This window comes from Streptomyces rishiriensis, assembly GCF_003112535.1.
GTDB classification, from domain to species: domain Bacteria; phylum Actinomycetota; class Actinomycetes; order Streptomycetales; family Streptomycetaceae; genus Streptomyces; species Streptomyces rishiriensis.
In genome coordinates this window covers 1-41,888 of the sequence record NZ_BEWA01000035.1, presented here as the reverse complement: position 1 = coordinate 41,888, position 41,888 = coordinate 1, and the positions used below count along the sequence as shown (strand labels likewise).

The 41,888-nt window shown below is 70.6% G+C and carries 38 protein-coding genes; 19 read left to right on the top strand and 19 right to left on the bottom strand.

The window, feature by feature from the left end; all coding sequences use genetic code 11:
• Positions 1-114: 114 nt before the first annotated feature.
• A complete protein-coding gene (locus Sri02f_RS39305; RefSeq protein ID WP_109006086.1) occupies positions 115-1,542 on the top strand; it encodes a GmrSD restriction endonuclease domain-containing protein in 1,428 nt (475 codons plus the stop codon).
• A 397-nt stretch (positions 1,543-1,939) separates the two neighbouring features.
• Here the strand turns inward: Sri02f_RS39305 and Sri02f_RS39300 are convergent, their stop codons facing one another.
• Together Sri02f_RS39300 and Sri02f_RS39295 are read right to left on the bottom strand one after the other, a co-directional pair.
• Positions 1,940-2,614, bottom strand: coding sequence for a YdcF family protein (locus Sri02f_RS39300; RefSeq protein ID WP_109006085.1), 675 nt, complete (start codon positions 2,612-2,614; stop codon positions 1,940-1,942).
• Positions 2,611-3,405, bottom strand: coding sequence for a GntR family transcriptional regulator (locus Sri02f_RS39295; protein WP_109006084.1), 795 nt, complete (start codon positions 3,403-3,405; stop codon positions 2,611-2,613). Before Sri02f_RS39295 ends, Sri02f_RS39300 begins: the two co-directional genes overlap by 4 nt.
• Before the next feature lie 463 nt (positions 3,406-3,868).
• On the opposite strand from Sri02f_RS39295, the gene Sri02f_RS39290 reads away from it, so the two are divergent.
• From Sri02f_RS39290 to Sri02f_RS39235, 12 genes are all read left to right on the top strand, one after another.
• Positions 3,869-4,126: a DUF6284 family protein gene (locus tag Sri02f_RS39290; protein ID WP_109006083.1), complete on the top strand. Its 258-nt coding sequence runs from the start codon at positions 3,869-3,871 to the stop codon at positions 4,124-4,126.
• Positions 4,123-4,653, top strand: a complete 531-nt coding sequence (locus tag Sri02f_RS39285; protein WP_109006082.1) for a hypothetical protein — start codon at positions 4,123-4,125, stop codon at positions 4,651-4,653. Before Sri02f_RS39290 ends, Sri02f_RS39285 begins: the two co-directional genes overlap by 4 nt.
• On the top strand, positions 4,650-5,657 hold the full coding sequence (locus Sri02f_RS39280; protein WP_109006081.1) for a DUF2637 domain-containing protein: 1,008 nt from the start codon (positions 4,650-4,652) through the stop codon (positions 5,655-5,657). Before Sri02f_RS39285 ends, Sri02f_RS39280 begins: the two co-directional genes overlap by 4 nt.
• 50 nt (positions 5,658-5,707) lie before the next feature.
• Entirely contained in the window at positions 5,708-6,739 is a 1,032-nt protein-coding gene (locus tag Sri02f_RS39275; protein WP_159106868.1) for a phosphoadenosine phosphosulfate reductase family protein, read from the top strand.
• A 28-nt stretch (positions 6,740-6,767) separates the two neighbouring features.
• Complete coding sequence (locus Sri02f_RS39270; RefSeq protein ID WP_109006079.1) at positions 6,768-7,259, top strand: hypothetical protein; 492 nt, start codon at positions 6,768-6,770, stop codon at positions 7,257-7,259.
• Between the two features lie 17 nt (positions 7,260-7,276).
• A complete protein-coding gene (traA, locus tag Sri02f_RS39265) occupies positions 7,277-7,867 on the top strand; it encodes a plasmid transfer protein TraA (RefSeq protein WP_245971004.1) in 591 nt (196 codons plus the stop codon).
• A gap of 54 nt (positions 7,868-7,921) precedes the next feature.
• A complete protein-coding gene (traB, locus tag Sri02f_RS39260; protein ID WP_109006088.1) occupies positions 7,922-9,943 on the top strand; it encodes a plasmid transfer protein TraB in 2,022 nt (673 codons plus the stop codon).
• Between the two features lie 171 nt (positions 9,944-10,114).
• Positions 10,115-10,558 (top strand): hypothetical protein, encoded by a 444-nt coding sequence (locus Sri02f_RS39255; protein ID WP_109006078.1) that lies wholly within the window; start codon positions 10,115-10,117, stop codon positions 10,556-10,558.
• An 89-nt stretch (positions 10,559-10,647) separates the two neighbouring features.
• Positions 10,648-11,508 carry a bifunctional DNA primase/polymerase gene (locus Sri02f_RS39250; protein WP_109006077.1) on the top strand — a complete coding sequence of 287 codons (861 nt, stop codon included), beginning with the start codon at positions 10,648-10,650 and terminating at the stop codon, positions 11,506-11,508.
• Position 11,509: 1 nt separating this feature from the next.
• The gene (locus Sri02f_RS39245; RefSeq protein ID WP_109006076.1) at positions 11,510-12,982 is read left to right on the top strand and encodes an AICE element replication initiation protein; all 1,473 of its coding nucleotides are present in this window, start codon (positions 11,510-11,512) and stop codon (positions 12,980-12,982) included.
• A gap of 439 nt (positions 12,983-13,421) precedes the next feature.
• The gene (locus Sri02f_RS39240) at positions 13,422-13,661 is read left to right on the top strand and encodes a helix-turn-helix transcriptional regulator (protein WP_109006075.1); all 240 of its coding nucleotides are present in this window, start codon (positions 13,422-13,424) and stop codon (positions 13,659-13,661) included.
• Between the two features lie 76 nt (positions 13,662-13,737).
• Positions 13,738-14,979 (top strand): tyrosine-type recombinase/integrase, encoded by a 1,242-nt coding sequence (locus Sri02f_RS39235; protein WP_109006074.1) that lies wholly within the window; start codon positions 13,738-13,740, stop codon positions 14,977-14,979.
• Positions 14,980-15,356: 377 nt separating this feature from the next.
• Here Sri02f_RS39235 and Sri02f_RS39230 read toward each other — a convergent pair whose 3' ends face one another.
• Both Sri02f_RS39230 and glnA read right to left on the bottom strand, forming a co-directional pair.
• Positions 15,357-16,283, bottom strand: coding sequence for an SRA domain-containing endonuclease (locus tag Sri02f_RS39230; protein WP_109006073.1), 927 nt, complete (start codon positions 16,281-16,283; stop codon positions 15,357-15,359).
• Between the two features lie 235 nt (positions 16,284-16,518).
• Positions 16,519-17,928 (bottom strand): type I glutamate--ammonia ligase, encoded by a 1,410-nt coding sequence (gene glnA, locus Sri02f_RS39225; protein WP_069770819.1) that lies wholly within the window; start codon positions 17,926-17,928, stop codon positions 16,519-16,521.
• Between the two features lie 197 nt (positions 17,929-18,125).
• Here glnA and Sri02f_RS39220 point away from each other — a divergent pair, with 197 nt between their 5' ends.
• Positions 18,126-18,596 (top strand): RDD family protein, encoded by a 471-nt coding sequence (locus Sri02f_RS39220; protein ID WP_109006072.1) that lies wholly within the window; start codon positions 18,126-18,128, stop codon positions 18,594-18,596.
• A gap of 130 nt (positions 18,597-18,726) precedes the next feature.
• Here the strand turns inward: Sri02f_RS39220 and Sri02f_RS39215 are convergent, their stop codons facing one another.
• The 4 genes from Sri02f_RS39215 to lipB form a co-directional block, all read right to left on the bottom strand.
• Positions 18,727-19,431 (bottom strand): DUF4191 domain-containing protein, encoded by a 705-nt coding sequence (locus Sri02f_RS39215; protein ID WP_109006071.1) that lies wholly within the window; start codon positions 19,429-19,431, stop codon positions 18,727-18,729.
• A gap of 88 nt (positions 19,432-19,519) precedes the next feature.
• Positions 19,520-19,720: an SCO2195 family GlnR-regulated protein gene (locus Sri02f_RS39210; protein WP_109006070.1), complete on the bottom strand. Its 201-nt coding sequence runs from the start codon at positions 19,718-19,720 to the stop codon at positions 19,520-19,522.
• Positions 19,721-20,008: 288 nt separating this feature from the next.
• On the bottom strand, positions 20,009-20,974 hold the full coding sequence (lipA, locus tag Sri02f_RS39205; protein WP_109006069.1) for a lipoyl synthase: 966 nt from the start codon (positions 20,972-20,974) through the stop codon (positions 20,009-20,011).
• 83 nt (positions 20,975-21,057) lie between these two features.
• Positions 21,058-21,855: a lipoyl(octanoyl) transferase LipB gene (gene lipB / locus Sri02f_RS39200; RefSeq protein ID WP_109006068.1), complete on the bottom strand. Its 798-nt coding sequence runs from the start codon at positions 21,853-21,855 to the stop codon at positions 21,058-21,060.
• 245 nt (positions 21,856-22,100) lie between these two features.
• Here lipB and Sri02f_RS39195 point away from each other — a divergent pair, with 245 nt between their 5' ends.
• Positions 22,101-23,639, top strand: a complete 1,539-nt coding sequence (locus Sri02f_RS39195; protein ID WP_109006067.1) for an NsdA family TPR-like regulatory protein — start codon at positions 22,101-22,103, stop codon at positions 23,637-23,639.
• Between the two features lie 67 nt (positions 23,640-23,706).
• On the opposite strand, the gene Sri02f_RS39190 is transcribed toward Sri02f_RS39195, so the two are convergent.
• Entirely contained in the window at positions 23,707-25,125 is a 1,419-nt protein-coding gene (locus Sri02f_RS39190; RefSeq protein WP_109006066.1) for an NAD(P)/FAD-dependent oxidoreductase, read from the bottom strand.
• A gap of 161 nt (positions 25,126-25,286) precedes the next feature.
• Positions 25,287-26,180, bottom strand: coding sequence for a TIGR01777 family oxidoreductase (locus Sri02f_RS39185; protein WP_109006065.1), 894 nt, complete (start codon positions 26,178-26,180; stop codon positions 25,287-25,289).
• A gap of 71 nt (positions 26,181-26,251) precedes the next feature.
• Here Sri02f_RS39185 and Sri02f_RS39180 point away from each other — a divergent pair, with 71 nt between their 5' ends.
• Positions 26,252-26,758 carry a GNAT family N-acetyltransferase gene (locus Sri02f_RS39180; protein ID WP_109006064.1) on the top strand — a complete coding sequence of 169 codons (507 nt, stop codon included), beginning with the start codon at positions 26,252-26,254 and terminating at the stop codon, positions 26,756-26,758.
• An 18-nt stretch (positions 26,759-26,776) separates the two neighbouring features.
• Here Sri02f_RS39180 and Sri02f_RS39175 read toward each other — a convergent pair whose 3' ends face one another.
• Positions 26,777-27,961 (bottom strand): MarP family serine protease, encoded by a 1,185-nt coding sequence (locus Sri02f_RS39175; protein WP_109006063.1) that lies wholly within the window; start codon positions 27,959-27,961, stop codon positions 26,777-26,779.
• 196 nt (positions 27,962-28,157) lie between these two features.
• Here Sri02f_RS39175 and Sri02f_RS39170 point away from each other — a divergent pair, with 196 nt between their 5' ends.
• Positions 28,158-29,009 (top strand): peptidoglycan recognition protein family protein, encoded by an 852-nt coding sequence (locus Sri02f_RS39170; protein ID WP_109006062.1) that lies wholly within the window; start codon positions 28,158-28,160, stop codon positions 29,007-29,009.
• Positions 29,010-29,081: 72 nt separating this feature from the next.
• Positions 29,082-29,339: a hypothetical protein gene (locus Sri02f_RS39165; protein ID WP_109006061.1), complete on the top strand. Its 258-nt coding sequence runs from the start codon at positions 29,082-29,084 to the stop codon at positions 29,337-29,339.
• Positions 29,340-29,411: 72 nt separating this feature from the next.
• On the opposite strand, the gene Sri02f_RS39160 is transcribed toward Sri02f_RS39165, so the two are convergent.
• From Sri02f_RS39160 to Sri02f_RS39125, 8 genes are all read right to left on the bottom strand, one after another.
• On the bottom strand, positions 29,412-29,933 hold the full coding sequence (locus Sri02f_RS39160) for a DUF4240 domain-containing protein (protein ID WP_109006060.1): 522 nt from the start codon (positions 29,931-29,933) through the stop codon (positions 29,412-29,414).
• A 56-nt stretch (positions 29,934-29,989) separates the two neighbouring features.
• Positions 29,990-30,973: a helix-turn-helix transcriptional regulator gene (locus Sri02f_RS39155; RefSeq protein ID WP_109006059.1), complete on the bottom strand. Its 984-nt coding sequence runs from the start codon at positions 30,971-30,973 to the stop codon at positions 29,990-29,992.
• A gap of 346 nt (positions 30,974-31,319) precedes the next feature.
• Positions 31,320-34,025, bottom strand: a complete 2,706-nt coding sequence (aceE, locus tag Sri02f_RS39145) for a pyruvate dehydrogenase (acetyl-transferring), homodimeric type (RefSeq protein WP_109006057.1) — start codon at positions 34,023-34,025, stop codon at positions 31,320-31,322.
• Positions 34,026-34,309: 284 nt separating this feature from the next.
• Complete coding sequence (locus Sri02f_RS39140; RefSeq protein ID WP_109006056.1) at positions 34,310-34,933, bottom strand: GntR family transcriptional regulator; 624 nt, start codon at positions 34,931-34,933, stop codon at positions 34,310-34,312.
• Between the two features lie 164 nt (positions 34,934-35,097).
• Positions 35,098-35,259, bottom strand: a complete 162-nt coding sequence (locus Sri02f_RS41540; RefSeq protein ID WP_159106866.1) for a hypothetical protein — start codon at positions 35,257-35,259, stop codon at positions 35,098-35,100.
• A 206-nt stretch (positions 35,260-35,465) separates the two neighbouring features.
• Positions 35,466-37,295 (bottom strand): 2-oxoglutarate dehydrogenase, E2 component, dihydrolipoamide succinyltransferase, encoded by a 1,830-nt coding sequence (gene sucB / locus Sri02f_RS39135; RefSeq protein WP_109006055.1) that lies wholly within the window; start codon positions 37,293-37,295, stop codon positions 35,466-35,468.
• A 66-nt stretch (positions 37,296-37,361) separates the two neighbouring features.
• Complete coding sequence (gene lpdA, locus Sri02f_RS39130; protein ID WP_109006054.1) at positions 37,362-38,750, bottom strand: dihydrolipoyl dehydrogenase; 1,389 nt, start codon at positions 38,748-38,750, stop codon at positions 37,362-37,364.
• A 302-nt stretch (positions 38,751-39,052) separates the two neighbouring features.
• Positions 39,053-40,588 (bottom strand): leucyl aminopeptidase, encoded by a 1,536-nt coding sequence (locus Sri02f_RS39125; protein ID WP_109006053.1) that lies wholly within the window; start codon positions 40,586-40,588, stop codon positions 39,053-39,055.
• Between the two features lie 382 nt (positions 40,589-40,970).
• Between Sri02f_RS39125 and Sri02f_RS39120 the strand changes: the two genes are divergently transcribed.
• Positions 40,971-41,798, top strand: a complete 828-nt coding sequence (locus Sri02f_RS39120; protein WP_245971003.1) for an endo alpha-1,4 polygalactosaminidase — start codon at positions 40,971-40,973, stop codon at positions 41,796-41,798.
• Positions 41,799-41,888 lie beyond the last annotated feature (90 nt).

Sequence of the window (41,888 nt, the reverse complement as noted above, 5' to 3'; positions counted from 1 at the left end):
GTCGGCACTGACCAGCCTCGGACGGCCCAGCTGAAGGAGGTGTGCGCCTAGGTGAGCTGAGGACGCGACGGCAGAGCTGCCCAACAGAGCCTCCGCTAGGCTAAGTTCACGTCTATGGCAGATCGCGATGACCTGGAAGAGATCACCGAAGACCCGAGCGACCAGGTTGAAGACGTCAGCACGGCCGGCATGATCAAGATCGGCCAGCAGCCGCAGATCGTAACGCCCGTCACCGAAACGGTCCTGTCCGTGCTGGGTTCTATCCAGGACGGCTCAATCATCCTTCAGCCCTCATATCAACGACGGGCATTCTGGGATCGCAAGAAGAAATCCGCGCTGATTGAGTCAGTATTCCTTGGCCTACCCCTCCCTCTCATCTACCTGGCAGATGCCGAACTCGACATAGATGGAGAGCAGGTTCCTGTTCGTGAGGTCGTCGACGGTCAACAAAGACTCACTTCCCTTAAAGAGTTTTACGATGGGACGTTGACGATGCCTGACGACTCGGTCGTGGATGAACTTCGCGGGAAGCGTTTTGTCGATCTGAAGCCGATACTAAAGGCCGCCTTCAAAAACTTCAAGTTGTCGACCGCTACGATCCCTATAACCTCACGCGCCGACAAATTTGAACTGTTCAAGCGGCTCAATCAGAGAAGCACCGTCCTGTCGGACCAGGAACTGCGCAATGCCGTGCACCACAGCGAATACCTGAATGAAATCAAGGGCTACGCAGAAAAGCTCAAGGAGAAACTGCGGGTAACTGAGGCAGAGTGGAAGCGCATGAAAGACGTTGAATATCTTTCTCGTCTGCTGGCTTACCAGCGCCGCGGGTACATGGACTTCCCTAACAAGCGGCTCAATCAGTTCCTTAACGATGAGATGACGATAGGGAAGAGTGAGGATCCGCAGTCCAGAGAGCGCAGATGCAAGATCGTCGAGAAGGCTCTCGTACGTGTAATCGACGTTTTCGGAGAGCTCAGATTCCGGCCGTATAGGATCCCAGACCACAGTCTCGGCGAGTGGGCTCGGAATCTCAATCGCGCACTCATGGAAGCCCAAGTCTGGGCTTTTCTCGACCACTCGCGCTACGGCTTCAAGGATGCCGGGGCATTCGATACGGCACTCAAAGACCACCGGCTCGAAATTATCGACGCCGCTCAGCGGCTACACGTCTACAACGAGCGATTCAACGACGCAATTCAACGTGGCACCACAGGGAAGCCTAACGTCGAGTTTCGCTTTTCGCGGTATGAAGCGGCCATCCGCCTGGCGCTTTCAGGTGTCCCAGAAGGCAGGCGGCAGCGATTTTTCACTTTGCAGCAGAAACAGAATTTGTGGGACAAGACGGCCGCCGAAGACAGAGAATGTCCGGAGTGTGACAAGCCCCTGATCTTCGAAGAATCCGAGGTTGATCACATCGTGCCCTTCTCGAAGGGTGGCGAAACGGTCGAAGGAAACGGTCAGCTCCTGCACCGCGCCTGCAATCGTGCAAAGGGTGCACGCTGGGATCCCGTAGATGAACTGCAGCAAGATGCCGACTAGACATTGTTCGATTGCACGCTGGGCCGGCCGAACTCAGAGTGCGGCGCGCTGTCGGTAGCGCGACGTCTGCTCGGCTCTGCGTGGGTCGATGGTGTGCGAGATGGGAGCCCCCAGCATCCGCCACAACGGGCCCGCGGTCGGCGACGGTGCCCCCTCCATCCCGGTGCCGGCCGATCCCTCGCCGGAGGCACAGTTCTGACCGTCGCGTACGCGGTGATCGCCTCACGTCTATCGGGCCCCATCCACCAGTGGGCGCGCGTCGGTGCAGCGCGGGCGGAGCGGGCCTGAGGCAGGAGCGTCGCCCGCAGCGCGCCCGGCGGAGCCGAGCGCAGCCGGGGCTTGATGAGGCAGGAAAAGTGCAGAACGAAGCTCAGGCAGGCTACTGCCCGCCCTGGCATCACGTGCCGGGGCGGGCAGCAACGTCAGCCGGCATGAGTCGGCTAGTGAAGCCTTCAATGCACAGCCGCTCAAAGGCGGCTACGACGGTGTCTGGCACGTCCTGCTCGATGGCCAGGCCCAACCTTGGGAAAGCGAGCACTCGTTGCAGGGCGCCCACGATCATGTCGATCACCATGCGAGCGTCTCCGATGGAGTCGGCGTACTCCTCCAAGCCCATCGGCGTAGAAGCGCACACCACTTCGACCTCGGGCCAGAGCTTCCGCATCATGCCGTACGAGCGCCGCTCTTCGTACGGCTTGCTCACGAGCAGGACGGACGAGACCATGACGTCAGCCTCTGCCAGCACCGCTTTCGTGAACTCGATGTTCTCGCCGGTGTTCGTCGCACACGGTTCCAGGAGTACCGCGGACTCGGGCACCCCTAGCTGCAACGCCCGCTCGCGATAGTGGACAGCTTCACCGCGCGGCATGCGCGCGCGGGTCGTGGGGCTGGTGGCGCCCGTGAAGACGATGGCTGGCGCCATGCCCTGGTGGTACAGCTCGGCTGTCACGTCAGCCACACCGAGGTCGTGACTGCCTAGCCCCACCGCCACCGAACACGGTCGTAGGTCATGGCGCATGAAGTGGTAGTCCCACAGGAGTCGAGCATCCGCCCATGCCTGTGCCGAGATCATTCCTGCCCCTTCCTGTCCTGTGCAGAGTCGGGAACCTTGAAGTCGTACTCCCACGCGAAGCGAGAAGCCGAGTGAATGCCCACCGCGAACTCAACCACCGTGCCATCTGCGGTGTATGTGGTCCGGTGCAGCTCGACTACCGGCTCACCGGCGGGGAGCTGTAGGAGCTGTACTTCGTCCGTTGTCGGGACGCGGGCGAACAGGACCTCTCTCATGTGGTCGATCTCGTATCCCGCGTCGTAGAGGACCCGGTATCCGCCGCCACGGCCGGCAGGGCCCGGGGTGGGGTCGACAATGCGTGTCCCTTCGACGTGCTCCGGCCTGTAGTAGCTGGTCAGGGTATGAGTCGGCTGCACTCCTTCCTTCACGAGTCGGGCGCGTGCGTACACCTCGGAGCCGACTGGGACACCCAGTCCCTCCGCTACGAGGCTGTCCGCCTCGACACGGCTCACGGTCTGTGTCTGCTCGTTGCGCTTGTACGCGCGTCCGGATGCGACACGGTCAGCGATGAACGCGACTTCGTCACCGTCGCGCCACTTCGCCTTGTCGTACCGGGCGACACCCAGCCGCTTGAGCGCAGCACGCGGACGCACGACGGTGCCATGTCCGCGCGTCGACGTCACAAGGCCTTCAGCCTCCAAGGCCTTGTAGGCCTTGTGGACCGTCTCCTTTGAGCCTTCCCCTGCCTCGACTAGCTCTCTGATCTGGGGCAACTGGGAGCCCGGCGGCAACTGACTGCTCTTGATCTGCTCCGCGAACCTGTCCGCCAACTCGCGCCACTTCGGTGCCACGCAGAACTCCTCTCGACCGCAAACCAGTGAACCACAGTCCTAGGACTATTGACTGTCCTAGGACTGCGTGGCACTGTCATCTCAAGCCGCTCGCAGTCCTAGGACAGCGGGTCGGAGGGGCCTTCTTTGGGCTGCTTCCACGCCGTACCGGTTTGGGATAGCTCGCCTCTGGATGTGGGCGGGCCCCTTGCCGGAAGTTCCTTGACAACTCAACAGCGTGCTGAGGGAGACCGCCCCACCTCTGCAAGCGGGCGGCGTACGTGGGTTCTGTCCCCGCGTACGAAAACAGTGCGACCTCACCCCCGCAGCGTATGCGCTGCGGCCGGTTGCCTCCGCTGCTCGTCTCGTACGAGCAGCGCTGAGGGGAGCCGGAAAATCCGACCTCAACGGCGTGAGCCCCCGGTGCGGGAACACCGGGGGCTCTGTTCGGGCCGTTGCCACCTGCTAGGGAGAACACGACCCAATGGACCACATCGTCACTGTTCAGGAAGCTGTTACCGCGTTCGCGGACTGGATGGAGCCGACCGACGCTGAGCTGGATGCGATCGAGCGGGAGATGCCGCTGATCCTCGCCGACATCGAGGCGCTGGACGTGCAGATCCCTCTGCTGGAGCGGACGGCGGGCGAGCTGGAGTCGCGGCGCGCACGCCGGGCCCGTCACCGGGTGCTGGCCGAGCGGGCGGCGCTCGCCAACCGTGTCGCTGCGGGGGAGGCGGCGTGATCTGCATCGTCACCGCCGGCCATCTGCGCCGGATGAGCGAGGCCGCCGCCCGGGCGCGCGCTCGGGCGCGGGAGGTGCAGGGGCTGGCGGATGCCGCTTGGGCCCGTCACGTCCGTGAGGTGTGGGAGCTGACCGCCCGAGCCGAGTCGGAGAAGACCGACGCGGCGATCCTTCGGGAGGACTGCTTCCGGCTGCGCGACGCGCTCACCGCCATGGAGACGGCCCTGGGTGAGCGCGCCGAGCGGATCCGTGTGCTGGGTGAGGAGCTGGAGGCGGCCCGGTTGGCGGGGCGGTCGCTGGTGCTGCTGCTCCACTGGGGCGAGCCGCACAGCATCCACAGCAGCCATGAGGACGCCTACGCCTACGCCGCCACGAAGGGCGTGCCCGTTCACGCGTGGAAGGCGGGCGATGAACGCCCGGCTTCTCAGGTGCTCTGGCGGTTGTTGACGTTCACGCGGGATGAGGCCGTGAAGGGATTCCGTGACGCGTCGATGCCGTCGCCTGAGGGTTGGGAGGGCGCGGCGTGAACGGTGTTCAGATCCGTTCAGCGGAACGCGCGTTGTCCATCGGCATGTGGCTGATCGTGTCCGGAGCAATGCTGTATTCGATCCTCACCGTCACGCCGCTGATGGCCGCCCACACCCCAAGTAAGTGGGCCTGGACGGCGCCGATTCTGCCGCTGGTGGTGGATGCCGCGGTCGTGATCGTGGTGCGTCTTGACTCGGTGCTGGCCCGGCTGGGTGGGCACGGGGGACGGTGGCCGGTGGCGCTGCGGTGGATGACCGGCGCCATGACCCTGGCACTGAACACCGCTGACTCCGCCCTGGCGAAAGACCTGGTCGGCGTGGCTGTCCATGCCGTTGCGCCGCTGCTGCTGATCGTCACCGCCGAAACCGGTCTCGCCTACCGACGAGCCATCACCGCTGCGGTGGCGGCGATGGAGGCACGGCAACGGGCCGAGGATGAGCGGCGCGAGCAGGCGGCCCGCGAGCGTGATGAGGCCGCCCGCCGCGAGGCGCGGGAGGAGCGCGAGCAGGCCGCCGCCTTGGCGCGTGAACAGCGTGAACACGAAGCGCGCCTGGCGCAGGAGGCGGCTGAGCGTGAGGAGCGCCGGCGGCGGGAGGAGCGCGAGGAGCAGGCCGCCCGGGAAGCAGCGGAGCGGGCCGAGCGTGAACGCCGTGAACGCGAGCGTGAACAGCGCGAGCAGGAGCGTGAACGCCAGGCCCAGGAGGCCGCCGAGCGGGCCGACCGGGAGCGCCGCGAGCGTGAGCAGGCCCTCGCACGTGAACAGCGGGAGCGGGAGGAGCGGGCCGCGCATGAACGCGCCGCCCTGTTGGAGCGTGGTCCGGCCGCGGGCAAGCTTGCTGAGGATGAAGCCCGTGCGATCGTGACGGCCGCGTTCGAGGCGGGCTTGCCGGTTCGGGCTGCTGCGGAGTTGTGCGGCTGGTCGGTGGGGTGGGTCTCTACCCGCTACGCCGAGCACCGCGACCCCGGTACGGGTGGCGCCGAACTCGCGATTGCGAGCCGCTGATGACCGCCCGGGGCAAGCGTCGTCAGCCGGCTGGGGACATGTTCCCCGGCATGGCCGACCGCATCACCGGCCGGCCACCCAAGGCGCAGGCCGAGCCGGAAGCGATGACACTGGATGAGGCCATAGCCCGCTCGCTCGCGATCCTTGATCGCGTCCTGGCTGCCTTCCCCGTGGTCGCCACGATCGGGCTGTTCTCCGGCGGCAACGACTCCGTGGTGGTCAACCACCTCTTCCGCCACCGTGTGGAAGCGATCGCCCACGTCAACACCGGCACGGGGATCCCGGAGACCACACAGCACGTGCGAGACGTGGTCGCCGCCTGGGGGCTGCCTCTGCATGAGCTGCACCCGAAGCATTCCTACCGGGATCTCGTGCTCGGCAACGTGCTCTCCACCCGCGGCAAGAACATCGGCCGACAGGTATGGAAGGGCTTCCCCGGCCCGGCCGGGCACTCCGTGATGTACCGCCGGCTGAAGGACGAACCGTTGCAGCGGCTGCGGGGGCAGATCATCGGCCGCCACGGGCGCTCCCGCAATGTCGTCTATCTGGGCGGGATGCGGTGGGCGGAGACCGACCGCCGGTTCCGCAACGCCGAAGAGGTCGACCGCGAAGGCGCGCTGATCTGGGTGTCTCCGATCGTGCACTGGACCGATGCCCACATGCGTGAATACCGGGCCCGCCACCGCTGCACCCTCCCGCACCAGCACACCGAGCACATGCTGTGCACGCCGGATGCGCTGCCATTGAACGAAGTGACCGTTCACCTGCACATGTCGGGTGAGTGCCTGTGTGGGGCGTTCGCCAAGCCCGGCGAGCTGGATGAGATCGAGTTCTTCTACCCCCACGCCGCCAAGCCCCTGCGAGAGCTGGAACGCGAAGCCGAAGCTGCGGGATTGCCCGCGTGCAAGTGGGGCCAGCGCCCGCCCGGTAGTCGCCGGCGTCGCCCGGCCGGGCGGCTGTGTGCCAAGTGCGACGGCATCGAGGGGCAAGCCGATCTGCTCGCCGAATGGCGCGAGACGGGGCTGATCACCGACACCCAGTTCGCAACCTTCACCAGCAGCGACGAACAGCGCGCCGCCTGAATCCCTCCAACAGCATGGGAGTTCTGCTGTGTCCAGCCGTACCCGTGCCCGCGGTGCCGCGGGCGTGACCACCGTCCACATCCCCCGCCGACGCGGGCGCCGCGGGAGCGACCCGTTCGTGGTAGTCGTCCCCGAACGCCCCTCGCTGACCCGCGAAGCGCTCGGCTTCCTGGGCCGCGCCCTGTGGAACGTCCGCACCGCGCTGGCCCCGACCGCCCTCGCCCTGCTGGCCCTGCCGCTGACCGCCGTCCTGCACGCGCTGGCGTGGTGGTCCAGTCTGCTGCTCGCCCCCGCCGCGGTGGCGCCGCTGCTGTGGCTGGCCATCATGCAGCGCCGCCGCCCTGCCCGCGCCGGCGTCCTGCTCTGGCGTGCCGGACTGGTCCTGCTCGTCTCGATCGCCGCCGCGTGGCTGGCGCTGGCCGCCGCGTTCGGCCCGTTCTCCGGCCCGCTAGCCGCCATCTGGCTGCTCGTGCTGATCGCCGCGCAGACCGCCTGGCTCGTCGTCCGCCGCTCGCACTGACCTGAGGAGATCCCCGCATGGCTGACAACGGTTCCGCCAACCGCGCCGCCAACCGCCAGCACCGCCAGGCCCAGCAGGGGCGCCGGCCGCTGATCGACGAGAACGGTAACAAGAGCAACAAGTTCGCCAACGCCGGCGCCGCCGCGGGCGGGTTCGTCGGCGCCCTGGGCGGCTCGTTCGTCCCGCCCATCAACGTCACCGTCAACAACAGCAAGACCCCCGCCCGCGCGGGCAGGGGCGGCCGCTCGCACTCCGACGGGCTGCTCCCGGCGCCCGACTTCGCCTCGCCGGCGCAGATCCGACAGTACTGCAACAGCCTGCGCGCCGCCGCGGTGATGCTCTCCTTCGAGGTCGCGATGGGGGCGGAGATCCTCAAGGGCGTGCTGTCCACCGTGCCCGACCCCGAGGGTCGGATGCTCGGCTCCCGGATCCGGGCCCAGAAGGTGGCCCGCAAGATGCAGCGCTCCGCGGACGCCCTGCGCGACGCCGCGAAGAACGCCGCGGCCTGCTACGCGACCTTCCAGCAGGAGTTCGAAGGAGAGATCAACAGCGTCCGTCACCGTGCCCGCAAGCCGCAGCAGCGAGCCATGAACTGGGCCCAGCAGTAAGGAGACATGGCGATGGTCCGTCATCAGAACAGGACAACCACCCACTACGACGGCATGCCCGGCTACCTCGTGGATCCGCGCGGCGGATCCGACGGAGGCAGCATCAGCGCCTACCTGCTGCACCGGGCCAAGCCCCACATGCCGCCGTGGATCGGGTGGGCCGGTACCGGCCTGGCCGGCGCCCTCGGACACTGGCGCTGGGGCGACAGCGCCGCCGCCGGCGTCGGCCTCACCCTCGCCTCCGTGGCCCTGACCGGGGCAACCTGGTGGGCGGGGAAGTCGACCAGCCAACAGCGCCGACTCCACTCCGCCATCACCGTCGCCGCCGGCTCCGCCTGGGTGACCGCCGCCTGCCTCGCCGGACCGACCGCCGGGCCGATCGATGACCTGTTCATCATGGGCGGGCCGGTCGTAGCACTGTCGTGGAACGCGCGGATGATCCTGCGCCACACCCCCGACGCCAACGAGGGCGGGCAGGGCGGGGACAAGGGCCTGCTCGAGAAGGTCGGACTGGCCCGGGCCCAACTCGGCGCCGCGAAGGTCGAACCGAACCGAGTCACGGCCCCGCTGGCGGTCGAGGCCGGTGAGCAGACCCACGACGACGTGACCAAGGCCCTGGCCCGTATCGCGTCCGCGCTGGACCTGCCGACCTCCGCCGTGCGCTATACCCCCAACGCCGACTCCGCCCGCCGCGGCGAGCTCGTCATCGTCCCCGAGGACATGCTGTCCGAGGTAGTGGAGTGGGAGGGCCCATCGAACCTGGGCGGCTCGATCACCGAACCGCTCAACCTGGGCCGCTACGACGACGGCGCCCCGCTGGAGGTCTGGCTTCCCGGTGACCCGGACGCCGGCCGCAACTCCACCCACCTGCTCATCGCCGGCGGGACCGGATCCGGCAAGGGCGACACCGCCCTCAACCTGCTCACCGAGATCCTCTCCCGCAGGGACGTCATCGTGATGTTGTCCGACCCCAAGGCATTCCAGGACTTCGCCCCGCTCCGCCCGGGCCTGGACTGGGGTGTCGAGGGCGGGACGGACACTGAGGTGATGGTGGAGGCCGTACAGGCCGCCATCCCCGCCCGCACCCGCTGGCTGGGCGCCCACGGCTACCGCCAGTGGGTGGTGGAAGCCGCGCAGCAGCAGACCAGCCCCGAGCACACCTGCCGCAGCGACGGCCGGGCGTGCGGGTGTGCGGGGATGCCGTTCATGGTCGCCTGGTTCGAGGAAGCCGCCAACACCCTCCGCGCGCTCGGCGACGACGCGTTCACCGGGATCGCGCAGGAGGCCCGCTCCGCGGGCATCTCGCTGATCGTGTCGCTTCAGCGGCCGTCCTACGACCAGATGTCCACCAGTACCCGCGCCTCCCTGCCCTCCGTGATCGCGCTGGGCTGCGACGCGCGCGACGAGGGCTTCTGCCTCCCCGATGAGGTCCTGGCCGCAGGCGCCCACCCCGGTGCGTGGGGCAACCGGCGCCCCGGCTACTGCTACCTCGTCTCCCCCGGCGTCCCCGAGGACCGCTACCCCTCCCCGGGACGCACCCGCCGCTTCACCCAGCGGGCCGTACCCGTCATGGAAGCACTTGCCACCTGGGCCCAGCGCAACGGCGCCAGCGCCGACCCCGTCACTGCGGGGGCCGTCTCCAGCGTCGCCGGCCGCGCCTACACCGGCCGGCCCGCCCCCGACACCCAGCTCCCGGCGGCACTGCGGGCCGTCCCCGAGGAGGACGACATGAACCAGAGCGGACTCCTCGTGGATCCCGAGGACGCGTACATCGACCCCGACACCGAACTCCCCGACCCCGAGGACGGCGACGACGCACCGCTGTTCGGCCAGGAGAGCGGACACAAGCCGTCACCGGACGAGGCCCGCCGGCTGTTCGCCCAGGCGCTGGAGGACTTCGAGCGCGACGGTCAGATGATCGTCGGTCCGAAGGACTTCACCGACTGGTGCGACCGCCACAACCTCTCCCGCTCCTGGGTGTCCCTGCGCCTGAAGGACGCCGCCCTGGAGGGCCGCCTGGAAGCGACGAACACCACCGGACGCTGGCGCATCGTCCCCGCCCTCGCCGCCGCCTAACACCCCTAACGGTGTTACGCCGCCTCACACCCAAACCCCTAGGCAGACGCGCCGTTACGCACCCTCACAGCACCCCGTAACGGCGCCCTCACACCTGCCCGTAACACCCCACCTCACCCGGGCCCGCCCAGCCTCGCGCGGGCCCGCGGCCTACCCCTGGAGGGACCCTCCATGACCCACACCGACCGGCCCACGGCCGTCGAAGTCCACCACCCCCAGCCCATCACCCCGTTCACCCCCACAACGCACCTCGTGTCCGCCCAGCCCGGCCCGGCGCCGACCGTGCAGAGCGTCGTCCTGCCCGACGGCCGAGTCGTCACCGGCTATACCCTCACCCCCACCCCCACCCCGGCGGCGGAGACGCGCCCCGCCGTCTCGCGCACCGCGATCAACATCGCCCTTGGCGGGGTCGGGTTCGCTGCGGTGTGCGGGGGCCTGGTGTTGCTCACCTCGTTCATCGCCGCCCTGACCGCGTTCATCACCCAGCTCATCATCCTCGCCGCGGTCATCTTCGGTGGATGGATCGCCGTGCAGGTCTTCGGCCCCCGCCACACCGGCGGGACCACGGTCAACATCCGCAAGGCAGTGATCAAGCGCAGCCACTTCCACGGCTAGCTACGCCAAGGGCGGCCCCCACCTCTCGCCAAAGAACGCGGGGCCGCCCTTGCCCACCTGACCACAACTGACCAGTGGAGGTCCCCAGCATGACGCAACCGACCGACATTCGGGGCGAGCACCTGCGTACTGCGCTCTCCCTGGCAGCCTCCGGCGTGCCGGTGCTGCCGTTGCGAGCGGGAAAGGTTCCATTCGGCAACTGCCGCAGGTGTGCGGACAGCGCGTGTGGCGGCCGGCCCAACATGAAGAACGCTGGGCCGTGCGCCTGCCCCGGCCCGTGCCATGCCTGGGCTGCCGCGACCACGGACCCGGACGTCATCCAGTCCGGCGTCTGGCGGCGTGCGTGGGTGCGCGCGAGCGCGGTCGCCTACCACCCCGGCGGGGCCTGGCTGACGGTCGTGGACCTGGACAACGCCGACGCGGTGAGGTGGGCACGCGAAAACCTGCCGGCCACCCAGACCGTGCCCACCACCCGTGGTGAGCACTGGATCTACCTGGGGCCGATGCAGTCCGCCAATGCGGTCCGGCCGGGCGTAGACATCAAGTCCACCATGTCCTACGCCCGCTACCTCGGCCCCGGCACCGGCCGCATGGCCGAGCTGCCGGACGCAGTCCGCACGCTGGCCGTGAAGGAACCCCCCACGGCCCGGCCGGCGCCGCACGCAGTCACCGTGCCCGCCGGAGTCGGGGACGTGGAGTGCCGTCACCGCACGCCCGTCTACCTGGAGCGTGGCATCGCCATGGCAGAGCAGCGCATCACCGAAGCCCGCAGCGCGGTGCACATCACTGTCTACCGGACGTTCCTCGCTGTGCTGTCCACGCATGGCCGGTGTGGCTGCCTCACCGACGCCCACGTCGCGCGGCTGTTCACCGCGGCGCAGGCCAAGGGGGAATCGCCCCGGCACTGCACTGACGCGTGGAACAACGCCCGTACCAGGTTGGGACTGTGACGTGTCCGACGACGAGAAGAACCCTGCCCGCGAGGTCATCACCGCCTACGCGCAGGCGCACTTCCGGTACTTCCGCACCGCAGACGGGACCGTGTACGCGCAGAAGAACGGCCACCCCGTGGCCCGCCCGATCCGCTCACAGGGCACCACGGGCAGCCACCGCCAGGAACTCATGGTCGGCCTCTTCCGAGACGGACTGGGCGTGTTCAACGGCACCGCGCTGAAGGAGGCGTTGGACTTGATCGAAGCCCTCGCGTTGACCGAGGACGTGCAGTCTGTCCACATTCGCGTCGCCCCAGGATTCGACGGGGCGACCTGGCTGGACCTGGGCCGCAACGACGGACAGTCGGTCCGCATCCACCCCACCGGCTGGGACATCGTCATCCCCGACCCGCGCGAGGTGTGCTGGCGGCGCACCCAGCTCACCGGCGAACTGCCCCTGCCCGCCAAGGACACCGACGGGAAAGGCATCGACCTCCTGATGAGGCTGTGCAACTTCGCCAACGCCGAGACCGAGTGCCTGGCCATCGCGTGGCTCATCGGCTGCCTCGGACCGTCCGTGCCCGTACCCGCCCCCTTCCTCACCGGCCCCCAGGGCGCCGGCAAGTCCACCGGCGGGCGCATGCTCGTGCGGATCATCGAGGGCATGAGCGGCGACCTGCGCCGCGCCCCGAAGGACGAGGAAAACCTGATCGCCGCAGTAGCGGCCGGATGGGTCACCGCCCTGGACAACCTCTCCCACATGACCCCGGACCTGTCCGACGCCATGTGCTGCATCGTCACCGGCGCCGAAAACGTCAAGCGCGCCCTCTACACCGACGGGGACGTGGTCCGCGCCCGATACCGCCGCCCCATGCTGCTGACCGGCATCGACGTGGGAGTCATCCGCCCCGACCTGGCGGAACGGCTCCTGCCCCTGCGCCTGGAGCGGCCTCGGGTACGGCGCACCGAGGCGGAACTGTGGGCGGAGTACGCAGAGGTTCTGCCCGTCGTCCTCGGCTCGCTCCTGGACCTCACGGTCAAGGTCCGTGCGGTTGAGGCGGAAACTCCCACCGACCTGCGAATGGCGGACTTCGCACACCTGTGCGCGCAGCTCGACACTGCAACCGGCCTCGGAGCGCTCACCGCCTACCGGGCCAGTCTGGACGACCTCAACGACGACGTCATCGAGGGTGACCTGCTGGCGCAGACCGTCCTCAGGCACGCCGCAGAGATCGAGGCGGGCGCGGCGCAGCGGATGACCTCCACGGAGTGGCTGCACTGCCTCACCCGCCTCTACACCGGCGAGGACTTCCGTCCCTTGCCCAAGGGGTGGCCGACCACCGGCAAAGTCCTCTCCGACCGCCTCAAGCGCCTCCAGCCGACCCTGGCAGCCCGGGGTGTCTTCATCGACTCGGGCCGCACCAGGGAAGGCCGCTACATCGAGATGACCCGCTCGTCCGCTGCGCCCCCGCACGAGCAGCCGGCGCTCTGACCGGCACCGCCCAGCGCCCGCACGAGCAAGAGGAGCACCACCGGACAGGCGTGCTCCTCTTTGCTGTTCGGCGGCGGCGCCGCCCTGCGATAGACGCGCCGCGCAGCGGCTCCTTCTTCACGACCTGAGCCGCTGCACCACCACAGACACCCCCTCTCTTTTCCTAAGTGGAGAACGCTGCGTCACCTGCGTCACGAGGGTCCGAAAAACGGCCAGCGAGCTGGGCATACGGCCGTGACGCAGACGGCCGCCGGTTGCGTCACGTCGCGTCATCCGCGTCACGGGTGACGGACAGCCCGCGTCACAGGTGACGCACCCCCTCCCGTCTGCGTCACCCAAAACCCGCAGGTCAGAAGGCCTGAATGACGCAGGTGACGCGGTGACGCAGAAATCCGCAGCTCGGACAGACGCGGCCATGCCCTCCCCTCTTGGAGTCCCTATGGCAAAGCCGACAGCCTCAGCCCCCCTCGCCACTCTCCGAGGAGGCCTCCCCGACCGGTACCTCACCCCAGACGACATCGCCGAGATGTTCGGCGTGCCGCTCGACACCGTCTACCAGTGGCGCAGGAAGCGCACTGGGCCGCCCGGCTTCCGTATCGGCAAGCACCTCCGCTATGACCCGGCCGACGTGCGCGCCTACGTCGTTCAGCGAAAGAGCGCCTGCCAGGGCGCCGCGTAGCTAACCATCCCCCAGACAGCAGGGAGATCCGACGTGGGCGGCTCTCCCTGCTGCATGTCGAAAGGACCACCGCCGTATGGCTGGCCACATCCAAGACCGTTGGTACAAGACCGAGACGGCATCCAATGGCAAGACGATCAGGGCAAAGACCGACCGATACGGGACGGGGTTGCGCTACCGCGCCCGCTACGTCGCGCCGGATGGGACCGAACGCAGCAAGTCGTTCCCGGACAAGCAGAAGCGACTTGCGGAAGCCTGGCTGACTCAGATCGCGGCTGACATGACCCGTGGTCAGTACGTTGATCCATCCTCCGGCAAGGTCACGTTCAAGGAGTTCGCCACTCAGTGGCTGGCATCCCAGACCACGGACCCTTCCACCATCGTGAACATGGAGCTGCGGTTCCGGCTACACGCCTTCCCCTACCTCGGGTCTCGCTCCCTGAGCGCGTTCCAACCCGTCCATATCCGCACATGGGCACGGGCCCTCGCAGACTCCGGGATGGCAGCGTCGTATCAGCGGACGGTCTTCGCGAACGTCTCCGCTGTGTTCGGCGCCGCCGTGGACGACGGCATTCTGGCCCGGAACCCCTGCCGCGCAGGCTCCGTGCGGGCGCCCAAGCTGGACCGGCGGAAGATCAAGCCGTGGACCCGTGACCGGGTGTTCGCCGTTCGGGCCGGACTTCCGAGCCAGTACGCGACGGCTGTCGACGTCGGCGCCGGGTGCGGCTTGCGGCAGGGCGAGATATTCGGGCTTGCCGTCGACGAAGTCGACTTCGTCGGAGGAGCGGTGCACGTCGTGCGACAGGTCAAGCTGGTCGGTCCGCAGATGGTGTTCGCCCCGCCCAAGGGCGGCAAGCTGCGAGACGTGCCGCTGCCCGACGTGGTGTCGGATGCCCTTGCCGCGCACATCACTAGCCGACCCCCTATCGACGTCACCCTGCCGTGGAAGACCCCGGACGGCCCGCCGGTCACGGCGAAATTGCTGTTCTACTCGCGGGAGCGTAAGGCGCTGAACAGGAACTACTTCAACATGTACCTGTGGAAGCCCGCCCTGATCGCTGCCGGCGTCATCCCGGAACGGGTACCGGGGGAGCGGTTCAAACCGTCGCGTGAGCACGGCATGCACGCCTTGCGGCACTACTACGCGTCGGTGCTGCTGGACTCGGGAGAGAACATCAAGGCTGTGGCCGAGTACCTCGGCCACTCCGACCCCGGCTTCACCCTTCGTACGTACACGCACTTGATGCCGAACAGTCGCGATCGGGCCCGCAAGGCCATCGACCGGATGTTTCGGGATGCTCCTCCCAATGAGGCGTGAGGGGCACGTCTGGCATGGCCAGACGTGCCCCTCACCAGGTCACGCGACTGCTACTTCCGGGCTGTCTGCCTACGACGGACAGGCCGGGAAACCGGCGCTGGAACTACCTTCTGGAGGTACATCAAAAACGGCGATGTGAACGCCGAAGCCTCCAAGGGCGTCGTCTTGCCGGACAGCACGAGCGCTACACCGGATGCGAGCGCACCTGCGTACATCAGGGCTCGCATGCGTGGGGCTTCGCGCCCCTCCGGTTCATCGGACATACTTGACTTGCTCCTGTCTCTTTCACTGGGGCTGTGAGCAGGGGCCACCCGCATCGTTTCCAGGCGCCGCGGGTGGCCTGCTCCCTTTTCGGGCACCACTCCTGTGGTGAGCGGTCAAGCCGTGTCGGTGGACGCGTATCCATCTCCTTCCGGCCACACGACGACGATCTGTAGCTGGGTGCACAGATCGAGCAGGTCAGGTTCGGGTTGCGACGGCACGAGAAGGGCTAGCTCCGGCTGCGGCAGAAAGCGCGCGTAGTCGAGGAGCTGGCCGATCGCCATGCGGATTGCTTCGCGAGAGACCGAACCCTTGGCTTCGTACAGGCGATTGGCCGTCACGTCGTACAGGTCCGTCAGTAGCTGTTTGGCGACGCCGGCCGGGGCGATCCTGTGGCGACTGACGGTATGCCCCTGTAGCCGCAGGTGATCGGCGTAGCCGCGAACCAGCTTCGCCTCAGCGCGCTCAGCCTCGTAGGGCTCGCGCGAGGGGTCTACAAGCATCCGCTCAGTGTGCTGAGCCTCGACGGCTATCGGTTCAACCACAGGCTCATCACTCGGCGTGTGGGGGAGCTGCGTTCCGACCGGGGCCTCCGCCGAGACGGGCTGCAGTCGGAACATGATCACGCTGCGGATCGGCCCGCCGTTCGTCTCTGGAGCGTCGGTGCGGTACCAGGGGCGTTCTTCAGGAAGTGTGAACTCCCCGAGGTACTCACACATGCCGGAGGAGACGCCCCGAAAAAGGCGCAGGGCCCGGCGTTCCCGCTTGTGGTTCAGGATGGCCAGGTTGCCCTGTGTCATCTTCTGGTCGCCGACCTGCCCCTCGCCGGCGTAGTGGTAGCAGTCGTCCTCGCCCCAGCCGTCGAAGTAGCCGTGCTTGTGGCCCTTGACCGGGTCTGTGAAGAGGAGCACGTTGGGCGAGACGCGGGAAGGTCCAATGCCGCCTTGGCGGCGCCCCCCGTAGCGCTCGTGCACATCGACGCGCTTCACGATGTCGCCGACAGCAATGTCCCACACCGTCGGATCTGCTGCGCTGGCTTCCATCCCCACCCTGCTTTAGGTCCGTTTCGCTGGCAAAAACTCTACCCGACCCGGGCCAGCGTCACCAACCTGGATCCATAATCAGGAGCACCGCAACATTTGGCGCCGCTTATTTTCGGCGCCCCAAAATGCCCCGCAACAAACAAAGCCGTCGGCCGGCTCTCCTGAAGGCGGAGAGCCGGCCGACGGCCCAGAGACGGCCCAGGGGAGCGGTTACCCGCTCTGACCTGGGGCGATATCACACGTCGAAGTACAGCTCGAACTCGTGCGGGTGCGGGCGCAGCTGGAGCGGCGCGATCTCGTTGGTGCGCTTGTAGTCGATCCACGTCTCGATCAGGTCGGACGTGAAGACGTCACCGGCGAGCAGGAACTCGTGGTCCGCCTCCAGGCGGTCCAGGACGGCCGGGAGCGAGGTCGGGACCTGCGCGACGCCCGCGTGCTCCTCGGGGGCCAGCTCGTAGAGGTCCTTGTCGATCGGCTCGGCCGGCTCGATCTTGTTCTTGATGCCGTCCAGACCCGCGAGGAGCAGGGCGGAGAAGGCGAGGTACGGGTTGCCGGAGGAGTCGGGCGCGCGGAACTCGACGCGCTTGGCCTTCGGGTTCGATCCCGTGATCGGGATGCGCATGGCGGCGGAGCGGTTGCGCTGCGAGTACACCAGGTTGACCGGCGCCTCGAAGCCCGGCACCAGACGGTGGTAGGAGTTCACCGTCGGGTTGGTGAAGGCGAGCAGCGACGGGGCGTGCTTGAGGATGCCGCCGATGTAGTAGCGGGCCATGTCCGACAGGCCCGCGTAGCCGGCCTCGTCGTAGAACAGCGGGGAGCCGCCGCTCCACAGGGACTGGTGGACGTGCATGCCCGAGCCGTTGTCGCCGAAGATCGGCTTCGGCATGAAGGTCGCGGTCTTGCCGTTGCGCCAGGCGACGTTCTTCACGATGTACTTGAAGAGCTGGAGGTCGTCGGCCGCGGCGAGCAGCGTGTTGAACTTGTAGTTGATCTCGGCCTGGCCGGCGGTGCCCACCTCGTGGTGCTGACGCTCGACCTGGAGGCCGGACGCGGCCAGCTCCAGGGAGATCTCCGCACGCAGGTCGGCGAAGTGGTCGACCGGCGGGGTCGGGAAGTAGCCGCCCTTGTAGCGGACCTTGTACCCGCGGTTGTCCTCGAGCGCACCGGTGTTCCAGGCGCCGGCCTCGGAGTCGATGTGGTAGAAGGACTCGTTCGCGGACGTCTGGAAACGCACGCTGTCGAAGACGTAGAACTCGGCCTCGGGGCCGAAGTACGCGGTGTCGGCGATACCGGTCGACGCCAGGTAGGCCTCCGCCTTCTTCGCCACGTTGCGCGGGTCACGGGAGTACTGCTCGCCCGTGATCGGGTCGTGGATGAAGAAGTTGATGTTCAGCGTCTTGTCACGGCGGAACGGGTCCACGCGCGAGGTCGACAGGTCGGCGCGCAGCGCCATGTCGGACTCGTGGATGGCCTGGAAGCCGCGGATCGACGAGCCGTCGAAGGCGAGCTCCTCGTCCGGGTCGAACGCCTCGACGGGCAGCGTGAAGTGCTGCATGACGCCCGGCAGGTCGCAGAAGCGGACGTCGACGAACTTGACGTCCTCGTCCGCGATGAACTTCTTGGCCTCGTCGGCGTTCTGGAACATCCAGCTCCTCCTACTCCCGGCCGTCGAGCCGGGGTGGTAGTTCGTTCGTGCGGCCAGTGCGGTGGCACACGCTGTCGTCGACCCTAGGGACGGGTGATTTCTCGGGCGTGACCCATTTGTTTCGCACAAGTTAACCGGAGGCTGCCCGGTGTACCCCACCTGTCCGTATCGCGAAACGGGCGCAGTACCGTGGACGCGTGGACAACAGGGAAGCAATCGGCTCGTGGCTCTCGGGCCCCCGTGCGGCCGCCGAGGACGCCGGTGTCGACTTCGGATACCGGGGCGAACAGCTCGGACTGCCGCAGGAGGGGCCGGGCTCGATCGCCCGTCCCGGCCGGCGGCTGGGCGCGCTCGCCGTGGACTGGGGCCTCAGTGTCTTGATCGCATACAGCTTGATCACCGACGGCTATCGGCCTGCCACCACCGGCAACTGGGCGCTGCTGGTCTTCCTCGTGATGAGTCTTCTGACCGTCGCCACCATCGGCTTCACCCCGGGCAAGCGCCTCTTCCGTCTGCGGGTGGTCTCCGTCGACACCGGCGCCGTCAGTCCTCTGCGCTCCGCGGTGCGCACGGTCCTGCTCTGTCTGGCCGTGCCGGCCCTGGTCTGGGACCGTGACGGCCGCGGTCTGCACGACCGGCTGGCCCGCACGGTGGAAGTACGCGGCTGAGTCCGCGCACCCGTTGCACCCGTTCGGCCCCGCGAGAGGGGCCGGTACGCGGAAGGGGCGCCCGGAGTGATCCGGGCGCCCCTTCCGCGTAGCGCGGGGAAGTCGCTCGTGCCGCGTGGACGGCGTGGGCTCAGCGGGCCTTGCCGCCGCCGCCCTTCGGCAGGCGCATGCCCTTGGGCATCGGCCCCTTCGGCAGCGGCATGTTGCTCATCAGGTCGCCCAGGGCGCGCAGCCGGTCGTTGGTGGCGGTGACCTGCGGGCCGGCCAGGACCCGCGGGTACTTCAGCAGGGTGGTGCGCAGCTTCTTCAGGTCGACCTGGCCCTCGCCGGTGCCGACGATCACGTCGTACACGGGCACGTCCGCGACGATGCGGTTCATCTTCTTCTTCTCGGCGGCCAGCAGGCTCTTCACCCGGTTGGGGTTGCCCTCGGCGACCAGGACGATGCCGGCCTTGCCGACGGCCCGGTGCACCACGTCCTGGCTGCGGTTCATCGCCACCGCGGGGGTGGTCGTCCAGCCCCGGCCGATGTTGTCCAGGACGGCCGCGGCCGCGCCGGGCTGGCCCTCCATCTGACCGAAGGCGGCCCGTTCCGCCCGGCGTCCGAACACGATCGCCGTCGCCAGGAAGGCGAGCAGGAAGCCGAAGATGCCCAGGTAGACCGGGTGGCCGATCAGGAAGCCGATCGCGAGAAAGACGCCGAAGGTGAGGAGGAAGACACCCGCGAGAACAAAACCGATCGTCTTGTCGGCCTTGCGGGTCATCTTGAACGTCAGGGCGATCTGCTTCAGTCGCCCGGGGTTAGCGGCGTCCGCCGCGCTGTCACTTCTCGCCATGGCACGAAGTCTACGTGGCCCCGGAAGCGCCTACGACGGCAGGAGGGGAGGTGTGGGGAGGTGTGGGGAGTGCGGGGAGGGGGGTGGGTCAGGGACGGACGGAGGTGACCGCTTCGAGGACGCGCTGCGCCTCGACCCGGTCCTTGGCGCGACGGCGGTCCTCCAGCACGGAGGTCCAGGCGTTGCGTCGGGCGGTGCGCTGGCCGCTGCTCATGAGCAGCGACTCGACGGCGCGCAGGGCGGTGCTGAAGGTCGGGATCGCGGTGGCGCGAACGGGCGCGGCCTGCATGGCGGGTGTCCCCCTCGGACAAGGTTCTGGCACGGGTGGTACGGGGCTGTGTTCTACGTGACGTGATACCAGCGTCACTGTTTGGTGTTACCAGGGCGTGACCGACCGGTCAAACGCGAATGAAACCTGGATGCGGGGGGCCGAAACGCTGACGCGGCCCCGACGTGCGCCCTCATCTGCGAGGACGGTCGGGACCGCGGCGAATCGGTCACTACTGGCAAGTAGCTGCTTGTGCGTGAGTTCACACGCTCGGCTCGCGGCCTACGCCGCAAGAGAGGTGACGTGGTGTCAGACGGCCTGGGTGGCGATGAAGGAACCGCGCTTCTCGACGGCCATCCGGTAGAGGCGCCCGGCGCGGTAGGAGGACCGTACCAGCGGGCCCGACATCACGCCGGAGAAGCCGATCTGCTCGGCCTCCTCCTGGAGCTCGACGAACTCGTGCGGCTTCACCCAGCGCTCCACCGGGTGGTGGCGCACGGAGGGCCGCAGGTACTGCGTGATGGTGACCAGCTCGCAGCCGGCCTCGTGCAGCTGGCGCAGCGCCTCGCTCACCTCCTCGCGGGTCTCGCCCATGCCGAGGATCAGGTTCGACTTGGTGACCAGCCCGTGGTCGCGGGCGGCCGTGATGACGCCCAGCGAGCGCTCGTAGCGGAAGCCGGGGCGGATCCGCTTGAAGATCCGCGGCACGGTCTCGACGTTGTGCGCGAACACCTCGGGCCGCGAGGAGAAGACCTCCGCGAGCTGCTCGGGGACGGCGTTGAAGTCGGGGGCGAGCAGCTCCACCTTGGTGTGCCCGGCCTCGCGCCCGGCGGTCTGCGCGTGGATCTGCCGGACGGTCTCGGCGTACAGCCACGCGCCGCCGTCCGCCAGGTCGTCGCGGGCGACGCCGGTGATGGTGGCGTAGTTCAGGTCCATGGTGACGACGGACTCGCCCACGCGCCGGGGCTCGTCACGGTCCAGCGCCTCGGGCTTGCCCGTGTCGATCTGGCAGAAGTCGCACCGCCGGGTGCACTGGTCGCCGCCGATGAGGAAGGTGGCCTCGCGGTCCTCCCAGCACTCGTAGATGTTGGGACAGCCGGCTTCCTGGCAGACGGTGTGCAGCCCCTCGCTCTTCACGAGGTTCTGCATCTTCGTGTACTCGGGACCCATTTTCGCCCGGGTCTTGATCCACTCGGGCTTGCGCTCGATGGGGGTCTGGCTGTTGCGGACCTCCAGGCGCAGCATCTTGCGTCCGTCGGGTGCGACTGCGGACACGACCGGCTCCCTAGCGATTGATTCTTCGGCGTCCTTAAGCGTACGCCCGTGGATTTGAAAGTCCGGCGGTGGTGCCGACCTCGTCAGGCCGAGGCCCGCTCGATCTCGCGCGGCTTCGGCTCCGCGTTCTCCAGGACCTCGGCCAGGTGGCGCTCCACGACGGGCAGCACCTCCTCGATCGTCACGTCCCGGCCCAGCTCGTTCGCCAGCGAGGCGACGCCCGCGTCCCGGATCCCGCACGGGATGATGCGGTCGAACCACTTGTTGTCCGGGTTCACGTTGAGCGCGAAGCCGTGCATGGTGACGCCCTTGGCGACCCGGATGCCGATCGCGGCGATCTTCCGGTCCTCGCGCCGCTGGCCGGCGTTGGACGGGGCGTACTCCGGCCCGTTCAGCCGCGGGTCGAACTCCTCGTCGGTGAGCCGGGGGTCGAAGTCCAGCGACAGCCCGCCGAGCGAGGGGCGCTGCTCCACCGGGTCGCCGAGCACCCACACCCCGCTGCGGCCCTCGACCCGGGAGGTCTCCAGGCCGAACTCCGCGCACACCCGGATCAGGGCGTCCTCCAGCCGCCGCACATGGGCGACGACGTCCACCGGGCGCGGCAGCTTGAGGATCGGGTAGCCCACCAGCTGCCCCGGGCCGTGCCAGGTGATCTTGCCGCCGCGGTCCACGTCGACCACCGGGGTGCCGTCCAGGGGGCGCTCGTCGGCGGCCGTGCGCCGGCCGGCCGTGTAGACGGGGGGATGTTCGAGGAGCAGCACGGTGTCCGGGACCTCGTCGACGAAGCGCGCCGCGTGCACCCGGCGTTGCTCGTCCCACGCCTCCTGGTAGTCGACGGCGTTCTCGCCGAACCCCATCCGGACGAACCGCAACTCGCTCACGGCAAGCGCCTCCCTGGAAAGTCGTCAGGCGCGTCCCGCGCCCAAGCCACTGTACGTCCGCGCGCTCCGCGTCAGCCCCACGGTCAATCCTCACACGATCGGATGAATGAAAGCGGAGATTTGCGACCGGGTGCTTACTCTCCGCTACATTCGCGCCGTTCAGGAGGCCAAAAGGGCTGATCGCCGCATCAGCGCACTTCATCCGGGCACGTCACAGGCCCGGGAGGCAGGAGATCGCACCGCCGATGACGGAACGACCCGCGCAGCGCACTCCCAACCGCCAGCTCGCCGCGCTCATCGCCGAAGCAGGCTTCTCCAACGCGGGACTGGCCCGTCGCGTCGATCAGCTCGGTCTCGAACACGGGCTGGACCTGAGATACGACAAGACGTCCGTCACCCGGTGGCTGCGCGGGCAGCAGCCCCGCGGAACCACCCCCGCCCTGATCGCCGAGGTCTTCACCCGGCGGCTGGGCCGTCGCCTGACCGCCCAGGACCTCGGCCTGGACGCGTGCGCCCCCGTGTACGCCGGCCTGGAGTTCGCGGGGACCCCCGAGGAGGCCATCGACATCGTCGGCGGACTCTGGCGCAAGGACTCCGGCAGCCACGCCGAGCTCCGCAAGATCGCCTTCACTCCGGCGGGGCTCGTCGTGCCCAGCCGGGACTGGCTCATCGGGCGGCCCGACGACAAGGTGGCCCACAGCGAGATGCCCGCCCGGGTGCCCCTCCAGGGCCGTCCGGGCGGCAGGCCCGCCACGCCCCCGCCTTCCGCCGCGCCCCAGCACCCCGCCGCCCCGCAGCTCGCGGCGCCGCCCGCCCGGGCGGGGTCCGGGCCGACGGCCGTGCCCCGGCAGCGCGGCCAGGGCGGCGAGCGCGGCCCCGGCCAGCGGGTCACCGGCGGCGACATCGCCGCGCTCCGCTCGGTCGGCGAGCTCTTCCGCACCCTCGACGACAGGTACGGCGGCGGCCACGCCCGCCAAGCCCTCGTGCGGTACCTGGAGCACGAGTGCGAGCCGATGCTGCGCGGAACGTACGGGGAGCAGACCGGCCGCCGGCTCTTCGGCGCGGCCGCCGATCTGACCCGCCTCGCGGGCTGGACGTCCTTCGACATCGCCGCGCACGGCCTGGCCCAGCGGTACTTCGTCCAGGCCCTGCGGCTGTCCCAGGCGGCCGCGGACCGGGCGTACGGGTCCTTCGTGCTCGTCACCATGAGCCGCCAGGCCGTCTACCTGGGCCATGGGCGCGAGGCGGTGCAGCTCGCGCGGGTGGCCCAGCAGGGCGTCGGTTCGGGGGCCCCGCCCGTCGTGCAGGCGCTGCTGCACTCGGCGGAGGCGCGCGGGCACGGGGTGCTGGGCGAGGTGCGCGCCTCCACCGCGGCCCTCGTGCGCGCCGAACGGGCGCTGGAGGCGGCCAAGTCCGGCGACGAGGTGCCGCACTGGGCGCGCTTCTTCGACGAGGCGCAGCTGGCCGACGAGTTCGGCCACTGCCACCGTGATCTCCAGCAGTTCCGGGCGGCGGCGCAGCACGCGGAGCGCTCGCTGCAGCTGCGTCCCGCCGCCCACGCCCGCAGCAGGGTGTTCTGCCGGGTCGTCCTCGCCTCGGCCCGGCTGGGCCTCGGCGAACTCGACCAGGCGTGCCAGCTCGCCGCGGAGGCCGCCGGGCAGGCGGCGGAGATGCGGTCCGTGCGGGCCCTGGAGTACGTCAGGGACTTCGAACGCAGGCTGGAGCCGTACAAGGACGCGGCGCCGGTCCGCACCTACCGGGACAAGGTGGCGGCGCTGGGCTGACGGGCGGGGGCGGGTGTGGGCCGGCCTCCGGGGGCCCGGGGGCGGGGCCCTCGGAAGCCGGCGTCGCTCACGCCGCCGCCTGCTCCGCGCGCGCTGTGGGGCGCGGGTCGGCCGCGTTCAGGGAACCGGCGGCGCCGAGGTCGGAGACGATCGCCGAGGCGGCTCGGCGCGCGGAGTGCAGCGCGCCCTGCACGGTGCTGGTGTCCCGGTGGTCGCCGCACACGTACAGGCCTGCCAGCAACCGCACCGCGCGCCGCAGGTCGTGCGGCGCCCGCATCGCCGGCACGGCCTCGGCGGTGTGGTGCACGGCCAGCGTCTCCCACCGCGCGGTGGAGACGCCGTACAGCCGCGACAGATGCATGCGGACGGCGGTGTCGACGCCCGGCGGCGGTGTGCCCAGCACCGTGGACGAGATCAGCGTGCGGCCCCCGGGCGCGCGGCTCGGGTCGACCCGGCTGACCACCGCCGTGTGGGCCACCGGGCCGCCCCGGTCGGCGTCGAGCAGCAGCGAGGCGCCGGTCGGGGGCGGCTCGTCCGTCGTGTGGTGGACGACTGTCACCGGGTGGAAGTCGGGCACCCGCAGCCCGGGCAGCAACTCGGCCGCGGTGCGCGCGTCGGTGGCCACCAGAACGGCGCGGCAGCGGAACTCGCCGTGCTCGGCGGTGGTCACCGAGGTCGTGGAGACCGCGGTGACCCGCACCCCGGTGTGCACGGCGCCCGTCGGCAGCGTCCGGGCGAGCAGTTCCGGCAGCGCCTCCGCCCCGCCCTCCGGCAGCGCCAGCCGGCCCGCCGCGAAGGCGCGCAGCGCGAGGTCCGCGCAGCGGCTGGAGGTGGTGAGGCCGGGGTCGCACAGCAACGCGGCGAGCAGCGGACGCAGGAAGCCGTCCACGGTGCGGGCGGGCAGCCCGCGGGCCGCGAGGGCCTGCGCGGCCGGCGACTCCGGGCGGCGCAGCAGTCGTTCGACCGGAGTGACGGCGAGCCGGGTGAGCGCGGCGCCCAGCCGGGCCTGGTCCACGGCGCTGCCCAGCGGCGCGCCCGCCCGGACCCGCGGCGGGGCCGCCGGGCGGCCCTGCGCGGGCTGGGAGCCGCCGGCGCGCGGCCGGGGGAGTCCGCCCGGCCGCGGAGCGGCCGCCAGGGCGCGTACGGCATAGAGTGCGCCCCGTGCGCTCCCCGCGCCCACCTGCGCGCCGGCGCGATGATGGCGGCCGTCGCTGTGCAACAGGACCCCGGGCGCGAACGGGCGCAGGACGAGCGCGTCCAACCTGGGTGTCGAGGCCAGTTCGGGATACGCCGTGGACAGCAGCTGCCCGATGCGGTCGAGCCGGAACCCGTCGACCTTCTCCGTCGACATGCGGCCGCCCACGTAAGGGGCTGCTTCCAGGACCGCGGTCGTTACTCCTGCGCTGGCCAGCCGGTGCGCGGCGCAGAGGCCGGCGACTCCGGCTCCCACCACGACGACGTCTGCCTGGTACGCGGGCTCAAGCACGTGCCCCTCCTCGAGGTTGCGCGGCCGGTGGAGACGTCATGCCCCCAACAGCCGTCCCGGATACCCGAGTTCGGGTCGAGGTTAGGGCTGAGATCGGTCAGGAACAGTCGCGCATGGACAGGGCACGGTCGCACGGCGGTCGCATACGGTCACGAGGAGGTTCAGGCGGCTCGGATCGCGTCCTCGATCCCGGGAAACGCGAAGACGAACCCTGACTCCAGCAGCCGCTTCGGCACCACCCGCGCACTGCCGAGCACGTCCCCGGCCATCTCGCCCAGCACCGTGCGCAGCACCGGCGCCGGCACCGGGAAGAGCGTCGGCCTGCGCAGCACCTGCCCCATCGCCGCGGTGATCTCCCGGTTGGTCAGCGGCTCGGGCGCGGTCAGGTTGAAGGGCCCCGACAGGTCGTCACGGTCGACGAGATGCCGGATCGCCGCCACCTCGTCGTGCAGGGCGATGTACGACCAGTACTGCCGCCCGTCGCCCATACGCCCGCCGAGCCCTGCGGCGAACAGCGGGAACAGCTTGCCCCAGGCGCCGCCGTCGCGGGCCACCACCAGGCCGGTGCGCGGGAAGACCGTCCGCACGCCCGCGTCCCGCGCCGGAGCCGCGGCCGCCTCCCACTCCACGCACAGCTCCGGCAGGAAGCCGGTCCCGGCGGGAGAGCCCTCGTCCACGATCCGCTCGCCCGTCTCGCCGTAGAAGCCCATCGCGCTGCCGTTGACGAACACCCGTGGCGGTGCGTCGAGCGAGGCGACGGCCTTCGCCAGCGCGGCCGTGCCGTTGACCCGGCTGTCGTGGATCCGCCGCTTGTACGCGTCGCTCCACCGCCGGTCGCCGACGCCGGCCCCGGCCAGGTTCACCACGGCGTCGCATCCGGCGAGCCCGCCCGGGTCCACCCGCCCCTTCTCCGGGTCCCAGCGGACCTCGTCCGCGCCCCGGGGCGCATGGCGGACCAGGCGCCGCACCTCGTGGCCGTCCGAGGTCAGAGAGCGCACCAGAGCGCTGCCGATCAGACCGGACGCACCGGCCACCGCGATTCGCGTACGTTCCATGAGGTCATCCTGCCCGCGCACCGCGTAAAACCTCCGTCCGGTCGCCGCCCGCGCGCAATAGGGTGACCGCCATGCCCGAGCAGTCCGAGACCCCCGCACTTCGCATACGCACCGCGCTGCCCGCCGACGAGGAGACGCTGGCCGCCGTCGACCGGCTCACCTGGTCCCCCCTGCACGCGGTGATGCCGCGGCCGCAGCCGCCGTACGACCCCTTCTTCGACGAGCGGCACGTCCCGGACGACTACCTGGTCGCCGAACTGGACGGCCGCGTCGTCGGCTACCTCCGTCTGGCCCTGCCCACGTCGCTGGCGTGCAACGCGCACGTCCGGCAGATCCAGGGCCTCGCCGTCCTGGAGGAGGCGCGCGGCCGGGGCGTCGCACGGGCGCTGCTCCGCGTCGCCGTCGAGGAAACCCGCCGGCAGGGCGCCCGCCGGCTCACCCTGCGCGTCCTCGGCCACAACGCCCCCGCGCGCAGGCTCTACGAGTCCGAGGGGTTCGTGGTCGAGGGGGTGCTCCCGGAGGAGTTCCTGCTGGACGGGAAGTACGTGGACGACGTGTTCATGGGCCGCCCGGTCTGACGTCGCCGGACGCGAGGCTCAGGACGTCGTCAGCCTTCCCGTGTCCACCGGGTGCGTCGCCGTCGCCGCCTGCTCGGCGTCGTCAGCGACCTCGGCCGCCGTCAGCACGTACCCCGTCTCGTCGTCGGAGGTGGAGCGCGCGAAGACCACGCCGAAGACCCGGCCCGTCGTGGTCAGCAGCGGGCCGCCGGAATTGCCCGGGCGCACCGTGGAGCGGATCGAGTAGATCTCGCGGGTGACGATCCCGTCGTTGTAGATGTTGCGGCCGGTCGCCTTCACCCGCCCGGCGACCGTGGCCGCCTGCAGGTTCAGGTCGCCGTCCTGCGGATAGCCGGCGACCACCGCGGAGTCGCCGCGTGAGGCGGAGTCGTCGAAGCTCAGGACGGGGGCCCGCAGCTCCGGCACGAACAGCACGGCCACGTCCCTGTCCGGGTCGAAGAGCACCACGCGCGCGGAGAACGACCGCCCCACGCCGCCGATCCGCACGGTCGGGCGGTCGATGCCCGCCACCACGTGCGCGTTGGTCATCACATGCTCGCTGGCGTAGACAAAGCCGCTGCCCTCGCGCCCCTGGTCGCCCGAGGAGCCCTCGATCTTCACCGTGCTCCGTCTGGCCGCGTCGGTGGCGCGCGCCGTGACGCTGTCGCCGGTGGGCTTGGCGACCTCGGCCGTCGACTCGTTCTCGAAGGGGTTGAAGACCTGCGGGAAACCCGCCTGGGTGAGCGCCGACGTGGCCCGCGAGAACCAGTTCGGCGTCGTGTCCGGCATGGCGTCCTGCACGGCCCCCAGCAGCCGCGAGTCCCGTATCGACGAGGTGACCACCGGCGACGAGGACGCGCCCAGCACGCTCGCGGCCACCCACGCCACGACCAGCACCGCCACCGTGTTCGCCGCCGCCCCGCCGACCCCGTCGGCCGCCCGCAGCGGCCCCCGGTCCAGCTCGCGCCGCAGCCGCAGCCCCAGCCGGCTCGCCAGCTCGTGCCCCACCACCGCCGGGACCAGGACCGCGAACACCGCCGTCAACGTCGCCGCCGTGGTCCCCGGCGTCACCAGATCCATCAGCCACGGCAGAACCCACACGCCGATCACCGCGCCGCCGACGAACCCGGCCAATGAGACGCAGCCGGCCACCAGCCCACGCCGGTAGCCGGAAGCGGCGTAGGCCAGGATCACCAGCGCCAGCAGGATGTCGAGCAGGTCCACGCGGCCCCCTTTCTCTCGGATCCCTAGTACGTGCGGGAAGGGCCCAGTGATCAGTACCCGTCGATCACACGCGCGTGACGGCGGACACCCGCCACACGTGCGTGCACCTCGTAAAACGGCGTGGACCGGGAGGATGGTTCCACCAGGTGGCACAGCACACATCGCGGACGGACCGGAACCGGCCGACAGTGGAGCCATGTGTGCCCTCCGACCGGCATCCCGCGCTGTGCGCGGCGGACGCGGACGGTTCCCGGCGCGAATACCGGGCCCGTTCCTCGTGCTTCTGGGCTGTCTGCCGGGCCTCGCCGCCGTCGCCGCGCTGGGACTGTGCGCGGGCGGCGTCGAGCACGCCGCCCGCGCCACGACGCCCGCCCGCACGGCCGACGCGCGCGCCGCCGCCGCGCACCGGGCGCCCCGGCCGCCCATCGTGCCCCGTTCCGCCTGGCTGGACGCCCTCGCCCGTCACGCGCAGCCGCCCCCGCGCTACGACGACAAGGTCGTCGCCGTCTTCGTCCACCACACCGACTCGCCCAACGGCTACGACTGCGCGGACGCGCCCCGGATCATCCGCTACCTGTACGCCGGCCAGACCGGCGCCAGGGACTGGGACGACATCGGCTACAACTTCCTCGTCGACCGCTGCGGCACCATCTACGAGGGCCGCGCGGGCGGGGTGGACCGGCCCGTCACCGGGGCCCACACCCAGGGGTTCAACCACCGCACGGCCGGCATCGCCGCCCTCGGCACGTTCACCTCCGGCATCCCGGTCCCGCAGGCGATGGTCGACGCGATCGCCGCGCTGACCGCCTGGAAGCTCGGACTGTCCGGCGTCGACCCGCGGGCGGACGTCCGGCTCACCTCCAGCAACAGCCACAGCCGGTACGCCGCCGGAGTCACCGTCGCCTTCCCCGCCCTCTCCGGCCACCGGGACGCCTACATGACGAGCTGCCCCGGCGCCGCGCTCACCGCACGCCTCCCGGAGATCCGCCGGGCGGCGGCGCGTCTCCAGGGCAGGACGGCCGCACGGGCTCTCACAGGAACGCCTTAGGCGCCGTTCAGGGTCCTCCCATCCCCGCGTCCTACGGTCGTGCACACCACGAACCGACCGGAGGCGGGGAACATGAACAGCAGCCGTGAGCAGTCCGCTCAGTCCACGCAGGCGACGCAGGCGGGCGGGCGGGGCGCCGGCTGGGCCGGCGCCGCCCGCAGTCCCTGGACCGTGCTGTGCGCCGTCGCCGCGGTCGTCCTCGGCCCCGCCGCGGCCACCGCGTCGGCTCTGGAACAGGCCAACGAAGCGCCGCTGCACCACGCGGTGCGGATCGACCGGTCGCAGGCGTACATCCCGGCGGACAGCGCCCGCCGCAGGCTCGCGGCGTGACCCGGGACCGCGTTCACACCGGGGTGCGCGCCGGGGTTCACTCCGGCGTCGACGCCGGGTCCGTCCCGGAGGTCACTCCTTGAAGCGCTGCCACAGTCGCGGATACCGCTCGGCCAGCGCCGCCTCGTTCTCGAAGTCGACGGGCGTGCCCTCGGGTTCGGCGGGAGCGGGCGGGATGCCGAGGTCGGGGGCGACGTCCCCGGTGAGCTGCTCGTAGGCCTCGTCGGCCGCGTACCCCAGTTCCTCGCCGTCCCCGTCGATCTCCTCGTCGAAGTCGTCCAGCAGGTCGGCGAGCGAGTCGGGGTCGCCGTGCAGGGCGCCCTCGAAGACCTCCCGGCCCTGCCCGATCAGCCAGCAACGGAAGAAGTCGAAGGCGTCGTCGCTGGCCCCGTCCAGCAGCAGCCACGCGGCGCCCCACAGATCCCAGCGGTAGGCGCGGTTGTAGCGGGACTCGAAATGCCGGGCGAAGTCGAGCACGGACTCCGGGTCCAGCCCCAGCAGCCGCTCCACGAGCAGGTCCGCCTGCTCCTCGGGATCACCCTCGGCGGCCTCTCGGGAGGCGTCCACCAGCTCCCAGAACTCCGTCTCGTCCATCACGCGTCCAGCATCGTGCCTGACCGTGCGGGACGCACCCGGAGTGCCGGGGATTCTCATCCCGGCCGATACAACTCCGCCAGTCGTGCGGCGTCCTCGGCGAACCGTTTCCGCAGGGGCTCGGGGGAGATCACCTCGGCCTCCGCCCCCAGCGCCGTGAGCTGGGCGTGCGCCACGTCCTGCGACTCGACGCCCAGCGTGACCGTCACCCGCCCCCGGGCGTCCGCCTCCCCGGCGGTCGCCAGGGCGTCCCGGGCGGCCACCGGATCCACGGCGTGCGGCAGTGCGCGCACGCCCGCCTCCGAGAGCCGCACGACCACCTCGGTCCGCAGGATCGACCGCGCGAAGCGCTCGGCCTGCTCGGCCCAGAAGCGGGGGAGGTCGAACTCCTCGTCCCGGCGGAAACGATCCCCCAGATCCTCGGCGTCGACGAACCGGTCGATCCGGTACGTCCGCGACGCACCACCGCCGTCGCCCCGCACCCGGGCGCACAGATACCAGACCCCCGCCTTGAGCACGAGCCCGTACGGCTCCAGCTCCCGCTCGACCTCCGCCTCCCCGCGCCGGTAGCGGGCCCGGACGCACCGGTCGTCCCACACCGCGTCCGCGATCAGCGGCAGCAGCGCCGGCGTCTGCGGCTCCCGGAACCAGGCGGGCGCGTCCAGATGGAACCGTTGCGCCGCCGCCCGCGGGGCGTCCTGCAGGGACGGCAGCAGCGCCGCCGAGACCTTCAGCCGCGCGGCCGAGGCGAGGTCCGCCAGCCCCATCTCGCGCAAAGCCCCCGGCACTCCGCTGAGGAACAGCGCCTCGGCCTCGCCGCGTCCCAGTCCCGTCAGCCGTGTCCGGTACCCGCCGACGAGCCGGTACCCGCCGGCCCGGCCCCGCTCGGCGTACACCGGCACGCCGGCCTCCGACAGCGCCTGCGCGTCCCGCGTGACCGTACGCTCCGACACCTCCAGTTCCCGCGCCAGCTCGGCGGCGGTCATGGTGGGCCGGGACTGCAGCAGCAGCACCATCTTGATCAGGCGGGCAGCACGCATGCGCCCATGATGCCGGGCCCCACCGACAACGGGGTGGGGAGTGCGCGTCGGGCCGCGCGCGTGGGGCCCGTGAGGGCGGCGCGGCCTTCTCGGCCACGGCCGTGCGGGCGGACCCGGCGGAGGCCGCACCTCGGCGGGCGGCCGGCGGCCGATGACGGCGAAGGCGACGGCGATGACGAAGGCGACGGAGACGGCGAGGGCGACGGCGACGGAGACGGCGAGGGCGACGGCGACGGAGACGGCGAGGGCGACGGCGAGGGCGACGGCGACGGAGACGGCGAAAGGGGGGGGGGGGCGGCCCGAGGCCGTCCCCCCCACGTCATGCCGTCATCGGCCGGCCGGCCGCCTACAGGCCGTACCGCTCGCGGGCTTCCTTCACCGCCGTCGCCTTGACCTCGCCGCGTCGGGCGAGCTGGGCCAGCGCCGCCACGACGACCGACTCCGCGTCCACGCCGAAGTGACGGCGGGCCGCCTCGCGGGTGTCGGACAGGCCGAAGCCGTCCGCGCCCAGCGAGGACCAGTCCTGCTCGACCCACTGCGCGATCTGGTCCGGCACCTGCCGCATGTAGTCGGAGACCGCGAGCACCGGGCCCTCGGCGCCCTGCAGCGCCCGACGGACGTACGGCGTCCGCTCCTCGCCGCGCAGGAGGGCCGCGTCAGCCTCCAGCGCGTCGCGGCGCAGCTCGGTCCAGGAGGTCGCGGACCACACGTCGGCGGCCACGCCCCACTCCTCGGCGAGCAGCTTCTGCGCCTTCAGCGTCCAGTGGATCGCCGTGCCCGAGGCCAGCAGCTGGATGCGCGGGGCGTTGGCCGCCGCGACCTCCACGCCGGCCGACTCCGCCGTGTTGAAGCGGTACAGGCCCCTGAGGATGCCCTCGTCCACGCCGGGGGCGGCCGGCTTGGCCGGCTGCGGCATCGGCTCGTTGTAGACGGTGAGGTAGTAGAAGACGTTCGGGTCCTCGTCCGGGGCCGCCTCGCCGTACATCCGGCGCAGACCGTCCTTGACGATCGTCGCGATCTCGTAGGCGAACGCCGGGTCGTAGCTGAGCGCGGCCGGGTTGGTCGCGGCGATGACCGGCGAGTGGCCGTCGGCGTGCTGGAGGCCCTCGCCCGTCAGGGTCGTGCGGCCGGCCGTCGCGCCGACGAGGAAGCCCCGGCCGAGCTGGTCGCCGAGCTGCCACATCTGGTCGGCCGTGCGCTGCCAGCCGAACATCGAGTAGAAGATGTAGAACGGGATCATCGCCTCGCCGTGCGTGGAGTACGCGGTGGAAGCGGCGATGAAGTCGGCCATCGAACCGGCCTCGGTGATCCCCTCGTTGAGGATCTGGCCGTTCTTGGCCTCCTTGTAGTACATCAGCTGGTCGCGGTCGACCGGCTCGTACGTCTGGCCCTTGGGGGAGTAGATCCCGAGCGACGGGAACAGGCTCTCCATGCCGAAGGTGCGCGCCTCGTCCGGGACGATGGGGACCCAGCGCTTGCCGGTCTCCTTGTCACGGACCAGATCCTTCACCAGGCGGACGAAGGCCATCGTGGTCGCCACGTTCTGCGAGCCGGAGCCCTTGTCGAACGAGGCGAACGTCTTGTCGGCCGGGGCGGGCAGCGGCGCGAGGGCGTGCGTACGGCGGGCCGGGGCCGGGCCGCCGAGGGCCGCGCGGCGCTCCTGGAGGTAGCGGACCTCGGGGGAGTCGACGCCCGGGTGCCCGTAGGGGACCACACCGTCGACGAACTGCGCGTCGGAGATCGGCAGCTCCAGCAGGTCGCGCATCGCCTTGAACTCGTCCACCGAGAGCTTCTTCATCTGGTGGTTGGCGTTCTTCGACGCGAAGCCCTCGCCGAGGGTGTGGCCCTTGACCGTCTGGGCCAGGATCACCGTCGGGGCGCCCTTGAACTCCACGGCCGCCTTGTAGGCCGCGTATACCTTGCCGGCCTCGTGGCCGCCGCGGGAGAGGTGGAAGCACTCCAGGATCTTGTCGTCGCTGAGCAGCTTCGCCATCTCGGCGAGCGCCGGGTCCTTGCCGAAGAAGTCCTGGCGGATGTAGGCCGCGTCACGCGTCTGATACGTCTGCACCTGCGCGTCCGGCACCTCGCGCAGCCGGCGTACCAGCGCGCCCGTGGTGTCGAGCTGGAACAGCTCGTCCCAGGCCGTTCCCCACAGCGTCTTGATCACGTTCCAGCCGGCGCCGCGGAACTGGGCCTCCAGCTCCTGAACGATCTTGAAGTTGGCACGGACCGGGCCGTCGAGGCGCTGCAGGTTGCAGTTGATGACGAAGGTCAGGTTGTCCAGGCCCTCGCGGGAGGCGAGCGCGAGGGCCGCCGTCGACTCCGGCTCGTCCATCTCGCCGTCGCCGAGGAACGCCCACACGTGGGACGCCGAGACGTCCTTGATGTCGCGGTTCGTCAGGTAGCGGTTGAAGCGCGCCTGGTAGATGGCGGAGAGCGGACCGAGACCCATGGAGACGGTCGGGAACTCCCACAGCCAGGGCAGCCGCCGCGGGTGCGGGTAGGAGGGGAGGCCTTCGCCGCCCGCCTCCTGGCGGAAGTTGTCCAGGTGCCGCTCGGTCAGCCGGCCGTCGAGGAAGGCGCGGGCGTAGATGCCGGGGGAGGCGTGGCCCTGGATGTAGAGCTGGTCGCCCGAGCCGTCGGCCTCCTTGCCCCGGAAGAAGTGGTTGAAGCCGGTCTCGTAGAGCCAGGCCGCGGAGGCGAAGGTGGCGATGTGGCCGCCGACGCCGTGTTTGCTGCCGCGGGTCACCATGGCGGCCGCGTTCCAGCGGTTCCACGCGGTGATCTTCCGCTCCAGCTCCGGGTCGCCGGGCGCGGAGGGCTCCGCGGCGGTCGGGATGGTGTTGACGTAGTCGGTCTCGAGCAGCTTGGGCAGCGCGATGCCGTTGCCCTCGGCCCGCTCCAGCGTGCGGCGCATCAGGTATGCGGCACGGTGCGGCCCGGCCGCCTTGGCGACCGCGTCCAGGGAGGCCTGCCATTCGGCGGTCTCCTCCGGATCCCGGTCGGGGAGCTGGTCGAGCGCGCTCGGCTGGATGGCGTTGGGGTCGGTCATGTCGCCGCCTTCCTCAGTCGAAGGGGGTTCCCTCATCGGTAAGGGTTCGGGGGTGCCCTTGGTCTTTGGCAGGACAGGGCGTGCGGGCACGGGTACGGCGTCGTTGTACGACCCCGCGGCGCGGCCCGTCGGTGACTGTAACTCCCTGATCGATGATCGATCAAAGGGTTCAAGGGAAAAACTCTCGATTACGAGAAAGTAGGCACGCGGTGCCTTTCGTTCAGGCACGCCGTGCCGCGATTTTCCCTTGTTTTCGCAGGTGAGCGTCGGTGTGCTCGGCTGTGTCAAGGGCGCGGCGCGCAGCCCAGAACGTGCGCCTTCACCAGGTCCGCGATGCGCGGATCCCGTCGCCGGAAGGCCTGCACCAGCTCCTCGTGCTCCTCCGCGTACGACTGCTGCACGGTCCCGAGCCACCGGATGGACAGCGCGGTGAAGACCTCGATGCCGAGGCCCTCCCAGGTGTGCAGCAGCACGGAGTTCCCGGCCGCGCGCACCAGCTCCCGGTGGAAGCCGACGGTGTGCCGCACCTGGGCGGTGCCGTCGCAGGCCCGGTCGGCCTCGTAGAGGGCCGCCACGTGCGGATCGAGCGCCGAGCAGTCCTCGGCCAGCTTCTGGGCCGCCAGCTCCGCGGCGATCGCCTCCAGGCCGGCCCGCACCGGATAGCTCTCCTCCAGGTCGGCCGCCGTCAGATTGCGCACCCGGACGCCCTTGTTCGGCGCGGACTCGATCAGCCGCAGCGACTCCAGCTCGCGCAGCGCCTCCCGGACCGGCGTCTGACTGACCTCCAGCTCGGTGGCGATCCGGCGCTCCACGATCCGCTCACCCGGCTGCCAGCGCCCGCTGACGATCCCCTCCACGATGTGCTCGCGGATCTGTTCGCGCAGCGAGTGGACGACGGGCGCGGTCATGAGAGCTCCTTCGAGCGGGGGCCGCCCATCGGCCCCGGGGCGTTGACGTTTAGACAATACGGCCGGGGGCCCGCGGAGGAGAGGTGCTCAGGGGCGCTTTTACGCAGGTGAGACGAGACTTACACGCGCGGGACGGGTCGGGTCCACCGGCCGGCCCGGGCGGCTCAGAGGTCGAGAACCGCGCGCAGCGCGTTGTCGACGAGGGCCATCTGCGCGGGGCCGATGTTGCCGTGCGCGGTGCCCGTCTCGAAGCGCGCCGCCGTGAGGTGGAGCAGGTCGACGGCAACGACCGATGCTTCGATGGGCGAGGTCAGGCGGACGCTCATCGCCAGTCGTTGAGGGAGGGGGCGTCGGCGGCGGCGTCCCGCAAGGCCCTGTCCATGGAGTCCGGGATGCGCAACGTGATGGCACTCATGACGTCAAACGTAGTGGCGCACATGGCCTCAGGGGAGCGGTCGCCGGAGGAACGGGGAGACGAGCGCCCCCGCCCGGAGAACCGGACGGGGGCGCCTGTGCTGCTGGACCGACGGGGTCAGAGGCCGAGCTCGACCTCGAACTCGCCGGCCTCCAGGATCGCCTTGACCGCGGTCAGGTAACGGGCCGCGTCGGCGCCGTCCACCAGACGGTGGTCGTAGGACAGGGTCAGGTACGTCATGTCGCGGACGCCGATGACCGTGCCCTCCTCCGTCTCGATGACGGCCGGACGCTTGACCGTCGCGCCGATGCCGAGGATCGCGACCTGGTTCGGCGGCACGATGATCGTGTCGAACAGCGCGCCGCGCGAGCCGGTGTTGCTGACGGTGAAGGTCGCGCCGGACAGCTCGTCCGGGGTGATCTTGTTCGCGCGGACCTTGCCGGCCAGGTCGGCCGTGGCCTTCGCGATGCCGGCGATGTTCAGGTCGCCCGCGTGCTTGATGACCGGGGTCATCAGGCCCTTCTCCGAGTCCACCGCGATACCGATGCTCTCGGTGTCGAAGTAGGTGATCGTGCCCTCGTCCACGTTGATCCGGGCGTTGACGGCCGGGTGGGCCTTCAGCGCCTGGGCCGCCGCCTTCACGAAGAACGGCATCGGGGACAGCTTGACGCCCTCACGGGCGGCGAAGGAGTCCTTCGCCTGCGCGCGGAGCTTCATCAGGCGGGTGATGTCGACCTCGACGACCGAGGACAGCTGCGCCTGCTCGTGCAGCGCCTTGACCATGTTGTCGCCGATGACCTTGCGGATGCGGGGCATCTTCACGGTCTGACCGCGCAGCGGGGAGGCCTCGAGCGCCGGGGCCTTCTTCGCGGCGGCCGGGGCGGCGGCCGGAGCCGGAGCGGCGGCGGCGGCCTTCGCGGCCTCGGCGGCGGCGAGGACGTCCTGCTTGCGGATGCGGCCGCCGACGCCGGTGCCCTTGACGGAGCCCAGGTCGACGCCGTTGTCGGCGGCGAGCTTGCGCACCAGCGGGGTCACGTACGCGCCCTCGTCGCTCGCCTGCGCGGCCGGAGCCGGGGCGGCGGCGGGAGCCGGGGTGACCGGAGCCGGAGCCGCCGGCGCGGGGGCCGGTGCGGCGGCGACCGGGGCGGGCGCCGGAGCGGCCGGAGCCGGAGCCGGGGCGGCGGGCGCCGGAGCCGGGGCGGCCGGAGCCGGAGCCGGAGCGGCCGGCGCGGGGGCCGGTGCGGCCGGCGCGGGGGCCGGTGCGGCGGCGGCCGGGGCCGGAGCCGGGGCGGCGGGGGCCGGAGCAGCGGCCGGAGCCGCACCCGGAGCGCCGATGACGGCCAGCTTGGCGCCGACCTCGGCGGTCTCGTCCTCGCCGACGGTGATCTCCAGCAGCACACCCGAGGTGGGCGCCGGGATCTCGGTGTCGACCTTGTCGGTGGAGACCTCGAGCAGCGGCTCGTCGGCCTCGACCGAGTCGCCGACCGACTTCAGCCAGCGGGTGACGGTGCCCTCGGTGACGGACTCGCCGAGCGCGGGCAGGACGACGTCCGTGCCCTCGGCGGAGCCGCCGCCGGCGGCGGCCTCGGGGGTGGGAGCCGGGGCCGGAGCCGCCTGCTCGGTGGAGGGCTGGGCGGCCGGAGCCGGCTCGGGGGCCGGCGGAGCGACCTCCTCGGCGGCCGGGGCCGCGGCGGCCGCCGGGGCGCCGGTGCCGTCGTCGATCACGGCCAGCTCGGCGCCGACCTCGACGGTCTCGTCCTCGGCGACCTTGATGGAGGCCAGGACGCCGGAGGCGGGGGAGGGGATCTCGGTGTCGACCTTGTCGGTCGACACCTCGAGCAGGGGCTCGTCGGCCTCGACGCGCTCACCCTCGGCCTTCAGCCAGCGGGTGACGGTGCCCTCGGTGACGCTCTCGCCGAGCGCCGGAAGGGTTACGGAAACCGCCATGGTTTCGGTTGCTCCTTACGAGTTGCGGAAGTCTGGGTCGTCGCTTCGACGTGTCTCGACCGAGGGTCAGTCGTGCGAGTGCAGCGGCTTGCCCGCCAGGGCCAGGTGGGCCTCGCCGAGCGCCTCGTTCTGCGTCGGGTGGGCGTGGACGAGCTGCGCGACCTCGGCGGGCAGCGCCTCCCAGTTGTAGATCAGCTGGGCTTCGCCGACCTGCTCGCCCATGCGGTCGCCGACCATGTGGACGCCGACCACCGCGCCGTCCTTCACCTGGACGAGCTTGATCTCGCCCGAGGTGTTGAGGATCTTGCTCTTGCCGTTGCCCGCGAGGTTGTACTTCAGCGCGACGACCTTGTCCGCGCCGTAGATCTCCTTGGCCTTGGCCTCGGTGATGCCCACGGAGGCGACCTCGGGGTGGCAGTACGTCACCCGGGGGACGCCGTCGTAGTCGATCGGGACGACCTTCTGGCCGGCCAGCCGCTCCGCGACCAGCATGCCCTCGGCGAAGCCGACGTGCGCGAGCTGGAGCGTGGGGACCAGGTCGCCGACCGCGGAGATCGTCGGGACGTTGGTGCGCATGTACTCGTCGACCAGGACGTAGCCGCGGTCCATCGCGACGCCCTGCTCCTCGTAGCCCAGACCGGCGGAGACGGGTCCGCGGCCGACCGCGACCAGCAGGACCTCGGCCTCGAACTCCTTGCCGTCGGCCAGGATGACCTTGACGCCGTCGGCGGTGTACTCGGCCTTCGAGAAGAAGGTGCCCAGGTTGAACTTGATGCCGCGCTTGCGGAACGCGCGCTCCAGGAGCTTGGAGGAGTTCTCGTCCTCCACCGGGACGAGGTGCTTGAGGCCCTCGACGACCGTCACCTCGGCGCCGAAGGACTTCCACGCCGAGGCGAACTCGACGCCGATGACGCCGCCGCCCAGGATGATCGCGGACTTCGGCACGCGGTCCAGGACGAGGGCGTGGTCCGAGGAGATGATCCGGTCGCCGTCGATCTCCAGGCCCGGCAGCGACTTCGGCACGGAGCCGGTCGCCAGCAGGACGTGGCGGCCCTGGACCCGCTGCCCGTTCACGTCGACGGAGGTGGGGGAGGACAGCCGGCCCTCACCCTCGATGTACGTCACCTTGCGGGAGGCGATCAGCCCCTGCAGGCCCTTGTACAGGCCGGAGATGACGCCGTCCTTGTACTTGTGGACGCCCGGGACGTCGATGCCCTCGAAGGTGGCCTTCACGCCGAACTGCTCGCTCTCGCGGGCCTGGTCGGCGATCTCGCCCGCGTGGAGCAGGGCCTTGGTGGGGATGCAACCCCGGTGCAGGCAGGTGCCGCCGACCTTGTCCTTCTCGATCAGGGCGACGTCCAGTCCCAGCTGCGCCCCGCGCAGGGCCGCGGCGTACCCGCCACTGCCACCGCCGAGGATCACTAGGTCGAAAACGGTGCTGGCGTCGTTCGCCACGTCACGTCCTCCATGCATGTGCGCCGTGCGCCGGTCGTCGCTGACCGCCGGCGGCTGGTGTCCGGCCGCTCTTTCTTCGGCCCTGTGGTGGGGGCCCTGTCCTGCCGAGGCCCATCTTCGCACTTGCGGGAGGCGAACGAGACGCGGGGCCGGGGTGTGAGACACCCCACGCTCACTTGTGACATGAGGCCCGGCCCGCCCACGGGCTCGGGGAACTGCGCGACCGGCCGCATTCGGCCCGCACCCGCCGTCCGGCGGACGGACCGGAGTGATCAGGCGCACAGTCCCCCGCTCCCGCAGGACTAGCCCAGGTCGCCCGAGGCGGTCAGCTCGGCCAGCCGCACCAGCGTGCGCACCGCGGTGCCGGTGCCGCCCTTCGGGGTGTACCCGAAGGGGCCGCCCTCGTTGAACGCCGGTCCGGCGATGTCCAGGTGCGCCCAGGTGATCCCCTCGCCCACGAACTCGCGCAGGAAGAGACCGGCCACCAGCCCGCCGCCCATCCGCTCGCCCATGTTGGCGATGTCCGCGACGGTGGAGTCCATGCCCTTGAGCAGGTGCTCCGGCAGGGGCATCGGCCACGCCGGCTCGCCGACCTCCTCGGCGGCCTCGTGCACCGCCGAGCGGAACGCGTCGTCGTTGGCCATGATCCCGAAGGTGCGGCTGCCCAGCGCCAGCATCATCGCGCCGGTCAGGGTCGCGACGTCGACGATCGCGTCCGGCTTCTCCGCGGAGGCCGCCCACAGCGCGTCCGCGAGGACCAGCCGGCCCTCCGCGTCCGTGTTGAGGACCTCGACGGTCTTGCCGCTGTACATGCGCAGCACGTCGCCGGGGCGGGTGGCGGAGCCGGACGGCATGTTCTCGGCGAGCGCCAGCCATCCGGTGACGTTCACCTCCAGGCCGAGCCGCGCGGCCGCGACGACCGCGGCGAAGACCGCCGCCGCCCCGCTCATGTCGCACTTCATCGTCTCGTTGTGCCCGGCCGGCTTCAGCGAGATGCCGCCCGAGTCGTAGGTGATGCCCTTGCCGACGAAGGCGAGGTGCTTCTTCGCCTTGGAGGAGGTGTACGACAGCTTCACCAGGCGCGGGGCGGAGGCCGAGCCGGCGCCGACGCCGAGGATGCCGCCGTAGCCGCCCTTGACGAGGGCCTTCTCGTCGAGGACCTGGATCTTGATGCCGTGCTCCTTGGCCGCCGTCTGGGCGAGAGCGGCGAACGCCTCGGGGTCGAGGTCGTTCGGCGGCATGTTGATCAGGTCGCGGGCGCGGTTGAGCTCCTCGCCCACGGCGGTGGCGCGGGCGAGCGCGGCCTTGTGGGCGGCGTCGCGCGGCTTCCCGCCGAGGAGCGCGGCCTCGGCGAGGGGCGCCTTGTCGTTCTTGGCCTTGGCGTCGTTGTTCGCACGCGCGCTCTGCTTGTAGGCGTCGAAGGAGTACGCGCCGAGCAGCACGCCCTCGCCGATCGCGCCGATGTCGGCGGCGTCGGTCACCGGCAGGGCGAAGGCGGCCTTCCTGGCGCCGGTGAGGGTGCGGGCGGCCGCGCCGGCCGCCCTGCGCAGCGCCTCGGCGTCGTAGGCGGCGTCCTCCTCGGGCTCGGAGCCGAGCCCCACCGCGAGCACGAGAGGCGTCTTGAAGCCGGCCGGGGCGGGCAGCTTCGTCACCTCGCCCTCGGCGCCGGAAGCCCCGAGGGTCTCCAGAACGCCGGCGAGCCGGCCGTCGAACGCCTTGTCGACGGCTTCGGCGCCTGGGGCGACGATCGGGCCCTTTGCGCCCTTGGCGACACCGATCACGATCGCGTCGGCCCGCAGGCCGGGCGCCGCGGCGGTGCTGAGAGTGAGAGCAGTCACGGTGGTGAAATCTCGCTTCCGATGTGGAGTTGCTGTGGCCGGAGGGTGTGGGTCGACCGGGCCCAGGGCCGACCCTAGATCCGGGTCCTGGGCGCGTTCGCATCCGGGGTGTGCCTCGCCGGCGCGGCGGACCGGCGGAGCGAACCCGGAACGAGCGTACGCGTGCGGGTGCGTTCGCTCACGCACGCGAGTGTTCACCCGGCGGTGGAGTCCTGGCCACTTCCCGGCCCGAGCCCTCCCCGAAACGGCGTGTACTCGTCGTTGTCGTGCCAATTTGGGCGGACGGCGTCGCCGGACCGCCGGCGAACGGCCGCCGCACCCTTCGGCTCCGACATGGGCGATCATCGTCCGGGTACGTCGCCGACACCCTGGAGCCCGCCCGGTGAGACGCTCGACCGCCCTGCTGCCCCTTCTCGCCCTGCTGCTCGCGGGCTGCTCCGCCGCCCCGGACGGCGCGAGGAGCGCCGGACCGTCGGATGCCGGACCCTCGGATGCCCGCCCGTCGGGCGGCGCATGGTGGCGGCCCCGCCCCGGCGTCGAGTGGCAGTGGCAGCTCAGCGGCCGGCTGGACACCTCCGTCGACGTGCCGGTCTACGACATCGACGGCTTCGACCACGACGCGGCCACGGTGGCCGGCCTGCACGACGACGGCCGCAGAGTCGTCTGCTACCTCTCCACCGGCGCCTGGGAGGACTGGCGGCCCGACGCGAAGAAGTTCCCCGCCGCGGTGATCGGCGAGAGCAACGGCTGGAAGGGCGAGCGCTGGCTCGACATCCGCCGGACCGACGTCCTGGAACCGCTGCTGGCGGCCCGCCTCGACATGTGCCGCGACAAGGGCTTCGACGCCGTCGAGCCGGACAACATGGACGGGTACCGGAACACCACGGGCTTCCCGGTCGAGGCCGCCGACCAGCTGCGCTACAACCGTCTCGTCGCCCGCCTCGCCCATGAGCGCGGCCTGTCCGTCGGTCTGAAGAACGACCTCGACCAGATCCCCGCCCTCGTCGGCGACTTCGACTTCGCGGTGAACGAACAGTGCGCCCAGTACGGCGAATGCGCGGAGCTGACCCCGTTCGTCGAGGCGGGCAAGGCCGTCTTCCACGTCGAGTACGAACTGCCCACGAGTGCCTTCTGCGCCGACTCCCGCCGGCTGAAGCTGAGTTCGCTGCTGAAGAAGTACGAACTGGGAGCGTGGCGCGAGGCCTGCTGACGAGCGGTCAGGGCCCTCGCCCGAGAGCCGGGAGAGAGACCGGGCGGCCCTCCTGATCCGAACGACAGACCCTAGCGGCAACGCCGTTCA

Coding starts and splice junctions, on each gene's coding strand:
- Sri02f_RS39305 (WP_109006086.1), top strand. CDS start 115: ATGGCAGATCGCGATGACCTGGAAGAGATCACCGAAGACCCGAGCGAC.
- Sri02f_RS39300 (WP_109006085.1), bottom strand. CDS start 2,614: ATGATCTCGGCACAGGCATGGGCGGATGCTCGACTCCTGTGGGACTAC.
- Sri02f_RS39290 (WP_109006083.1), top strand. CDS start 3,869: ATGGACCACATCGTCACTGTTCAGGAAGCTGTTACCGCGTTCGCGGAC.
- Sri02f_RS39275 (WP_159106868.1), top strand. CDS start 5,708: ATGGCCGACCGCATCACCGGCCGGCCACCCAAGGCGCAGGCCGAGCCG.
- traA (WP_245971004.1), top strand. CDS start 7,277: ATGGCTGACAACGGTTCCGCCAACCGCGCCGCCAACCGCCAGCACCGC.
- traB (WP_109006088.1), top strand. CDS start 7,922: ATGCCCGGCTACCTCGTGGATCCGCGCGGCGGATCCGACGGAGGCAGC.
- Sri02f_RS39255 (WP_109006078.1), top strand. CDS start 10,115: ATGACCCACACCGACCGGCCCACGGCCGTCGAAGTCCACCACCCCCAG.
- Sri02f_RS39250 (WP_109006077.1), top strand. CDS start 10,648: ATGACGCAACCGACCGACATTCGGGGCGAGCACCTGCGTACTGCGCTC.
- Sri02f_RS39240 (WP_109006075.1), top strand. CDS start 13,422: ATGGCAAAGCCGACAGCCTCAGCCCCCCTCGCCACTCTCCGAGGAGGC.
- Sri02f_RS39235 (WP_109006074.1), top strand. CDS start 13,738: ATGGCTGGCCACATCCAAGACCGTTGGTACAAGACCGAGACGGCATCC.
- Sri02f_RS39230 (WP_109006073.1), bottom strand. CDS start 16,283: ATGGAAGCCAGCGCAGCAGATCCGACGGTGTGGGACATTGCTGTCGGC.
- glnA (WP_069770819.1), bottom strand. CDS start 17,928: ATGTTCCAGAACGCCGACGAGGCCAAGAAGTTCATCGCGGACGAGGAC.
- Sri02f_RS39215 (WP_109006071.1), bottom strand. CDS start 19,431: ATGGCGAGAAGTGACAGCGCGGCGGACGCCGCTAACCCCGGGCGACTG.
- Sri02f_RS39210 (WP_109006070.1), bottom strand. CDS start 19,720: ATGCAGGCCGCGCCCGTTCGCGCCACCGCGATCCCGACCTTCAGCACC.
- Sri02f_RS39195 (WP_109006067.1), top strand. CDS start 22,101: ATGACGGAACGACCCGCGCAGCGCACTCCCAACCGCCAGCTCGCCGCG.
- Sri02f_RS39185 (WP_109006065.1), bottom strand. CDS start 26,180: ATGGAACGTACGCGAATCGCGGTGGCCGGTGCGTCCGGTCTGATCGGC.
- Sri02f_RS39180 (WP_109006064.1), top strand. CDS start 26,252: ATGCCCGAGCAGTCCGAGACCCCCGCACTTCGCATACGCACCGCGCTG.
- Sri02f_RS39170 (WP_109006062.1), top strand. CDS start 28,158: ATGTGTGCCCTCCGACCGGCATCCCGCGCTGTGCGCGGCGGACGCGGA.
- Sri02f_RS39165 (WP_109006061.1), top strand. CDS start 29,082: ATGAACAGCAGCCGTGAGCAGTCCGCTCAGTCCACGCAGGCGACGCAG.
- Sri02f_RS39160 (WP_109006060.1), bottom strand. CDS start 29,933: ATGGACGAGACGGAGTTCTGGGAGCTGGTGGACGCCTCCCGAGAGGCC.
- Sri02f_RS39155 (WP_109006059.1), bottom strand. CDS start 30,973: ATGCGTGCTGCCCGCCTGATCAAGATGGTGCTGCTGCTGCAGTCCCGG.
- aceE (WP_109006057.1), bottom strand. CDS start 34,025: ATGACCGACCCCAACGCCATCCAGCCGAGCGCGCTCGACCAGCTCCCC.
- Sri02f_RS39140 (WP_109006056.1), bottom strand. CDS start 34,933: ATGACCGCGCCCGTCGTCCACTCGCTGCGCGAACAGATCCGCGAGCAC.
- Sri02f_RS41540 (WP_159106866.1), bottom strand. CDS start 35,259: ATGAGCGTCCGCCTGACCTCGCCCATCGAAGCATCGGTCGTTGCCGTC.
- sucB (WP_109006055.1), bottom strand. CDS start 37,295: ATGGCGGTTTCCGTAACCCTTCCGGCGCTCGGCGAGAGCGTCACCGAG.